This window comes from Streptomyces sp. PA03-1a (assembly GCF_033792805.1).
In the GTDB taxonomy this organism is placed as follows: Bacteria; Actinomycetota; Actinomycetes; order Streptomycetales; family Streptomycetaceae; genus Actinacidiphila.
This window is the reverse complement of the sequence record NZ_JARAVO010000008.1, coordinates 1-56499: the sequence shown is the minus strand read 5'-3', so window position 1 is coordinate 56499 and position 56499 is coordinate 1. Positions and strand designations below refer to the sequence as shown.

Genomic DNA, 56499 nt, shown 5'->3' with positions numbered 1-56499 from the left:
ACGGACGCCACCCATGCGCCGTAGTGCCGCGCCAGGTCGGCGACGGTCTGCCCGCTCATGCTGAAGCCGATCACGGCCAGGCGGTGCCGGGCCGGGACATGTCCGTCGATGACGGCCCGGGCCTGGAGGAACCGCCGCCTCAGGCTGGAGTCCGCGAGCAGGCCGGTGCTGTCGCCGTGCCCCGAGAAGTCGAAGGCGAGCGCGTGGTGACCCCGGGCGGCGACGTCGCCGAGCAGGCCGGTGAGCCGCTGCCTGTCGCTGGTTCCCGCGCCGTGCAGGACGACGGCCGTCAGCGCCCCGGCCGCTCCCCGGTCGTCCGTGACCGGGCGCGCCGCCGTGCAACTGAGGGTCTCCCCGTCGCAGTCCACGGTGAACGACTCGATCGTGGCGGGGTTCCCGCCGGTGCGTTCGGTGCCGGTCATGCCGCCGAGACCTCCTGGTGCGCCGGTGCGGTACGCGCGGGCGGCCGCAGGATGCCGGCCGCCGCGGCCGCGACGGCACAGCATGCCACGGGCAGCAGGAAGGTGATGTTGAGCGGCATCAGATGGGTCAGCGGCCCGATGACCGCCGGCCCGGCGAGCATGCCGAGGTAGCCGAGCCCGGCGACGCGGGAGACGTTGGCGCCCGCGGCGGCGGGGTCGGCGTGGCCCGCCGCGCTGAACAACTGGGGCACGCAGCCGGACAGTCCGGCGCCGAACACGGCCCAGCCGGCCACCGCCAGGGGCACCCAGGGTGAGAGGGCCGCCGTGAGGAGCCCGGCCGCGGCCACCGTGGCGCCGCCCCGCAGGACGGCCAGGGGGCCGAGCCGCGTGGCCACGCGGTCCACGACGAACCGGCCGGCCGTCATGGCGGTGGAGAAGGCCCCGTAGGCGAGCGCGGCGGTGGCGGCCGGCGCGTCCAGCACGGTGCTCAGGTGGAGCGTGCTCCAGTCGTTGGCCACCCCTTCGCACATCATGATCATCAACGCGAGTACGGCGAGTGCCCAGATGCGCCGTGGCGTCCGCCGGCGGACCGGAGCCTTCGCATTCTCCGTACCAGGGGCGTGGGTTACGGGCCGCAGCAGGGCGGGTGCCGCCGCGACCGCGACGACGACGCCCAGCGCCGCGACGACCCCGAGCGTCCACGCCGGGCTCCAGCCGCTGCTGAGCGTGCGCGCGCCCGCGAGCGCGGCCAGGACGCCGCCGATGGAGAAGGTGGCGTGGAAGGCCGACATGACGGGCCGTCCGTAGCCGTGCTCGACCTGGACGGCGTGGGCGTTCATGCTGACGTCCAGGCTGCCGTTGCCGATGCCGAGCAGCAGGAGGGCGGCGCCCAGGGTCCAGGCGTCGCCGGCCAGGCCCGGCAGGACGACGGTGGCGCTGCACAGTGCCGCGCTGACGGGTACGACCGTACGGGCACCGAGGCGGTCGGTGAGCGGGCCGACGATCTGCATGCCCGCGAAGGCCCCCGCGCCGAGCAGCAGCAGGAGCCAGCCGAGCGTGGCATGGCCGATCCCCGTGCGGTGCTCGATCTCCGGGATGTGCACGATCCACATTCCCAGCACGAAGCCGTTCAGCACGAAGTAGGCGAAGGTGGCCATCCGGGCGGCCCGAGGTGCTGTGTTCACGCTTCGAACATAGCGAACATCTATTACTTTCGAAACCTTGCCTTTTGAACATGCCTGTTGTTCAATGCGGTCATGGCTGGTACCGACCGACTCAGGCAGATCACCGAGGCCGTGCAGGAGGCGGGGCGCGTCGGCGTCGCCGAACTGGCCGTCCTCACCGGCGCCTCGGAGATGACCGTCCGTCGCGACCTGGAGGTGCTGGCCGCCCAGGGTGTCCTGGAGCGCTACCGGGGCGGCGCGCGGAGCCTGCTGCTGCGCGGTGAGGAACCGCCCTTCGGGCTCCGGTCCCAGGAGGGGCAGGAGGGCAAGCGGCGCATCGCGGCCGAGGTCGCCGGGCTGATCTCCGACGGCGAGGCTGTCGTCCTGGACAGCGGTACGACCTGCCTGGAGGTGGCCCGGGCGCTCGAAGGGCGCCGGCTGACGGTGATGCCCCTGTCGCTGCACTCGGTGAACGCCCTGACCGGCGCCCCGTCCCTGACCCTGCTCGTCCCGGGCGGCCGGCCGCGGCCCGGCGAACTGGCGCTCACCGGCCCGCTGACCGAGGCGTCGCTGGCCGCGCTGCGCTTCGACACCGCGGTGATCGGCTGCTGCGGTCTCAACGCCGCCAACGGCCTCACGGCCTACGACCTGGACGACGCCGCCGTGAAGCGGGCCGCCATCGGCTCCGCCCGCCGCGTCATCGCGGTGACGGAGGGGGCCAAGCTCTCCCGTACCGCCCTCGCCTTCGTCGCCCCGGCCACTGCGTTGCACGCCGTCGTCACGGACGACTCCGCGCCGCAGGACGCGGTCGGCGCACTGACCGCGGCGGGTGTCATGGTCCGGCAGGTCTGACCACGCGTCCGTCGTCCGACGTCGTCAAGGTGTTCTGTCCGCACGGAATGTGACGGTTGGTCAGACGTGGGCGAGGCGGTCGCGCAGCATCCAGGCGTGCTTCTCGACGGACTGCAGCGTGGTGTTGACCAGGTCCCCGGTGGCCGGGTCCTCGGCGCCCGTGGCGCTGGACGCCGCGCGCAACACGCATCCGACGGTGTTGAGGCGGCCGAGGACGAGGGTCGCGGCGCGGATGTCCTCGATGCGGCCCGCGGGGAACTCGGGGAGCGTCGTGGTCCGTGCCACGGTGTCGCTTCGGCCGTCGGGGGCGGCGCCGACGGCGCGCATCCGCTCGGCGATCTCGTCCGCCGCTTCACGGGCGGTCGCGGCGATCTCGTCCAGTTCCAGGTGCAGGCTGCGGAAGCCGCGGCCGACGAGGTTCCAGTGCGCCTGCTTGGTCTGTGCGTGCACTTCCAGCAGGTCGACGAGGACGTCCTGGAGGGTGGCGGCCAGCGGTGCGGAGGCGGTGAACGGGGCGGCGTCGAAAGCGCGGCGCCGGTTGGTGGGGGAGGCGTGCAGGGTCGTGGTCACGATGGACTCCGTTCCCATGGGCGGGCGGTGTGCGGTGCGTGCCGCGAGGTCCGCGTCCGGCCGGCGAGGTGGGAGGGGTGCGATGGGGCCGGTGGCGGTCTTCGTCCTGGTGCGGTTCCCACACTACGCCTAGATTGGACCCGGTCAAATCTAGATGCCGGTGGCGGCCTTCTGGCAGTCGGCGCACAGGCCCCACCAGGTGATCTCGGCCTCGTCGATGACGAAGCCCTTGTCCTCCACGGGGTCCAGGCAGGGGGCCGCGCCGACCGTGCAGTCGACGTCCTCGACCCGTCCGCAGTTGCGGCAGACCAGGTGGTGGTGGTTGTCGCCGACGCGCAGCTCGTAGCGCGCGGCGGAACCGGCGGGCTCGATGCAGCGGATCAACTGCACCCTGGTGAGGTCGTCGAGCACGTTGTAGAGGCCCTGCTTGGACAGTCCGCCAGCGCCCGGGGAGCCGACGCCGATCCTCGCCTCGAGCTCGGAGGCGGTGGAGTGGGGGTGGCCCTGCAGGGCGCTGAGGAGGGCGCGGCGCTGTGCCGTACTGCGCAGCCCCTTGCTCTTGAGCAGGTCGCCCACTGACTGCTCCATGGCGGCGTCACGCTCCTTCGCGCACGAGATTGGACACAGTCAATTTTAGTGCACGTGCCGCCGTGGCCGTGCTCACTCGGCGGTCTCGGCCGTGTGGCAGGTGGCGCAGACGACGCGGCGCGCGGGCAGGCGGCTGGTCGCCCGGCCGAGCCCGCGGGGCTGGTGGACGGGGAGGCGGACGACGCGGGAGTGGTCCGCGCAGGTGAACAGGCCGCAACGGGTGCAGACGCCGATGCCTTCGCTGTTGTGGCGCGCTTCCTGGGCGCAGTCGTAGCACTTCACGCGAGTTCGCTCCGTGGGGTGGGGGAGGGGCGCGGCTCTCGTCGCCCGCCCCTCGAACGTAAAGGCGAGAATTGACCGAGTCAAATCTCGGGCCGTACGTGTTCCGCCGTGCGGAAGGACTCAGACCTCCGGGCGGCGGTAGGTGCCGTACCACTGCGACCCGGCCAGGTCGCGGGCCACGGCCTCGTCCCGGGCCGGGTCGCCGATCGCCACCTGACGTGCGATGACCTGCTCACCGCCCCAGGCCAGCACCTGCGCCGCGGCCGTCGCGTCCACCCCCCGGTGGAGGCGGCCGGCCTCCTGCTCCTCCTCGATCAGCCGGGTCATGTGCCGGGTGAACCGGTCGATCTCCCGCGCCCTGGCCTCGCGCATCTCGGCGTCATAGGCCGCCACTTCGGCGATGGCGGCGAGCAGGGGACCGCGCTCGCGGTAGTAGCGCAGCTGCTCCGCGTAGATCGCCGCCAGGCCGTCGGGGCCGCCGTCCGGCCCGGTCGGACGCCAGTCGCCGCCGATCCGGAACAGCTCCTCCTTCATGTGGGCGGTCAGCCGGATGAGCAGGTCGGTCTTGTCCCGGAAGCACAGGTAGAAGGTCGACCGGGCCACGCCCGCCTCCGCGGCGATCCGCTGGACGCCGAGCTCGGTGAAGGTGGCGCCGGCCTGGAGGAGCCGCTCGGTGGCGGCGAGGACCGCCGCCTCGGAGTCCGCGCGGCGCCTGGTCTGGCGGGTCGGGCGGGTGATCGATGCCATGTGTGCTGCTCCCTGGTTGACCGGACGCCCATTCTCTCCGTCCCCTACGTCACCGTACTGTCTCGGACACTGTGTCCGACAGTATGTCGTGCATACTGTCCGATGTGCCCCGTGAACGGTGCACCGCTGTCCGGTCCGCGAGGCAGTGACACGCAAAGGCAAGGCAGACGACGACATGCGCTACACGCGACTTGGCAACACCGGCCTCCTGGTGTCCCGGCTCGGCCTGGGCACCATGTCCTTCGGCGGAGGCGACCACGACTTCTGGAAGGTGCTCGGGGGCCTCGGCGACACCGAGTCCGGCAAGATGCTGGACGCCGCGCTCGACGCCGGCGTGAACCTGATCGACACCGCGAACATCTACTCCGACGGGGAGTCGGAGGAGGTTCTCGGCCGGATACTCGGCGGACGGCGCGACGACGTCGTCCTCGCCACCAAGGTCTACGGCCGGATGGGCGCCGGCCCCAACGACATGGGCCTGTCGCGCCTGCACGTCATGCGCCAGCTGGAGGACAGCCTGCGGCGGCTGGGCACGGACCGGATCGACCTCTACCAGATCCACAGCTTCGACCCGCTGACGCCGCTGGAGGAGACCCTCCGCACGCTCGACGACGCGGTCCGCCAGGGCAAGGTGCGCTACATCGGCGCCTCCAACCTCGCGGCCTGGCAGCTGATGAAGGCGCTGGGCGTCTCGGCCCTGCACGACCTGGAGCGCTTCGCCTCCCTGCAGGCCTACTACTCCCTCGTCGGCCGGGACATCGAGCGGGAGATCCTCCCCGCCGTGCGTGACCAGGGGCTCGGCCTGCTGGTCTACAGCCCCCTCGCGGGCGGTTTCCTGAGCGGCAAGTTCCGCCGGGGAGCGGAGCGCGACCTGTCGACGCGCTGGGGCAAGGGCTCGAACCCGCCGGTCGACGAGGCACGCGGACACGACGTGGTCGACCGCCTCGACGAGATCGCCGGGCGGCACGGCGCGACGGTCGCGCAGGTGGCCCTGGCCTGGGTGATGCAGCAGCCCGGGGTGAGCAGCGTGCTGGTCGGCGCGAGCCGCATGGACCAGCTGCAGGGCAACCTCGCCGCGGCCGGGCTCACGCTCACCGAGGACGACCTCGCCGCGCTCGACGAGGTCAGCCGGCTCGCCCCGGAGTACATCGAGCGCGTGCACTCCGGCCCGGGAGCCCAGCGGGACCTGGACGGCTGACCCCGCCGTGACGGGAAGGGCGCGGCCCGGCCGTCACGAACGGCGGGCCGCGCCCCTTCGGTCACGGTCGTGGCTCACCGGCGCGGGCCGGGGCGGACCGGGTGCTTGCTCAGGATGGAGACCCGGTTGAAGGAGTTGATGGTGATCGCCACCCAGATCAGGGCCGAGAGCTCGTCGTCGCCGAACACCTCGCGCGCGGCCTGGTAGGCCTCTTCCTGGGCGGCGGCGTCGGTGGGGTCCGTGGTCACCTCGGCCACCGCGAGCGCGGCGCGCTCGCGTGCGGTGAACAGCTCGGTGTCGCGCCAGGCCGGCAGCACGGTCAGCCGCTGCGGGGTCTCGCCCGCGCTGAGGGCGGTCCGGGTGTGCCGGTCGAGGCAGAAGGCGCAGCCGTTCAGCTGCGACACGCGGATGTTCACCAGCTCCACGAGGTCGTGTTCGAGCCCGGCCTCGGTGGCCACCGCGCGTACGGTCTCGGCGGCCGCCAGCATCGCCTTGTAGGCCCGAGGGCTCTGCTTGTCGATGAAGATCCGCCTGCTCGGCCGAACCGCCGTGGTGTCGCTCACCAGTACTCCTTCGCCGGGCCGTCTCCGGCCGCTGTGGGATGCGCCGTCGTCCGTCGGGGGCATCGCCGTATCATCAACTCCATGATTGTTGAAATTCGAAGCAGTCGTTGTGTGAGAAGCGCGACATGAGCGGGACCCAGCCCGAGGGCACCGTGGAGATCCTGTCCGCCCGTGACGTCCCGCTCGGCGGGCCCCGCGCGATGACGGTGCGGCGCACCCTTCCGCAGCGGAACCGCTCGCTCATCGGCGCCTGGTGCTTCGCCGACCACTACGGGCCGGACGACGTCTCCGACACCGGAGGCATGGACGTCGCGCCCCACCCGCACACCGGGCTGCAGACCGTGAGCTGGCTCTTCAGCGGCGAGATCGAGCACCGCGACAGCCTCGGGACGCACGCCTACGTACGGCCCGGCGAACTCAACCTCATGACCGGCGGCCACGGCATCAGCCACTCGGAGGTCTCCACCGAGCGCACCACGGTCCTGCACGGCGTCCAGCTGTGGGTCGTGCTCCCCGAGCGGCACCGTGACACCGCCCCCGCCTTCCAGCACCACGTCCCGGAGCCCGTGGCGCTCGCCGGCGGTGTGGCACGGGTGTTCCTGGGGTCCCTGGCCGGCGACACCTCGCCGGTGCCGACCTTCACCCCGCTGCTCGGCGCCGAACTCGCGCTCGATCCCGGTGCGACCGTCACCCTGGCGATCGATCCGGCCTACGAGCACGGCCTGCTCGTCGACGCCGGCGACGTGGAGATGGCCGGCACCCGGCTGAGCCCGGCCGAACTCGGCTACCTGGCGCCCGGCGGCGACACCCTGACCCTGACCAACCACGCCGACGCGCCCGCCCGGGCGGTGCTGCTCGGGGGGCCTCCCCTCGGCGAGCGGATCATCATGTGGTGGAACTTCATCGGCCGCACGCAGGAGGACATCGAACAGGCCCGCTCCGACTGGATGACGGGTACCCGGTTCGGTGAGGTCAAGGGCTACGACGGCGACGCGCTGCCCGCGCCCGAACTGCCGCGGGTGCCCCTGAAGTCGCGGGGGAACACGCACTGACCGGCGCGGTCCGGCGGCGGCCACCCGGGTCCGCCGCCGGACCGGTCGGCGTCGCTCAGACCTGGACCGACTCCGGAGCCTCGACCGGGGCGGGCCCGCCGGCGGGCCGCCCCGGCCTGCCGCGGCCCACGAACGCGTACGCCGCGCCCACCAGCAGTCCGCCGCCGAGGAGGTTGCCGAGGCCCACCAGCAGCAGGTTGCGCGCGAAGGCGGCGGCCGTGGCGTCCGGCACGTGCTCCAGCATCCCGAGCGAGTAGTACGTCATGTTGGCCACGACGTGCTCGAAGCCGGAGCCGACGAACGCCAGCAGGGCCCAGAAGATCAGCGCGATCTTGGCGCCGTCCGAACGGGTCCGCGCGGCCATCCAGACGCCCAGGCAGACCAGGAAGTTGCAGAGCACACCGCGGAAGAACAGCGCCCCGCCGGACTCCGCCGCCTTCGTCTTGAGCAGGGTGGAGAGCAGGGCGAGGGCCGGCGCTGTGTGCCCGGGAGCGGCGCCCGCGGTGATGACCCCGCTGCCGTGCACCAGCAGCGCGAACAGGGCGGACCCGATGAGGTTGCCCACGAACGAACCGACGACCAGGGCCATCGCGTTGGCGCCGCTGATGCTGCGGACGACGACGCCCTGGACCGTCGTCATCATGTTGCCGGTGGTGAGTTCGGCACCGGCGAAGACCACCAGGGTGAGCGCCACGCCGAACAGCAGGCCCTGGACGAGTTTCGTGGACGGCGACCCCGCGGCCGCCAGTGGTCCGGTGACCGTGAGCAGCAGCACCGCCGCGACCCCGACGAACGCCCCGGCCAGCAGGGAGCTGACCAGGTAGCGGCCCGGGCTGCGGAGGCCGGCGACCTTCTCGGCGGCCGTCCGCCCCTGCTCGTCGAGGGTCTGGGACACGGGGATCGGCATGGTGTCACCTCTTCACTGATGTACCGGAATGTCCGTCCTGGTTTTCCCGATGCTAGGTCCGTCGAGGCGTCGTGAAGGAAAAGGAGTTGCACGTCACAAGGGAAATGACGCGCTATGTCATCGGCGTGCAATCCGTAATGCAAGGCCGGGTCAACGGAAATTCGGCCATGGGTAAAGTCGCGCTGCGTGGCGGGTGGAGCCGCAGGAAGAAGCCGATCACCGGTTCGCCGCGGCGGGGGTTTCCGAATGTGGTCCGACCTTGCTCTGCCTGATGCGTGGCACCGGAAATCATCGCCCGGGTGTCATCGCCGGCGGAATGCGGGCCTTTCCTGTCGTGGCGGCCGTGGCCGGGTGCCACCAAGGCCGCGCCGGCGACGGACGATCGTCCGTATAATGGCCGCCGAGAGGATGCCCGTGCGGTCGGGAGCCGGTGAAGGGGAACGGACGCAGGCGCGACGCCGTCTGCGGGCGGTCCGCCCTGCGGTCACCGGTGGGCGGGGCATCGCGGTCGTGGACGCGGGAGGCATCGGATGGCAGGGCGCGGAAGCAGTCCGGACTTCGTGGAGGCGCTGGCCCGCGGGCTGGACGTGCTCGGCTGCTTCGACGCCCGGCACCGCCGGCGGACGCTGAGCGAGATCGCCGCCGCGACGGGGCTGGCGCGGCCGACGGCGCGCCGACTGCTGCTGACGCTGGAGGAGCTCGGCTACGTCCGCGCCGACCAGGGCGCGTTCACCCTCACGCCGCGCGTGCTGCGCCTGGGCATGTCCTACGTGGGCTCGCTCGGCCTGTGGGACGTGGCCCGCCCCCACATGGAGGTGCTGGTCACGCGGACCGGGGAGTCGTCCTCGATGGCGCAGCTGGACGGCTCCGACATCGTCTACGTGGCCCGCGTCTCCGTACCGAAGATCATCGCGCTGCGGGTGGACATCGGCACCCGGTTCCCCGCCCCGCAGACCTCCCAGGGCAAGGTGCTGCTGGCCGCCCTGGGCCCGCAGGAGCTGGAGGCCGTCCTGGCCGAGCCCAGCCGCTCCGGGCTGCCGGAGTCCCCGCGGCGGACGCCCGAGGAGTTCGCCGCGGAGCTGCGCACCGTCCGGGCCCGCGGCTGGGCGCTGGCCGACGAGGAACTCGCACCCGGCGTACGGTCGGTCGCCGTGCCCGTACGGGACGGCGACGGGGTGGTCCGGGCGGCGATGAACGTCACCGTGCACGCCGCCGAGACCAGTGTGGACGTGCTCACCGGCACGTACCTGCCCCTGCTGCTGCGCGCGGCCGGGGACGTCTCGGCGGACTGGGCGCTGTGGCAGAGCCGGCCGCACGGCGAGGTGCGCCCCGCCGCCGGCTGACGCCCTGCCCGGAACAGGGCACCGCGCCGTGGCGGCGGCGGCGACGCACCGCACCTGCGGCCGACGCCGCGTCAGCGGGGCTGCAGCACGAAGTCGTACTCGGCGAGCAGGTACGGCACGTCGACGGCCGTTCCGTCGGGGGCGGGTCCCGCCGGTTGTTCGGTGAACCGGACCACCAGCGCTTCCTTCGTGCCGAAGACGACGTCGCTGTCCAGGTACTCGCTGCCCTCCTGGAACAGATGGGTGATCAGCTTCTCGTACCCCGGCTCGTCGACGAGGAAGTGGACGTGCGCGGGGCGGAAGTGGCTGATGTCGGTGGTGCTGATCAGGTCGCCGACCGGGCCGTCCATCGGGATGGCGTAGCCACGCGGCGCGATGGTGCGGACGCAGTAGGTGCCGTCCTCGCGGGCCCGGTACTTCGCACGCAGCCGCGCCTCGTCGACCTCGGGGAGCTGCGCCTCGTAGGCGCCGTCGGCGTCCGCCTGCCACACGTCGAGGACGGCCCCGGGCACGGGCTTGCCGTCCAGGTCGGTGACCTTGCCGGTGATGAACAACGGCGTCCCGGGGATGCCGTCGGACATGTCGAAGCCGTACGGGGCGGCGGGGGACCCGTCGATGTGGAAGGGGCCGAGGACGGTGGCGGGGGTGGCCCGCGGCGCGAACCTGTTGTTCAGCTGCACCACGAGCGTGCTCAGCCCGAACACGTCGGAGGCGAGGATCAGTTCCTGACGTTTGTCGTCGCTGATCCGGCCCGCCTCGGTCAGCCACTGGATCGCGGCCATCCACTCGTCCTCGGTGAGTTCCACCTCGCGCGCGAACGCGTGGAGGTGGCGGACCAGCGCGGACAGGAGCTCGGCCTGGCGCGGGGTGTGCGCGGTCGCCCAGCGCCGGGCCGCCAGTTCGGTGAGGTTGTCCTCGTTGACAAACACGGTCACTCCTTGGTGTTCCCTGCGGATTCGGTGTCCGGCCGGGGCGGGACGGGCCGGTTGTTGAGGTCGACGGAGAGGAAGATGTCGTTCGCGACCGGATCGCGCATCTCCTCGGCGAGCTGGCCGATGAGCCCGGCGGTGCGCGCGAGCAGGGCGAAGCCGCGCAGCAGCGGCAGCGGCAGCCCGAGGTCGGCGAGTGCGGCTCCGCACACGCCGGCGCCGTTGAGCGGCAGGGCCTTGCCGAGGACCTCGGGGTGCACGCGGCCGATGGCCGCGAACAGTGACAGGTGCGGGCCGAACAGGCCCTCCTCGGCGGCGATGGCCATCAGCCGGGGCGTGCGCGGGTCACCGTCCTTGTGCACGTGGTGGCCGAGGCCCGGGACGAAGCGACCGGCCGCCCGCTGCTCGCGCACCAGGCGCAGCGCCAGTTCGTCCCAGCCGGAGTCGTCGTGGGGCGGTTCGCCGTGTGCGGCGAGGGCCTCGTGCAGGAACGTCCCGGTGTCCTCGGTGACGCCGAGGAAGCGCGAGCCCCCGCCGAGCAGACCCGCGGCGAGCGCGCCCTGGACGGAGTCCGGCGCGGACAGGTACGTCAGCCGGGTGACGATGGCCGTGGGCGTGAAGCCGTGGTCGGCCAGGGCCGCGAGCACGGCTTCGAAGACGCGGGTCTCGCCGCGGCTCGGACGGCGCTGCGTCGCCAGCCAGAAGGCGAGTTCGCCGAAGCCGACGCTGCCCATGATGTCCTCGGCGAGGTCATGGCCGAGCAGGGTGATGCTCTTGCGGTCCGAGGCGCCCAGCGCGGTGGGGTAGCCGCCGGACGCGGACGGGTCAGTCACGGGTGTCCTCCGGGTCCTGGGCCAGCCACGCACGCAGTTCGGCGCCGTGCTCGTCGAGTTCGGGCGGCGGCAGCCGGTACACGGCGGGAGTGGCGGAGAAGGTGACCGGGTGGCGGGTGGTGGGCACCGCGCGGTCGCCCTCGCCGACGGTGACGACCGGGTCCAGCCCGAACCGCTCGGCCATGGCGAAGCCGCCGTCGATGGTGTTGATCGGCCCGCTCGGCACCCCGGCCTCGACCAGCAGCTCGAACCACTCGTTCGCGCCGCGCTTGACCAGTTGCTCCACGAGCAGCGGCCGCAGCTCCTCCCGGTTCGCGGTGCGGTCGGCGTTCCGCGCGAAGCGCGGGTCGTCGGGGACCCCGGGGATGCCGAGGACCTCGCACAGCTTGCGGAACTGGCCGTCGTTGGCGGCGGTCACGATCAGGTCGTTGTCGGCCGTGGGGAAGGGCTCGTAGGGGAACACGCTCGGGTGCGCGTTGCCCATCCGGTACGGGACCTCACCCCCTGCCACGTAGGCCGAGCTGTGGTTGACCAGTCCGGTCAGCGCCGACGACAGCAGGTTGACCTCGACGTGCTGGCCCTCGCCGGTGGCGTCGCGGTGGCGCAGCGCGGCGAGGATGCCGATGGCCGCGTGGTTGCCCGCCATGACGTCGAAGACCGAGATCCCGGCCCGGTAGGGCGGGCCGTCGGGCTCCCCGGTGAGGCTCATCAGCCCCGAGACGGCCTGCACCATCAGGTCGTAGCCGGGCACCTTGCGCCCGGCGCCGGAACCGAAACCGCTGATGGAGGCGTAGACGACGGCCGGGTTCCCGGTCCGCACCGACGCGTAGTCCAGCCCGTACTTGACCAGGCCGCCGGGCCGGAAGTTCTCGATGACGACGTCCGCCCGGCGCGCGAGTTCGCGCGCCGCCTCCAGGTCGGCCCCGTCGTGCAGGTCGAGTGCGATGGAACGCTTCCCGCGATTGATGCCGAGGTAGTAGGTGGACACCTCGCCGCGCACCGGGGGCGTCCAGCTGCGGGTGTCGTCCCCGCGCGGGCCCTCGACCTTGACGACGTCCGCACCGAGGTCCGCCAGCAGCATCGTGGCGTAGGGCCCGGCGAGGATGCGGGAGAAGTCGGCCACCAGCAGCCCGGACAGCGGGCCCGCCGGGCCCGGTCGCGCAGGCGCGGTGCTCTCTGACATCCGGTGTCACCTTTCATCTGACCGCAGGACGGACATCCGTCCGTCACCGTGATTCTGTTGCTGAAAGCCGGGGGCGTCAAGGGTGATCGTCGCCGCCGTAGCCGGTCAGAGGCTTGCCGGCACTGCGGTGTCTCGTTTTGCGACAGGGCCGGGGCCCATCCGCGGGCGTGTGCGCTCCGAACTGCGTCGCGAGGCTAGCGCTCGGTCCATTGGCCGAATAGCGTACCTGTGTCCGTCAAGCGGCCAAGGGAGTTCAACGATGGATAAGGTCGAGGCATTCACCCCGGGGCGGCCCATTGTCCTGCGGGGCGGGACCGTGCTGCCCGTCAACCGTGAGCGCGAGGTCCTCGGGGACACCGACGTGCTCGTCGTCGACGACCGGATCGCGGCGGTCGGTCCGCGACTGGCGGTCCCCGACGGGACGGTGGAGATCGACGCCACGGGCGGCATCGTGATGCCGGGCATGATCGACACGCACCGCCACATGTGGCAGACCGCGATGCGCGGCTACGGCGCCGACTGGACCCTCACCCAGTACTTCGTCTGGTACTACCTGGAACACGGCAGGAAGTTCCGCCCCGAGGACGTCCACGCCGGCAACCGGCTCGCCGCGGTGGAGGCCCTCGACGCGGGCGTGACCACCGTCGTCGACTGGTCGCACGGCCTGCAGACCGTGGACCACGCCGACGCCGCCGTGGACGCCCTGCGGTCGGTGCCCGGCCGCTTCGTCCTGGCCTACGGCAACATCCAGCAGGCACCCGCGGAATGGACCGCCGCGCCGGAGTTCCGCGACTTCGTCGCCCGCCGCATCGACGGCGACGACATGCTCGGCTTCCAGCTCGCCTTCGACGTCACGGGCGACCCCGCCTTCCCCGAGAAGCCCGCCTTCGAGGTGGCCCGCGAACTGGGCGTCGCCGTCACCACCCACGCCGGGGTGTGGGGCGCCACCAACGACGACGGCATCCGCCTGATGTACGAGAACGGCTTCATGACCCCGCAGACCGTGTACGTCCACGCCTCGACGCTCAGCGCCGACTCCTACCACCGCATCGCGGCCACCGGCGGCTCGGTCTCGGTGTCGACGGAGAGCGAGCAGAGCGCCGGCCAGGGCTACCCGACGACCTGGGCCATCCGCTCGCACGACATCCCCGTCTCCCTGTCGATGGACACCAGCGTGTGGTGGAGCGGCGACCTGTTCTCCGCCATGCGCACCACCCTCGGCGCCGACCGCGCCCGCGCGCACCTGGAGGCGCACGCCAAGGGCGACACCGTCACCCACTGCGCCCTGCGCGCCGACCAGGTGGTGGAGTGGGCCACCCTCGGCGGGGCCCGGGCCCTCGGCCGCGAGCGGGACCTGGGCAGCCTGGAGGCCGGCAAGAAGGCCGACATCGTCCTGCTGAAGAACGACCACTCGCCGGTCTCCTTCCCGCTGCTCAACCCGTACGGCCAGGTCGCCTTCCAGGCGCAGCGCGGCGACGTGCACACCGTGCTCGTCGACGGACGGGTCGTCAAGCACGAGCACCGCCTGGTCGGCGTCGACCTGGCCGCGGTGCGGCGCGAGGTCGAGGAGACCGTCGACCACCTGCGGTCCGCCATGGGCGAGGAGGAGTGGCGCAAGGGGATGAACCCCGACGTCCCCGAGACGAAGGTGCTCGACAACCCCTACACCTACACCGACTACCGCAGCGCCTCGACGCACGGCCGGTGACACCGGTGACAGCGGCGGCACGGGTGACACCAGCGACACGAAGGGAAACCGAGAGATGAGCGTGGGGCTGCTGCTGCTCCGACTGCTGCTCGCCGCCCTGCTCTTCGGCCACGCCACGCAGAAGCTGCGCGGCTGGTTCGGCGGGGCGGGGCTGGCGGGTACCGGCGCCGTTTTCGAGCGCTACGGCATCGTCCCCGGGCCGCGGATGGCCCTGGTCGCCGGGGTGGCCGAGCTGACGGGCGCGGCGTCGGTCGCGGCCGGACTGCTGACGCCCGGCGGGTGCGCGGTCGTCGTCGGGACGATGACGGTGGCCGCCGTCTCGACGGCGCCGGGCGGCTTCTGGGCGCTGAAGGGCGGCTGCGAGGTGCCGTTCCTCTACGGCGCGGTCGCCGCGTGCCTCGGCTTCACCGGGCCGGGGGAGTGGTCGCTCGACCACGTCCTCGGCCTGAGCTGGCGGCCGGCCCCCGCCTGGGGCGCGGCCGCGCTGGCGGCCGGACTCCTCGCGGCGACGGTGCCGCTCGCCGGCCGCGCCAAGGTGCGCAGGAGCAGGAGGGAGTCCCCCGGGTCCCACGGGAACGCGTAGTCACTCCGGATAAGCCGCATCCTGCCGGGCATACGGCTGGAGTACGCCACGCGACGCCGCGGCCGGACGGGCCGCGGCGGCACCGGAACCGGGGGGCACGACGGCATGGGCGCTTCGCTGGAGGAGACCGACCGCACCGACGGAGACCGGCCGGAGCGTTCCGTCGCCGACCGCAAGCAGGAACTGCGCCGCCGCCTGGAACGGCTCATCGGCATCGCCGCGACCGAGGGCAACTGCCTGCAGGCCCTGCGGAACGGGGACGAGATCTTCCCCGCGATGCTGGACGCGATCCGCGCGGCGAAGCACACCGTCGACATGACCACCTTCGTCTACTGGCGCGGCCAGATCGCGCGTGACTTCGCGCACGCGCTGGCCGCCAAGGCGGCGGAGGGGGTACGGGTACGGCTGCTGCTGGACGGCTTCGGCGGGCGGCTGATCGAGCAGGAACTGCTGGACGGCATGGACCGGGCCGGCGTGGACGTCGCCTGGTTCCGCAAGCCCGTGCGGCTGTCGCCGTTCAAGCAGAACCACCGCTGCCACCGCAAGGTCCTGGTGGTCGACGCCGAGGTGGCCTTCACCGGCGGCGTCGGCATCGCCGAGGAGTGGTGCGGCGACGCCCGGCACCCCGGCGAATGGCGGGACACCCACGTCCGGGTCACCGGGCCGGCCGTGGACGGCCTGGCCGCCGCGTTCGCGCAGAACTGGGCGGAGTGCCGGCGCAACGGGCTCTTCGACGACCGCGACCGCTTCGGCGAGCACGAGCAGAGCGGAGGCGCGATCGTCCAGGTCGTCCGGGGCTCGGCGAGCGTCGGCTGGCAGGACATGCGCACCCTGCTCCGGGTGGTGATCGCCTCCGCGGAGCAGCGCATCCGGCTCGCGACCGCGTACTTCGCGCCCGACCCGTACTTCGTCGGCCTGCTCTGCCACGCGGCGGCCCGCGGGGTGGAGGTCGAGATCCTGCTGCCCGGCCCCTACACCGACAAGCGCGTCTGCCAGTTGGCCGGGCAGCGCTACTACCAGCGGCTCCTCGACTGCGGCGTGCGGATCTGGCACTACCTGCCGACCATGATGCACGCCAAGGTGATCACCATGGACGGGGTCGCCACCCTGATCGGCTCGACCAACTTCAACCGCCGCTCCCTCGACCACGACGAGGAGGTGATGCTGGCGGTGCTCGACGAGAACTTCACGTCCGTCCTCGACGCCCACTTCGACGAGGACCTGCTGCGCAGCGACCCCGTCGACGGCACGCGCTGGCGCACCCGCTCCTCACTGGAGCGGGCCCAGGAGGTGGCGACCGCGCCCATCCGCCGCTTCCTGTGAGCATCATGGTGTCGCCCCACGAGACGGCCGCGGGGGCGTACGGACACCGGGGCGCGTCAGCGCACCGCTCACCCTGGAGGGCGACATCGACGTCAACACCGGCCCAGAACCGGCATCGACAGGCAGCCGGACCGACGCCAACGACGCGGCGCCGCACGAACCGTTCCCCGCCGACCTGGAGGTCGCGACGGTCGCCGAGCTGACCGCCCTGATGGCCTCGGGCCGCATCACGAGCGTCTCCCTCACCCGCGCCTACCTGCGGCGCATCGAGGACCTGGACGTCGGCGGACCGGCCCTGAACGCGGTGCGCTGCGTCAATCCCGCCGCCCTGGAGGAGGCCGCCGCGGCCGACGCGCGCAGGGCCGGCGGCGACCCCGGCGGCCCGCTGCTGGGCATACCGGTGCTCGTGAAGGACAACGTCGACGTCCTCGGCATGCCGACCACCGCCTGCTCGGTGGTGCTCGCCGACTCCCACCCCGCGCAGGACGCCCCGCTGGTGACCCGGCTGCGCGAGGCGGGTGCGGTGATCCTCGGCAAGGCGAACCTCACGGAGTTCGCCAACTACCTCACCGTCGGCATGCCCAGCGGCTACAGCTCGCTGGCCGGTCAGGTGCTCAACCCGTACGACCTGAGCGAGACGCCGAGCGGTTCGAGCGCCGGTTCGGGGGTCGCCGCCGCGGCCGGACTGGCCGCCGTCACCATCGGCACCGAGACGGACGGGTCCATCCTCAGCCCGGCGTCCGCGACGTCGGGGGTCGGGGTGAAGCCCACCCTGGGCCTCGTCAGCCGCACCGGCATCGTGCCCATCGCCTCCAGCCAGGACACCGCGGGCCCGATGACCCGGACGGTCGCGGACGCCGCCGCCCTGCTGACCGTCCTCGCCGGCACCGATCCCGCGGACCCGGCCACCGCCGGCAACCCGCTCGAAGGCCACGACTTCACCGCCGACCTGTCCCCCGACGCCCTGCGCGGCGTGCGCATCGGCGTCGTCGCGGAACAGACGCCCGAGGACGGCACGGACGAACGGGCCCTGTGGGACGCGGCCCTGGACGCACTGGCGCGACGCGGCGCCGCACTCGTCGACGTCGGCATCGAGGCGCGCCGCCGGTACGACGTCGCCTCCCCGGTGCTGAGCCACGAGTTCAAGCGCGACCTGAACGCCTATCTCGCGCGGCTGCCCGAGGGTGCACCGGTGCGCACCCTCGCCGACGTGATCGCCCACAACGAGGCCCACGCGGACGTCGCCCTGAAGTTCGGGCAGACGCTCGCGCTCGCCGCACAGGCCAGGGACCTCGGTCCGGACAGCGCGGACACCGTCGAGTACAAGGCGGCCCGCGCCCGGGACCTGGAGGAGAGCAAGGACCGCATCGACGCCCTGATGGCCGAACACGCCGTCACCGCCCTGCTGTTCGCGAACAGCGGCAGCTCGTCCATCGGCGCCAAGGCGGGCTACCCCTCGGTCACCGTGCCCGCGGGCTACCTCGCGGCCAACCGCCGCCCGTTCAACATCACCTTCCTGGGACGGGCGTGGAGCGAACCGCTGCTCCTCGGCTACGCGCACGACTACGAGCAGGCGACCCGGCTGCGCAGGCCGCCGTCCGCCGTCAACCCCACCCTGCTGCGCCGCCGTCCGCTCGCCGTACCGGCGCCGAGGGCGGCGGACCCGGAGCGCTGACGGCGTCGGCGCCCGGGACCGCCCCGCACGAGCGGGGCGGTCCCGGTCCCACGCTCAGTCGTCCCCGGCGTCCTCCAGCAGGCCGCGCACCTCCTCGGCGGTGGTCTCCTGGAGCTCCTCGGCCACGAGCAGCCAGCGTGTGATCCCGACCGACTCCAGGAACGGCAGGTCGTGGCTGGCGATGACGAGTGCGCCCCGGAAGGACGCGAGGGCGGTCGTCAGCTGACGGACGCCGTCCACGTCGAGGTTGTTGGTGGGCTCGTCGAGCATCAGCAGCTGCGGGGCCGGCGTGGCGAGCATCGACGCCGCCAGGGCGGCGCGGAAGCGCTCCCCGCCGGAGAGGGTGCCCGCGGGCTGTTCGGCGCGGGCGCCCCGGAACAGGAACCGCGCGAGCCGGGCGCGGATCTCGTTCTCGCCGACCCCGGGAGCCACGCGGGTGACGTTCGCCGCCACGCTCAGCTCCTCGTCCAGGACGTCGAGGCGCTGCGGCAGGTACCGCAGCGGAACGTGCGTCCTCGCCTCGCCCGACAGCGGGGTGAGTTCGCCGGTGAGGGTGCGCAGCAGCGTCGTCTTGCCGGCCCCGTTGCGGCCGACCAGCGCGACGCGTTCCGGTCCGTGGACGTGGAGGTCGCCCTGGCGCAGCCTGCCGAAGCGTGGCCGCAGCCCCCGCAGGGTGAGCACGGTGCGGCCCGCCGGGACCGCGGTGCGCGGCAGGTCGACCCGGATCTCCGCGTCGTCGCGGAGCGCGTCCGCGGCGGCCTCGCGGCGTTCGCGCGCCTGGGCGAGCCGTTCCTCCTGCACGCCCCGGAGCCGGTCGGCGGACTCCTGCGCGGAACGCTTGCGTTCGCCGGCGACGATCCGCGGGGCGCGCCGCTGGGCGTCCATCTTCCGGCTGTGCCGCCGTCGGCGGTCCGACGCGATCCGCGCCTCCTCCAGTTCGCGGCGCTGGCGGCGCACGTCGGCCTCGGCGGCGCGGAGCGCGCGCCCGGCAGTCTCCTGCTGGGCGGCCACGGTCCCCTCGTAGTCGGACCACGCCCCGCCGTACCAGGTGACGGAGCCCGCGCGCAGTTCGGCGACGCGGTCCACGCGTTCCAGCAGCTCGCGGTCGTGACTGACCACGACGAGGACGCCGGAACGCCAGGATCCGACGGTCTCGTGGAGCCGGCGGCGCGCGAAGAGGTCGAGGTTGTTGGTGGGTTCGTCGAGCAGGAGGACGTCGGGGCGGCCCAGCAGCAGTGCGGCCAGGCGCAGCAGCACGGTCTCGCCGCCGGACATCCGGCCGACGGTACGGTCCAGTTCGAGGCCGCCGAGCCCGAGGGAGCCCAGGGTCGCCAGGGCGCGTTCCTCCACGTCCCAGTCGTCGCCGACGGTCTCGAAGTGCTCCTCCCCGGCGTCCCCCGCCTCGATGGCCCGCAGGGCGGCGCGCCGTTCGGCGATGCCGAGGGCCTGGTCGACGCGGAGCGCGGTGTCGAGGGTGACGTCCTGGGGCAGGTAAGCGAGGCTGCCGCCGACGGTCACCGACCCCCGGGTGGGGGGCAGCCGGCCGGCCAGCAGCTTCAACAGGGTGGACTTTCCGGTGCCGTTGGCTCCGACGAGCCCGGTGCGGCCCCTGCCGATGGTGAGGGAGAGCCCGTCGACCACGGGTGTGCCGTCCGGCCACCGGAAGGAGAGGCCGGAGCAGCCCAGGGACGAGCCGGTGGCGGTGGGGGTGTGAGTGGACATGATGGTCCTCGCAGTCGCAAGCGCAGGGGTGGCGGGCTTCGGGTGCGAGCACCACGCGGCGACCGTGCGGGGACGGGGGGTGCGGTCCTCCGGGGAACGGGGACGGCTCGTGCACCGAGGTCGCATGCGCGCGGGGTCACGGGCGGCGGGAAGGCCGACTGCTGCGTGACCGGCGGACGGCGGTGGGGCCGTGCGCGCGATGATCGCGGACCTCAGATGAGCAACGTCCACCTCTATCGGAGACGACAGGACCCAGGAACTGTACCTCAGGCTTCGAGGGAAAGGCGCGACCGCGAATTGCCGGGGCCCGGTCGATACAATTCACAAAGGGAGCGCGGAAAGGTCTCCGATGTCGGGCCGCGTGGCGGTGGTGCGCGATGAATTCGATTCCGCATGACGTGAGCGTGTACGCCGGGCGGTCCTCCGGGCTCATCGGGGCCCAGATCGCCGGCTACCGCGTGGAGCGGGAGATCGGCCGCGGCGGCATGGCCGTGGTCTACTGCGCCCGGGACCTGCGGCTCGACCGTACGGTGGCCCTGAAGCTGCTCGCCCCCGAGCTGGCCCGCAACGACACCTTCCGCCGCCGTTTCACCCACGAGTCACGGGTGGCGGCCGCGATCGACCACCCCCACATCGTGCCGATATTCGAGGCCGGGGAGACCGACGGTGTCCTCTACATCGCGATGCGTTACGTCTCGGGCCTCGACCTGCGGGCGCTCTTCGACCGGGACGGTCCGCTCCCCGTTCCCACCGCCCTGCGCATCGCCACCCAGGTGGCCTCCGCACTGGACGCGGCGCACGACCACGACCTGGTGCACCGCGACGTGAAACCGGGGAACGTGCTCGTCGCCAAGGGCACCGACAGCGAGCACCCCGAGCACGTCTACCTCACGGATTTCGGCCTGACGAAGAAGTCGCTGTCGCTGACCGGGTTCACCACCGTCGGCGAGTTCGTCGGCACCCTGGACTACGTGGCGCCCGAGCAGATCTCCGGGCGCCCGGTGGACGGCCGCTGCGATCTGTACAGCCTGGCCTGCGTCGTCTACGAGAGCCTGACCGGTGGCCTGCCCTTCGAGCGCGAGGAGGACATGGCCCTGCTGTGGGCGCACCAGTACGACCAGCCGCCACCCCTCAGCGAGCGGCGGCCGGACATCCCGCCGGCCATGGACGACGTCATGGCCAAAGCGCTCGCGAAGGTCCCCGAGGACCGTTACGACTCCTGCCTGGAGTTCGTGGGTGCCCTGCGGGCGGCCGCTGCCGCGACCGCGCCGGAGGAGGGTTCCGCGCGGGGCGGTTCCCCCGACCACCAGGCGACGCGGGTGACGCCCCGGGCGCCCGTGCTCCCCACGCCCCCGGGACCGCCGCCGGACCCGCCGATGTGGGCCCGGGCGGTCTTCCGTCGTCTGCCGGGTCTGTGAACGTCAGCTGCTGGGTGCGGTGCTGGGTGCGGTGCTGGGCGCGGTGCTCGACGCGCCGCTGGGCGAGCTGTTGGGCAGCTGCTTGGGCTCGGTGGTCTCCGAGGTGTTGTTGACGAACGTGTTCCCCTTGCCCTTGAGGTCGCGGTTGGCGAGGTCGGCGGGCTTGTTGCCGCGGGCGACGTTGTCGCGGATGGTGTTCTCGGAGTTGGACGTCCCCACGACGCTGCCGAAGAGCACGATGCCGCCGGACATCGGGGACTTGCCGCTGTTGTCGCGCACGTCGTTGTCGGTCACGACGGTCTTCTCGACGCCCGTGAGCAGGATGCCCGTGCCCTGGATGAACGGGAGGCGGGCGCTGGGCGCACAGTACTTGTTGTTGCCGGTCACCGTGTTGCGGGTGACGGTCAGCGCACCGCCGCGCGGGACGCCCTCGTCGCCGACGACGAAGACACCGCCGCAGTTGCCGGTGACCTGGTTGCTCTCGACCGTGACGCCCCGCACGCGGCGCAGTCCGATGCCGATCCGGTTCTCCGTCAGTTCGTTGCCGTCGATGACGGCGCCCTGGGTGTCGAGCGCACCGCCCTCGGTGTCCATGGAGTTGGCGAGGAAGATGCCGGAATCGCCGTTGTTGCGGGCGGTGTTGTCGCGGAAGACGGTGCGGACGGACTTCTCCGCGAGGATGCCCTGCACCTTGTTGTCCCGTGCCGTGACGCGGACGACCTGCAGGCCGTCGGCCTGCGTCGCGTGGATGCCGGCCTTCTTGAACCCGGCGACCGTCAGCGACTCCAGCGTCACGTCGGACGCCTTCTTCTGCGCCGTACCGGTGACGCAGATGCCCTCGCCCGCCTTGGCGCAGGCGTTCTCCTTGCCCTTCGTGCTCGGGGAGATGACGGTGCCCGTGCCCGCTCCGCGCAGCGTCAGCCGCGGCGTGCTGATCTGGACGCTCTCGTGGTAGGTACCGGCCGCGATGTCGATGACCTGGCCGGGCTTGGCGCGGTCCACCGCCGACTGGATGGACTCCCCCGCGCGGACGGAGATCTTCTTCTGCGCGTCCGCGGACTGCGAGGCCGTGGGCTGCGACTCGCCGCCGCACGCGACCGCGCCCCCCACGATGGTCGCCGTGGCGGCCGCCGCGACGACGGCCCTGCGGGACCGACAGAGCTTCATGTGTGTGCACCTGCTTTCCGTGACATGTGATCAGCCGAAAACAGACGCTATGGACGGATCTGACACCTCGCCACTCCAGAGCCTGCGGCATGCGGGCGACGGGGCCCTGATCGGCCGGTGGCCCCCGGGCTCACGGGGGTGCCGGGTCCGGTGGCCGGAATCGACCCGGTACGGCTGATGGGGTGGCCGCGGCCGCATCAGGGCCCGGGCCCCGGGCAGGCGCATCGTCATGGGAACACTGAAACGATGGGAACGGGTGATCGAGCGCTGGGAACAGGTGCTGGTGGCGAAGCTGATCCACCGTGAGCCGGTGGAACTGGTGGACGCCCTGCGCCGGGAGTGCGACGAACGGGCGGTGGTGTGCAGTTCGAGCCGCGTGGTGGTGCCGAACGTGTACACGGTGGAGCTGGCCGACGCTCCGCACCGGGAGCTGATCCCGCATCGGGCCCGCGTGGGGGAGGCCCTGACGGATTCGCTGCTGCGCCACGCCGACCGGCGCGGCTACGAGTGGGCCGGCCCGGTCACCGTGCGCATCGTCCGGTCCGCCGAGGTGCCCAACGGGCGCTACCGGGTGAGCAGCAGGCCCATGAACCGGATCCGCGCGGACGCGCTCGCCCGGATCGCGCCCGGGTGGTCGTGAGCCACGGTGGCGCGGTCAGCGGGCGACGCCCTCCGAGGGGGTGAACTCCACGCCCTCCGGCGGGAGCACGGTGCCGGCGTCGTCGACGAAGGCGACGCTGACCGGGCGGCCCTCGTCCGCCGAGCGCCGCAGGTGGCTCGGCCCCCGCGCGGGGGTCCGGTGCGTGTCGCCCCACTGCTGGAGCGCCGCGAGGATCAGCCGCAGCTCCTCGCCCGCCGGTGTCAGGTGGTAGCTGTACCGGGTCCGGCTGCCCGGCTCCCGGTACGGCCGCTTCTCCATGATCCCCTCGTCCACGAGCGAGCCCAGGCGCCCGGTCAGCAGATCGGGCGCGATGCCGAGCTCCCGGCGGAAGTCCGCGAAGCGCGTCACGCCCCGGATCGCCGCCTCACGCAGGACGAGCAGCGTCCACTTGTCGCCGACGACCTCGAGGGTCCGGGCGATCGAGCAGACGGTCTCCTCCTTGCCGGTGGCGTTGCCGGTGGCCTTGGCGCTGGACATGCCACCAATGTACCTCTGGATTGACATTTCCAATTCAGCTGCTGGTGCGGCGTGTGCCGGTCAGCGGGCAGCCGGTGCGGGCAGGCCCGGGTAGAGCAGTTCGAGTCCGCCGGACAGGGCGGCCCGGACGCCGCGGCTCCGGTCGTCGACGACGACCTCCAGCGCCCGCTGCTCGATGCCGTCCAGAGCCAGGCCCGCCACCCATGCGGGGTCCACCTTGTCGGAGGGGTCGACGTAGTCGGCCATCTCGGTGTCCATGTAGCCCACGTGGAGCGCGGTGACGTCGATGCCGGACGGGGCGAGCTCCTGCCGGAGGACGTTGGTCATCGCCAGTTCGGCGGCCTTGGCCGCGCTGTAGCCGCCGTATCCCGGGAGGTGGATCCAGGACAGGATGGACAGGACGTTGAGGACGGCTCCGCCGCCGTTCGCGGCGATCACCGGCGCGAAGGCCCGCGTGACGCCCAGGGAGCCGAAGAAGTGGGTCTCCATCTCCAGGCGGATGTCGGCCATGTTCCCCTCGGCGAGCCCCACGTGGGTGCTGACGCCCGCGTTGTTGATCACGAGAGTGGCGTCGGAGGCGGTCCGGGCCGCCCGGGCGACCGACTCGGGGTCGGTGATGTCCAGCCGGAGCGGCTCCACGCCCGGCAGGTCGAGGGCGTCGGGGTTGCGGACGCCGGCGTAGACCTTGGCGGCGCCCCGGTCGAGCAGCTGGGTCGCCAGGTGACGGCCGAGGCCGCGGTTGGCGCCGGTCACGACGGCGACGGAGTTCTTGATGTCCATGAGGAGCGCTCGTTCCGTTGGGCTGAGTAGGTATATCCAATCTAGGTCAGCTGGATTCTGAAAAGCAACTCAGATGGGAAATGGCCTTGCCCCGGAGCCGCGGTTGCCGTTGGCTGGGCGGTGTGACCGAACTGAGCACCGAACGCCTGATCCTCCGCCGCTGGCAGGACCGCGACCTCGCGCCCTGGGCGGCGATGAACGCCGACCCCGAGGTGCGGGAGCATCTGGGGGAGCCGCTGACCCGGGAGCAGAGCGACGCGTCCGTGGCCCGGTTCCTGGCCGAATTCGACGAGCGCGGCTACGGCTGGTGGGCGGTCGAGATCCGGGCGACCGGCGGGTTCGCCGGCTTCGCGGGCCTGGACCGGGTGGACGACGGCCTGCCGTTCACGGGAGTGGAGATCGGCTGGCGCCTCGCGCGTGCGGCCTGGGGCAAGGGCTACGCCACCGAGGCCGCCCTGGCCGTCCTGGCCTTCGGCTTCGGCACCCTCGGGCTCGATGAGATCCTCGCGGTGACGACGGCCGGGAACCTCCGCTCCCAGGCCGTCATGCGCCGCATCGGCATGACCCGCGACCCCGCCGGCGACTTCGAGGACCCCACCGCCCCCGAAGGGCCGCTGCGCCCCAACGTGCTGTACCGGATCACGGCGGGCGCCCCGGTCCAGGCGCCCTGACATGACCGCCGGAGGCGGCGCGCAGCGCACGGGCGGCGCCGCGGACGCCGGAGGACGGATACGGATGACGAGGTGGCGGCGGTTCGAGGCCCCGGGGGCCGGGAGGACCGAGTACCGGGAGATCCGTCAGGAGGGGATCCGCTGCTTCCTGCGCTGGGGCTCCGTCGGTGCGAACGGCAAGGGGAGCACCTCGACGCTCGACGACGAGGAGCACGCCCGGCGCCACGCCGCGCGCAAGGCCGGCGAGTGGCTGCGGAAGGGTTTCGTGGAGGTCGACCCGCCGGAGGACGACGCCGGACCCGACCCGGAGGCGAAGGTCCTCGACGTGCTGAGGGCGGGCGCCCGCCCGCACGCCCGGCCGCACGCCCCGGCCCTGGAGTACCTGCCGGTCGAGGGCTTCGAGCAGGTGTACCGCCATGTGCTCGCGCCGGGGCGGCCGGCGGGTTTCCACGAGTACGTGGTCCTGCGCGACGACGGACGCAGCGCCGTCCGCTTCGCCGTGCGGTCCGACCGGAGTGACGCCGCAGCCGTGTCCGCCTTCCTGGACTTCGTCCGTACCCGTCGCGACCTGCCCTTCGACGGGCGCTCCCACCACAAGGTGCCGCTGCCGGAGCCGGTCGGGGCGTTCAGCCACGCGCTGTTGTGCGCACCGGCCCTCGGACGGGGCTGCGTCGCCTACCCCGCCATCGCCGACCGCGTCGCCGCGGCCTTCCCGGTCTTCGACTGCGAGATCGGTGACGCGGATCCCGAGGTCCTGGTCGACGCGCGGATCCACGGGCACGGCTCGCTGCCGTACGCCGACTGGGCCCGCCGGCCGCAACCGGTCGTGGACCTCCGCTTCGACGTCCAGCCGTCCCACTACCGGCGGACACGGACGTTCAAGGTGTTCGGCGCCGCCGATCTCGAGGCCCTCCTGGCGGCACTGCCGGGTGCGGACCCCGGCAGCTGGCTGGAAGTGCGCTCCTTCCGCGGCGAGATCCGGCGCTTCACACCCGCCGAGGTCCCGTCCCTCGCGGAGGTGACGGCCTTCCTGCACGGCTGAGGCGGCCCCGAGTGGTGACCTCGCCCGCCTGCGCAAGACTGGGAACCTGAGGACCGGAACGTGATGGGACGGTCATGGGCACTTGGGCATCGCGGGAACGCGGCGAAGAGCGCGAGGAGCCGGCGGGGCGCACGGCGGCGCGGATGGTGATCGACGCCCATGGCACGGTCGTTGCATGGAGCCCGGAGGCGGAGCGCCTCCTCGGCCGCCCGGCGGGCGACGTGCTCGGCCGGCCCGCGCTGGACCTGCTCGCCCCCGCCCCCGGCACCGCCGACGCCGGATCCGGCGCGTGCGCCGGGCCCGGATGCGTCCTCCTCCGGCACCGTGACGGGCGGACGGTGGCCTGCCGGCCGAGCCTGCGGGCCGTGCGCGACGACGGGAGGGGCCCGCGCCTGACCGTCGACCTGCTGACCGGGGTGTCGGGCCTCTCCCCGGACGTCGACCGCGCCCTCCTGGAGGCACTGTTCACCCGCTCGCCCATCGGGCTGTTCGTGCTGGACCCGCAGCTCAGGCTGATGCGGTTCAACCCGGCGGCGGAGGGGATGCAGGACCACCGCTCGCAGCTCGCCCTGGGGCGGCGGCCCACCGAGGCGTGGCCCGACTTCAGCGCGGAGCTCGCCGAGCGCGTGATGAACAGGGTGCTCAGGACCGGAGAGGCCGCGATCTCGTTCGAGAAGCGCGGCCGTCCGCCCGGCGATCCCGCCAGGGAGCACGTCTACTCGGCGTCCGCCTTCCGGCTCGAGTCGGAGGACGGCCGCATCCTCGGCGTGGCCGACGCCGTCGTCGACGTCACGGAACGCCACCTCGCCGAGGCGCGCCTGGCCCTGATGGCCGAGGCGGGACGGAGGATCGGCACCACCCTGGACCCGATCCGCACGGCGCAGGAACTGGCCGAGGTGGGTGTCCCGGTACTCGCCGACTGCGTGAACGTCGACCTGCTGGCCCCCCTCCTCGGCGGCGAGGAGATGGCGGCGGGGCCGGTCGCGGACGACACCGGGCTGCGGCGCGCCGCCACCTCCGCCCGCTGCGGCCAGACCGGGGCGTACACCACGGGTGCGGTCAGCACCCACCTGGTGGGCTCGCCCGCCCTGCAGGTGCTCGCCGACCACGAGCCGCGCCTCGTTCCCCGGCTCAGCCAGGACAGCACGTGGATCGGTGACGACCCCGTACGGGGCGGCAGGATGCTGGAGGAGCGGGTGCACTCCCTGATGGTGGTGCCGCTGCTGGTCCGCGACTGCGTGCTGGGCCTCGTCACCTTCCACCGGTGGGACCCGGAGCTGGGCCCCTTCGACGACGACGACCTCACGCTCGCCGTCGACCTCGCCGGCCGCGGCGCGATGGCGCTGGACAACGCCCACCGCTACGTGCGCGAACGCAACGCCGTCCTCGCCCTGCAGCGCGGCATGCTGCCCCAGCGGCTGCCCGCGCCCAGCGCCGTGGAGTGGGCCCACCACCTGGTGCGTTCCGGTGCCGGCGGCGACTGGACGGAGGTCATCCCGCTGCCCGGCGCACGCGTGGCCCTCGTCAGCGGCAGCACCCCCGGCCGTGGCATGCGCACCGCCGCCACCATGGGCCGGCTCCGGGCGGCCGTGCACACCCTTGCCAACCTGGACCAGGCCCCCGACGAGGTCCTGGCCCGCCTGGACGACCTGGTGCGCAACCTCGCCCAGGAGCACGAGGGCGCGGGCTCGGCCTCCCCGGTCGGGGCCACCTGCCTGTACATGGTCTACGACCCCGTGACCCGGCAGAGCACCATGGCCTCGGCGGGCCATCCGCCGCCGGCGGTCGTCCACCCCGACCACACCGTTCGGATCCCGGACGCCCCCGCGGGCGAACCGCTCGGCCGCCCCGGGCCGTCCTTCGAGATGGCCACCCTGGAACTGCCCGAGGGATGCATGCTGGTGCTCCGCACCCCCGGGCTCCTGCAGAGCCACCCGGCGGGGACCGGTCGGGCGGAGTTCGAGCGGCTGCTGGCCACGCCCTGCGACTCCCCCCAGGACATGAGCCTGCTGCTCACGGACGCCCTGGTCCCCGCGGACCCGGACCACGACGCCTCTGTGCTCGTGGCCCGCCCCCGGCCGCTCGGCCCCGATTCCGTCGCCACCTGGGACCTGCCGTGCGACCCCGCCGCCGTGGCCACCGCACGGACGCTGACGACGCGTCAGCTCGCGGCGTGGGCCCTGCACGAGAAGTGCTTCGCCACCGAACTCATCGTCAGTGAACTGGTCACCAACGCCATCCGGTACGCGACACCGCCCATCCAGCTCCGGCTCATCCGCGACCGGGCGCTGACCTGCGAGGTCTCCGACACCAGCAGCGCCGCACCCTTCCTGCGCCACGCCCGCACCACCGACGAGGGCGGCCGCGGCCTGCTGCTGGTCTCCCAGTTCGCCGAGCGCTGGGGCACCCGCTACCGGGAGCGCGGCAAGACCATCTGGACCGAGCAGACCCTCGCCGTCTAGCCTCGTGCGGAGCCGGTCCTGAATTCTCGTGGGCGGCGGAACGGACGTCCCCGGTGAAATCCCCGGATGGCGAGACGTTTTTTGCGCCCGCTTTTTCGCCGCGTTCCCCCGGATACGTACAGTGCCGCGACGAGCTGGGCGTTCGCCCTGCTCTTCCTTGATCGGCGCCGCCTATCAAGCAAAAGGAACGGCCTCTTTGACGGGCCGGTGAAGCGGGTCTAGCTTTTCTGCGGATCGGTATTCGCGGCGGTTTCCGCGGTGTCGGAAGCCGGGAAGGCAGGGCAGGCATGAGCGCTCTGGAGGACCCAACGGACGAGCACCTGGAGATCACCTCGCCCAAGACCTGGGCGACCGGTCTCCCCGCGGTCACGCACGCACTGCGGTACTCACTGAGCCAGACCTCGCCCCGCCGGACCATGCTGACCCTGCTGAACGTCAACCAGGCCAAGGGCATCGACTGCCCCGGCTGTGCCTGGCCCGAGGCGGCGCCCGGCAAGCGGCACATGAACGAGTACTGCGAGAACGGCGCCAAGCACATCAACGACGAGGCGACGTCGCACCGCGTGCGGCGGGAGTTCTTCGAGCAGTACACCGTCGAGGAGTTGGGACGTAAGTCCGACTACTGGCTCAACCAGCAGGGCAGACTGACCGAACCGATGGTCAAGCGGCCCGGGTCGGAGCACTACGAGCCCATCGCCTGGGACGAGGCCATCGCCCTGATGGCCGAGGAGCTGCGCGCCCTGGACTCCCCGGACGAGGCCCTGTTCTACACCTCCGGGCGGGTGGGCAACGAGGCCGCCTTCCTCCTCCAGCTCTTCGCCCGCGCCTACGGCACCAACAACCTGCCGGACTGCAGCAACATGTGCCACGAGTCCAGCGGCGCCGCCATGAACGAGACGCTCGGCGTCGGCAAGGGCACCGTCAGCCTCGACGACATCCACGAGGCCGACCTGATCTTCGTCGTCGGACAGAACCCCGGCACCAACCACCCGCGCATGCTGTCCGCACTGGAGGAGACCAAGCGGGGCGGCGGAAGCGTCGTCGCCGTCAACACCCTCCCCGAGGCCGGGCTGATGCGGTTCAAGCACCCGCAGAAGGCGCGCGGCGTCATCGGGCGCGGCACGGTCATCGCCGACCAGTTCCTCCACATCCGCGCGGGCGGCGACCTCGCCCTCTTCCAGGCGCTGAACCTCCTGCTCCTGGAGGCCGAGGACGCCGCTCCCGGTACGGTCCTGGACCACGACTTCATCCGCGAGCACAGCACGGGCTTCCAGGAGTTCGCCGAGCACGCGCGCAAGACGTCGTGGGACGACGTGCTGACGGCCACCGGCCTGACGCGTGAGGAGATCGAGCAGGTCCACGAGCGCGTCCTGGCCGCCAAGAGCGTCATCGTCTGCTGGGCCATGGGTGTCACGCAGCAGAAGCACGGTGTGCCGACCATCCGCGAGATCGTCAACTTCCTGATGCTGCGCGGCAACCTGGGCAAGCCCGGCGCCGGGGCGTGCCCGGTGCGTGGCCACAGCAACGTCCAGGGCGACCGCACCATGGGCATCTGGGAGAAGATGCCGCAGAGCTTCCTCGACTCCCTGGGACGGGAGTTCGGCTTCACACCCCCCGTCAAGCACGGCCACGACTCCGTCGACGCCATCCGTGCCATGCGCGACGGCGAGGCGAAGTTCTTCCTCGGGGTGGCGGGGAACTTCGTCCGGGCGACCCCCGACAGCGACGTCACGGAGCGGGCGATGCGCCGCTGCCGGCTGACGGCGCACATCTCCACCAAGCTCAACCGCTCGCACACCGTGTGCGGTGACACCGCACTGATCCTGCCCACCCTGGGCCGCAGCGACCGGGACGTCCAGGCGGGCGGCGAGCAGTTCGTCACCGTCGAGGACTCCATGAGCATGGTGCACGCCTCCCGCGGCAAGCTGGCGCCCGCCTCCCCCGACCTGCTGAGCGAGGTGGCGATCATCTCCCGGCTGGCCCGGGCCACCCTCGGCGATTCCCCGGCGATCGGCTGGGAGGAGTTCGAGGCCGACTACGGCACCGTCCGGGACCGGATCTCCCGGGTCGTCCCGGGGTTCGCGGACTTCAACCGGCGCGTCGCCGAACCGGGCGGCTTCCAGCTGCCGAACCCGGTGAACGCGATGACCTTCAGGACGCCGAGCGGCAAGGCCGTCTTCACCCGCAACGACTTCGAGATGCCGCGGGCGCCGAAGGGCCACCTCATCCTGCAGTCCCTGCGGTCGCACGACCAGTGGAACACCATCCCGTACGCCATGGACGACCGCTACCGCGGCATCCAGGGCGGACGCCGGGTCGTCATGGTCAACCCCGAGGACATCGCGGCGCTGGGGCTCACCGAGATGCAGATGGTGGACCTGGTGAGCATCTGGACCGACGGCAGCGAGCGCCGGGCCGAGTCCTTCCGCCTGGTGCCCTACCCCACCTCCCGGGGGTCGGCCGCCGCCTACTACCCGGAGACCAACGTCCTGGTCCCGCTGGACAGCGTCGCGGACGTCAGCAACTGCCCCACCTCCAAGGCCGTCGTCGTACGACTGGAGGCGGCGGCATGGGCCGGGTGACCGCGCGGCGGCGGGTGCTGCGGATCAGGGACGGGGTGCCCGGGCACCGCTCGGACACGCTGGCCGCCGAGGAGCCGATGGAGATCCGGGTCGGCGGCCGCGCGCTGACGGTCACCATGCGCACCCCCGGCAGCGACTTCGACCTCGCGGTGGGCTTCCTCGTCAGCGAGGGCGTCATCCACGGTCCGGACGACGTGCTGGGCATCCGCTACTGCGCAGGTGCCACGGACGACGGCGGCAACACCTACAACGTCGTCGACGTCGTCCTGGCCCCTGGCGTGCGCCTGCCCGACCTCTCCCTGGAGCGCAACTTCTACACCACCTCCTCCTGCGGTCTGTGCGGCAAGGCGAGCCTGGACGCGGTGCGGACCACGCAGCGCTGGAGCGTGGCGGGCGACGACGCGGAGATCGACTCCGAGGTGCTCTTCACCCTCCCCGACCGGCTGCGGGCGGCGCAGCGGGTCTTCGACAGCACGGGCGGGCTGCACGCCGCCGGGCTGTTCACGACGGACGGCGAGATGCTGTGCCTGCGTGAGGACGTGGGCCGTCACAACGCCGTCGACAAGGTGGTCGGCCACGCGCTGCAGGAGGGGCTGCTGCCGCTGCAGGGCACCGTGCTCATGGTCAGCGGGCGGGCGTCCTTCGAACTCGTGCAGAAGGCGGCCATGGCGGGCATCCCGGTGCTGGCCGCGGTGTCCGCGCCGTCCTCCCTCGCTGTGGACCTGGCCGAAGAGACGGGGATGACCCTGGTGGGCTTCCTGCGCGGCCGCTCGGCGAACGTGTACACCGGCGCCGAGCGGCTGCGCGTGGCCCAGCCCGTCGCCTGACGCGGAGCGTCGCCCGGCCGTGCGCGAGGGGTGCCGCCCGTCCGGGCGGCACCCGTTCCGCGCCCGGTGCCGGCGTGACCGCATCCTCGACTCGCCGCGCACGGCACTCACCGGTTCACTGGGAACACGGGCGCTCCGGGCACTTCGCGGAGGCGGGCGCCGTCGGCCCGCCGGGAGCGACTTGGTATACAGCTCGGAACCCGGGAACAGGTCCGACGCGTCTCCCGGCCGGTGGAATCCTGAGAGGTGCTCAGCCGTGCTCTTCCGGCAGCTCGAATACCTGGTGGCCCTGGCGCAGGAGGGGCATTTCGCCCGTGCCGCGCAGAGCTGCGGGGTGTCCCAGCCCTCGTTGTCCGAGGGCATCCGCAAGCTGGAGGAGGAGATGCGGGTCCCGCTGATCCAGCGGGACCGGCGGTTCGACGGCCTCACCGCCGAGGGCGAGCGCGTCGTGGTGTGGGCGCGGCAGATCCTGGCCGACCGGGATGCCATGGAGGGCGAGGTCGCCGCCATGCGCACCGGACTGAGCGGCCGCATCCGCATCGGCGTCGTGCCCAGCGCGGCCACCGCCGTGCCGCGCCTGGTCGACCCGTTGTGCACGCGGCACCCGCTGCTCACCGCGCACATCGTGAACGACCTGACGTCGAGTGACATCCTCACGATGCTCAGGGACTTCACCCTCGACGCCGCCGTCACCTACCTGGACGACGAGGTGCGTGCCGCCTTTCGCACCGTGCCGCTGTACCGGGAGAAGTACGCACTGCTCACCGACGCCTCGTGGGCCCCGGCCGGCGGCGCCACGGCGACCTGGGCGGAGGCGGCGGCCCTGCCACTGTGCCTGCTCACCTCGACCATGCGGGGACGGCGCACCATGGACGCCCTCTTCGCCGCGGCCGGGGCCGAACCGACGGCGAGGGTGGAGACCGACTCGTTCGCCTCGCTGATCGCCCACGTCGTGCCCGGGCGATGGGCCGGGATCGCCCCTCTGGCGTGGATCCATGCCCTGGGAGTGCCGCCCGGGGTGCGGGCGGTCCCGATGGTGGAGCCCGCCCGGGCTGCCGAGATAGGGCTGGTCGCCTTCCGCCGCGATCCCGAGTCCGTGATGGTGCAGGCGCTGGTCGCCACCGCGCAGCACGCCGACCTCAAGCCGCTGGAGTCGCTTCCCCGGATGCAGTGAGGCCGGGGATCGCGGCCGACGACGCCCGGCGGCGGGAGCGCGGACGCACGTCCCCGTGCCCCCGCGAGTCCCGGTCCGCCCTGGGACTGCCGGCCTAGGACGTGACCCCGGTCGTGGTCCCGGCGGGGCGGAGCCACACGGTGGTGTCCGCGGGCACCGAGCGGCCGTCGAGCGGGGTGCTGGCCAGCAGCACCTCGTCCCCCTCCGCGAGGGCCAGGGGATCCGGGCCGAAGTTGGTCAGGCACCGCAGCCCCGGCGCGCGGTCGAAGGCGAACCAGGAACCGTCCGCGGGCCCCTGCGGAACCGGCGCCGCCTCCGCCGGGACCGGCGCGGCGCGGCGCAGCCGCAGCGCGGAGCGGTACAGGGCGAGCATCGAGGCGGGGTCGTCCTCCTGGGCCCGGACCGTCAGGTCCGCCCAGTCGTCGGGCTGCGGGAACCAGCAGGCCTCGGCGGGGGCGCTGCTGAAACCGTAAGGAGCCGCCGGGCCCTCCCAGGGCAGCGGCACCCGGCAGCCGTCGCGGCCGCGCTCGCGGTGGCCGGAACGCTCCCAGAGGGGATCACGCAGCCGCTCGTCCGGCACGTGGGCCTGCGGCAGCCCCAGTTCCTCGCCCTGGTAGACGTACGCGGCGCCGGGCAGCGCGAGCATGAGCAGCGCGGCGGCCCGGGCACGGCGCCGGCCGCGCTGCCCGCCGCCGTAGCGGGTGACCGGGCGGACCGCGTCGTGGCTGGACAGGACCCAGGTGACCGGTGCCCCGACGGCCCGCATCGACGCGACGGACCGCCCGATGACCGCGCGCATCTCCCTCCCGTCCCAAGGGGACTCCAGAAAGGCGAAGTTGAAGGCCTGCTGCATCTCGCCGGGGCTGACGTACCGGGCCAGCCGGGCCGGTTCGAACACGGCGGCCTCGGCCACCATCACGCGCTGCCCCGGGGGGACCGCGCCGGGCGGTGCCGGATGGGTGTCCAGCAGCCGGCGCCAGGAACGGAACAGCGGGTGCAGTTCCTCCTGGTCGTGGTACGGCAGCAGGTGGTTGCGCAGGACGTCCTGGTGCTGCCCGGGTCCGGCGTCGGGCAGGCCCGGGGCCTTGAAGAGGGTGTGGGCCACGTCGATGCGGAAACCGTCGACGCCGCGGTCGAGCCAGTGCCGCAGGATCCGCTCGAAGTCGGCGACGACCTCCGGCCGGCGCCAGTTGAGGTCCGGCTGCTCGGGCGCGTGCAGATGCAGGTACCACTCGCCCGGGCCGCCGTCCGGTGCGGGCACACGGGTCCACGCCGGACCCCCGAACGCGGACTCCCAGTCGTTCGGGGGGAGTTCACCGTCCGCGCCGCGTCCCGTGCGGAAGAGGTAGCGGTCCCTCGCCGCGCTCCCCGGGCCGGCCGCGAGCGCCTCCCGGAACCAGGGGTGCGTGTCGGAGGTGTGGTTGGGGACGAGGTCGATCAGGACCCGCAGCCCCAGGCCGTGGGCGCGCGCGACGAAGGCGTCGAAGTCCGCGTCGGTGCCGAGGTCGGGGGCGACGGCGGTGTGGTCGGCGATGTCGTAGCCGCCGTCGGCCAGCGGGGACGGGTAGAACGGGGTGATCCACACCGCGTCCGCCCCCAGCCGGGCCACGTGGTCCAGGCGGGCGGCGGCGCCGGCGAGGTCGCCGACGCCGTCCCCGTCGCCGTCGGCGAACGCGCGCGGGTGGATCTCGTAGCAGACCGCGTCCCGCCACCAGGGCGTGTCCGGTGCGGGAATGGTGGTGCTCACGGTGCTCCTCATGCTCCTGTCGGGCCGGACGGGACCGGCAGGGTGCGGCCGGTCTCCGCGGAACGCGTGGCGGCCTCGGCCACCGCGACCGCGGTCCGCCCGGACCGCGCGTCGGCCACCGGGGTGCCGCCCTCGGTCGCGCAGCGCAGCAGGTCGGTGAAGGCGGCGCGCACGCTCTCGGCGTACACGTGCTGCTTGCGCGCCTCTCCGCCCAGGTCGACCACGCAGGTCACCCGGTGCGGGACGCTCCGCTCCGCACCGCGGCCGCGGGCGGGCGCCGCCGGTCCCGCGTCGCGTTCCACCGTGACGGTGATCCGCTCCTCGCCGTGCGGCCGCAGCCCCGGTACGGCCAGCAGCGCGGCGGCACGCGAGGGCAGGTCCTCCCAGCGGCGGGCGCCCTGCTCGTCCGTCCAGGCCGTGACCGTCGCGTGGGTCGGGATCCAGCCGGTGACCCGGGCCTCGGCGAATCCGTAGTCCAGGCGCATCAACTGCCGTTCGGCGCGATGGGCGTGGGTGAAGGAATGGGTGTGGGTGGCGACGGCGCCGCCGGGGTGGGTGGCGGTGGCCACGACGATGTCGACCGGGCCGCCCTCGCGGCGCACGGCCGTGCCGTGCACCTCGACGGGCTCGCTGCCCATGAGGGCGCGGGCGGCGTCGAAGAAGTGCACGCCGTGCTCGACGTGGATGCCGCCGCTGTGGGCGGGGTCCCAGAACCAGTGGCCGGGGCCCAGGTCCTCGTCGGCGGCGTCGTTCTCGAAGGCGAAGCGCACCAGCGGGTCCAGCAGCCCTTCCTCACGCAGCCGCTCGAGCATCCGCAGGACGGGGTTGTAGCGCAGGACGTGGTCGACGACGAGGACGCCGGCGGAGCGTTCGGCCTCGGCCTCCACCCGCAGGGCGTCCTCCAGCGTCACGGCCAGCGGCTTCTCGCAGAACACGTGCCGGCCCGCGCGCAGCGCGCCGACGGCGAGTTCCGCGTGGGTGGCCGGGGGAGTGGCGATCGCCACGACGTCCACCCCGCGCAGGCCGGCCAGCGCCGCGGCGTCGGCGGCGACGGTGGCGCCGTGCCGCCGCGCGAGGGCGGCGGCACGGTCACCGTCGGGGTCGGCGCACGCCACGACGCGTACGCCGGGCAGGTCGGCCACGGCGTCCAGCAGGTAGGCGCCGAACGCGCCGCAGCCGGCCAGGCCCAGACCGAGCGTGGTCACTCGGCACGGTCCAGGCGGGCGACGCCGATGTGGGCGTCGGCCATGCCGTAGAAGACGTAGCGCACGCCGTCGATCTCCTCGATCGCGGTCGGGAAGACGACGTTCGGCACGGTGCCGGAACGCTCCTCCTCCGTCTCCGGCTCCATGAGAGGCTCGTCGGTGCGGGCCAGGATCCGGGCCGGGTCCTGCGGGTCGAGGATCATGGCGCCCGCCGCGTAGCTGACCTTCTGCTGCTGGGCGAAGGGGTCGTCGATGGTGCCGGACACGCCGTGGTGGATGAGCAGCCAGCCCTCCTCGACGCGGATCGGTGCCGGGCCGGCGCCGATCTTGAGTTCTTCCCAGGGGTGCTCGGACAGCGCGACCAGACGGTGGTCACGGGGGCGGGCCAGGGCGCTGAGGTCCTTCTCCACCTCGGCCACCGGGACGTAGGAGATCCAGATGCCGGGGCGCTCGTCGGTCACGCCGGCCGGCAGGTGGACGCCCTCCCCGGGACGGAACCAGCCCAGGTCCCACATCGGGCGGTGCAGCATGGCGAAGGCGGGCTCGCCGTCCGGACCCGGGACGGGCTCGGGGAAGTGCACCACGTCCTTGTTCGGGAAGAGGTTGAGGTCGGTGTCGAGGTCGGCCTGGTAGGCGAACTGGATCGGGCCCAGGCGCTCCCAGGTGACCAGGTCCTTCGAGACGGCCAGCGCCGGCTTGGGGCCGAGCGGGCCGTAGGCGACGTACGACATGACGTGCAGCCCGAGCGCCTCGATCCACGTCGTGCGCGGGTCCTCCACGCCGGCGTTGTTCTTGCCGCGCTCCCAGCCGGCGTCGGGGGCGAGGACGACGCCGCGGCGCTCGACGCCGGTGGGCACGCCGTCCTCGATCACGACCTCGGCCAGGCCCACGCGGGAGACGTTGCCCTCCGCGACGAGGCGGGGCAGCAGGTGCAGGGTGCCGTCCGGGGTACGGCCGGACGCGGGGTTGAGCACGCCCTCGGCTTCGTTGGCCTCGCCGGCCAGCGGCGACATCACGACGCCGACGCGGGTCAGGCGGTAGGGCACGGAACTGCTGGAGCCGGTGGTACGGGCGGTGCTGGTGGTGCGGTCGTTCACGGCGAGTTCAGCCCTTCGTGGCGGAATCGAGGTCGGTGGAGGTGAAGCGGCTCTGGAAGACGAGGTAGAGGGCCACCGCGGGCGCGGCCAGTACGCAGGCACCGGCGAGGATGGCGCCGAACGGGTTGGCGGCGGCGGAGGAGACCGTGCTGATGTAGTTGGCCAGGGACACCGCCAGCGGCTGCATGTCCTGCTCCTTGGTGACCAGGAACGGCCACAGGAACTCGTTCCACGGCCCTGTGAAGCTCAGCAGCACCACGGAGGCGAGCGCCGGCCTGCACAGCGGGATCGCGATCCGGAACAGGATCTGCAGCTCGCCCGCGCCGTCGATGCGCGCGGCCTCGAACATCGCCTGCGGCAGCTGCAGGAAGAACTGCCGGAAGATGAAGACCGCGCTGGTGTTGATCGCGAACGGCAGGATGATCCCGATGTAGGAGTCGGCCAGGCCGTAGTCGCGGACGATCAGCACGTACAGCGGGATCATCAGCAGCTGGAACGGGATGACCTGCACCAGCAGCACCAGGGCGAAGGTGGAGCCCTTGCCCCGGAAGTGGAGCCGGGCCAGGGCGTACCCCGCCAGCAGGCCGAAGACGGTGGTGCAGACGATGACGCCGCCGGTGAAGATCCCGGAGTTGATCAGGGAACGGCCGAGCGAGATGGCCGAGTTGATCTCCGCGTAGTTGTGCAGGGAGAGGTTCCCCGGTTGCGGGAAGGCGCCGGCGGGGCTGCTGTCCGGCTCGCGCTGCAGGGAGCCGATGAGCATGTAGTAGAAGGGGAAGAGGAAGGCGAAGGCCCCGGTGAGCAGGGCCAGCCGCGACAGGATCCGGCGGGCGCGCGAGTGCGTGTGCGGCCTGTGGTGCGCCGAGCGGCGCGGGAGCGAGGGGGCGTGTGCGTCGGCCATGTCAGTCCCTCTCCAGCAGACGGCGGTAGAGGAGGGAGATCCCGGTGATCAGCACGACGAGGATCACGCCGATCGCCGCGGCCTCGTCCGGGTGGCCCTGCTGCAGACCGCGCTGGTACATCAGCAGCACCGGTGAGGTGGTGGCGCCGTCGGGTCCGCCGCCGCTGGTCAGCAGGTAGGGCTCGGTGAACAGGTTCGCGCCCGTCACCGTCGCCATGACCAGCACCAGCAGCGTCGCGGTGCGCACCGCAGGGACGGTGATGGACCAGAACATCCGCACCTTGCCCGCGCCGTCGAGCGCGGCCGACTCGTAGAGCTCGCCGGGCACGTTCTGCAGCGCCGACAGGTAGAGCACGATGAAGAAGCCGAGCTGCTTCCAGGCGACGAACAGCGCGATGGTCGGCATCGCGAGGTGCGAGTTGACCAGCCACGACGGGTCCGGCGCGAGCGGCCCGAGCGCCTTGTTGACCAGGCCGTTGGAGTTGAACAGGAAGAGCCACACACCGACGACGGCGACGCTGGCGGTGATGTACGGGACGTAGTAGGCGGTGCGGAAGAACGTGCGCGCCCGCAGCTTGGAGTTGAGGGCGGTGGCGAGCACGAGCGACGCCGCCACCGTCAGCGGCACGTTGATGACCAGGAAGACCGCGATGTTGCCGAAGGAACGCCACACGGCCGGATCGGTCAGGACGGCCGTGTAGTTGGCCAGCCCCACGAAGGGACGGTCCACCTGGGCGCCCGGCGCGGCGAAGAAGTAGTCGTGGAAGGAGATCCACACCGCGAAGCCGAGCGGGTACAGGAAGATCGCGGCCAGGTAGATCAGGTACGGGGAGACGAAGGCCAGGCCGATCGGCTGCCGGCCCGCGAACCGCAGCCGGCGCGGCCGCGGCTCGCGGTCGGCCCGGGGGCGGGCCCCGCCCCGGGCGGACCCGGGGCGGAGGACGTCATGGTGCGTGGAGGACATGGCCGTGACTCACTGCTTCGCCAGGCCGTCGACCTTGCCCGCGGCCTCGCGGAAGGCGCTCTCGACGTCGCCCTTCCCGAAGATCACGGACTTGGTGTAGGCGTCGCGGAACGTCTGCCAGATCTCGACGGAGTTCGGCACGTTCGGGGCCTCGACGGTGCGGTCGGCCTGCTCGGCGAAGGTCTTGTAGTCCGGGTGCGAGGCGAAATAGTCGGGGAACGCGGCCTGGAGGTCCTGCCGCATCGGCATCTGGCCGGTGGCCTCCAGCAGCTTGCCGTCCTGCTCCTTGCTGGTGGCGAACTTCAGCACGTCCCAGGCCGTGCCCTTGTTCTTGCACGCGGTGAACATGCCGATGGACTTCTCGTCGCTGAAGGTGCCCTTGGCCTCGGTGCCGGTCGCGGTGGGCACCGGCACGGCGCCCCACTTGACCTTGTCGCCGTAGACGGAGACGGCCCACGGGCCGACGATCGCCATGGCGGACTTGCCGTCGGCGAAGGAGTCCCCGTTGTACTGCTCGTTGGGGGCCAGGTGGTCCGCGTACATCGTCTTCCAGAACTCGGCGGCCTTGACGCCATCGGGCGAGGCGAACTGGGCCTTGCCGTCCTCGACGAGCTGCTTGCCGGTCTGGGCCGCGAAGAGCGGGTAGAAGTCGAACCAGGACTGGTAGAACTCGGAGGTGGGCGCCGGCCAGATGGCGGCGTGCGCACCGCCCTTCACCAGGGCACGCGAGGTGGTCAGGAAGTCCTGGTAGGTGGAGAGCTTGGGGTGCTCGGGGTCGAGCCCGGCCTTCTTGAACAGGTCCTTGTTGTAGAAGATCATGACGGGGTTGCTCTTCCAGGGCATCTGGTAGTGCTTGCCGTCGGGCGACGCGTACTGCGAGAGCCGGTCGCCGGTCCGCGCCTTGAGGTACGCCTCCCCACCCGGGAAGTCGTCCAGGGCCACCAGGCCGCCCTGCTTCTGGAAGCCGGGCACGGCCGCGGGGGCGGTGTTGAGGATCAGGCACGGGGCGTTGCCCGCCGTGATGGCCGCGCCGATGACCTCCTCGGAGCTCTTGCCCGCCGGTATCTCCTGCGCCTTCACCTTCTCGTCGGGGTGGGCGGCGTTCCAGGACGCGACCATGCTCTTGCCCCAGGCGACCTCCTGGGCGTTGTTGGAGTACCAGACCGTGATCGGCCCGTGGGCGGCGTCGCCGCCCCCGGCGGAGTCCGACCCGCCGCTGCCGCACGCCGCGAGGGGCACGGTCAGGGCGACGGCCGAGAGGACGGTCAGGAGGGTTTTCTTCATTGCGGTGGCTCCGGGTTCTCAAGGGGTGGGGAGAGGCCGTTCCGGGGCGTCGTCCTGCCTCGGTGACGGCCCTCCGGGGAGCGGAGAACGTCGTGGGCGCGTCGGGCGCGCGTTCAGGGGCGTGCGGTTCCGGCGGGAGCCGGGCCCGTGGAGCCGCGCACCATGAGCGCGGCCGGGTCCAGTTCCACGTGCGGGGTGGTGCCCTGCTCGATCGTCTCGATCAGGGCGAGTGCGGCGGCGCGGCCCCAGGTGGCGGCGTCCGCACGGCAGGTGGTGAGCGAGGGTCTGGTCCAGGAGGCCAGCGGTACGTCGTCGAAGCCGACCACCGACAGGTCGTCGGGCAGCCGCAGGCCGGCCTCCTGCGCGACCGCCATGCCGGCGGTGGCAGACAGGTCGTTGGCGTACACGATGGCGGTGGGCCGGTCGCCCCGCGTGATCAGGGCCTGCGTCGCGAGCGCGCCGCCCTCCGCGGTGAAGCCGCCCGGCAGTACCGGGCCCGGGGGCAGGCCCGCCTCCGCGAGCGCGTCCCGCCAGGCGCCCAGCCGCCGCTGGGCGTGCAGGTACTCCTCGGGGCCCGCGACGTAGGCGATGTGGCGGTGGCCGAGTCCGACGAGGTGGTGGACGGCGCCCGCGACCACCGGCCGGTCGTCCAGGTTCACGGTGGCGATCCCCTCGACACCGTCGTCGGCGCCGACGGCCACGGCGGGCAGGCCCAGTTCCCGCAGCAGCGCGGGGCGGGGGTCGCCCACGCGCAGGTCGGTGAGGAACACCCCGTCCACGCGCTGGTCGTCCACCAGGCGGCGGTAGGTGTCCATCTCGTTGCGGGGGCCCGTCACGTGCAGCATGAGGCCGTCACCGGACTCGGATATGACGGACTCGATGCCCGCCATGAAGGCCGGGTAGAAGGGGTCGGTGCCGATCAGGTCGGGCTCGCGGGTCAGGACCAGGCCGACGGCCCTGGCCCGCCCGGTCGACAGCGCGCGGGCGCTGCGGCTCGGCGTCCAGCCCAGCTTCTCGGCCGCCGCGCGGACCCGTTCCTGGGTCGCGGCGGCCACGCCGGGGCGGTCGTTGAGGACGAAGGAGACCGTCGCCCTGGACACACCCGCCAGCTGGGCGACATCGGCGATCGTGGGGCGTCTGGCCATGCGGACTCTCCGTGTACGGCGGCGGATGGGCGCCACATCCGCATCCGCGGGTCCCGTCGGCCGGCGTACCCCGAGGGGCACACCGTCCGGCGGCACCTTCGGCGCCGGAGGCAGCACGTTCTTGCACTCGCATACCGGGGCAACCAACGCGAAAGGCTCTCGTCACCTCGCGTTTGAACCGGTTTAAACGAGCGATGTGAGGAACCATGAACCTCGGGGGGCGGAGTGTCAAGGGCCTACTCTCAGTTGGGGAGTTATGTGTGGTAAATGAGACGATAGGTCCGAAATGTCGCCGCGGTGCACCGTCACCACGCAGGGAGCGAGCTGTGACAGTGCGTCACGGCCCCTGCGGGGGTGCCGGTAGGGCGCGGCGTGCTGCTAACGTCTGCCCAACCCGGCCGCGGGCGGCGGACGGAGACGACGACGGAGACGGATGTGTTCCCGGACACGGTCCTGCGCACCGAACGGCTCTTCCTGCGCCCGTTCACCCCGGACGACGCCCAAGACACCCGGGCCAGCTGTGAGGACCCCCACACCCAGCGGTGGCTGCCCCTGCCCCGCCCCTACACGCTCGACGACGCGACGGCCTGGTGCACGACGGTCTCGCACGCCCTGCGCGAGTCCGGCGACGGCATCCACTTCGCCGTCACCGAAGCGGACGGCGGGCGGTTGGTGGGCACCGTCGGCCTGAAACGGACCGACTGGCGGGCACTGACGAGCGAGGTCGGTTACTGGGTCTCCCCCTGGGCGAGGGGACGCGGCATCGCCACGGAGGCGACCCGGGTCCTCGCGACCTGGCTGCTGGCCGAACAGGGCTTCCAGCGCCTGGAACTCCGCGCGGCGACGGGCAACACCGCCTCCCAGCGCGTTGCCGCGAAGGCCGGCCTGCGCCGTGAAGGCGTCCTGCGCAACGCGGGGTTCGTGCACACCGGCCGCGTCGACCTCGTCGTGTTCTCCCTGGTGCCGGGGGACTTGGCGGGCGCCGTTGGTGGATGATCGGGGCAGGGACGCGGGCGGGTCGCCAGCGGACCCGGGTCGGACGCGTTCGAAGAATGGCGGCGTTGGGTCCGGGCGGGTACGAGGGTGTCGCCGGTGGCGTGGAAAGTTGGCGCCATCCAAGACATTGACGACTGCCAGGGTGGTGGGTTCCTCGGAACGACGGAGGACCGGTTCTGCTCGATCGTGCTCCCCATGCCCAGGACCACTACTACTCGCACTTTTCGCGCTACCGCTTATGGGTGCCAGCCGAGGAGGCGTCATCCAGGTCTCGCCAGCCAATCCGAATGACGTGTCATCATGCAGTTGCGCCGAGCGTTACGGCTCCTGCGTGGGAAGCTCGTCGAACGGATCATCTACCTTTTTCTCGACGAACGGGCGCGCCGCTGCGTCCTGTCCCACGATGTACTTCTGAGACTGAGCGCCAGATACCACTCGAAATGGCTGGTTGCCATGGTCGAGGTCACCCACCTCGGTCGAACTGCTGCCAGCACTGGTGGCCCATGAGATGGATAGTTTAAAGCTGTAATCACTCTCATTGGTGAAGGGTAATATCTGCATCGTTTCCGGGTCGCCCTTGGTGGCCCGGTAAGGAAAACGGCGGACTAGCTTAGCGCCGGCATCATTATTGCCCGCCTTGAACACCTTGTGCTGGCTAGGGGAATCCAAATCGATAGAGAACCGGCTTTTGCTGCTGTCCCCACACCCGCCTTCCAGCGCCAGGCGCAGGGCTTTCGGGGCAGGACTCACCTTGACAGCGACGATCGACACGTCATTGATGGTGACGGCCTCGTCGCTCTTGCCGTGGATCTGCACATTGAGAATGGCGAAGTTGGCTGGTTGGCCCGAGTGTGTTTTGTCGAAACTCGACTTCAGTCCCAAGATGTCATACGGGGGAACGAAACGCCGCTTCCACTCATCATTAATGGCTGCAATGGATGGCGGCTTCAGATACACCATTCCACTGCCATTTTCACAGGCATCCCACGGACTGGTTTGGTCGATGGTGACAGTGAACGGCGCTTTCGCCAGGCTTGTGGTAGGGCCAGTTCCAGGATTTGAAGGACTTGACTTAGTGGTGGTATCACTTTTGAAGGGGTGCGCAATGCCGTCGGTCACCCATGTGACAGCGCCCTGCGTAATCGCTGCAATGCTGCCCGACAAACCAACGAGCACTGCCGTCCAGATGAATGCCTTAACTCTCTTGCTCAACGCCTGCGGTTGGTGGCCGCCGTCAGAGTCGCCTGACTGAGTGTCCGCATCCGGAGTGTCAGTGTCCGCCATCCCCCACCTCGCTGCTCAACAGGTGGCTAGTGTGCCCCAGTTGCACCCCGGACGGGAGGCTTTTGGCCGGACTGTCCATGTCCCCTGATTGGTTGCCACCCGGCCTAGGGCCACAGCCGGTTCGGCCGGGCAACCGGTATCACGAACACGAGGCTCGATGAGAGCGACACCGCCGTGATGGACGCTCCCAAGGCGCCACGGCGGGGTCAAGCGCGTTAGCGGCTTCTCATATCGCTCGGATGAGCCCTCATTCCGACGATTCCCGCCGCCGAGGGGCCGCTGGGTCGCTGAGTGGTGCGGCGCGCAGTACGGGGGCTGGTCGACGATGTGCTGGTCGGGCAGCTGCACTTCAGTCAGCTGTTCGGGGGCCATCGACTTGCCTGACTCGGGCGCCCCTTGAAGAGGACGCGGTGGCTGCCCGCGGTCGCGACCCCGGCGAGATCCGGGGTGTCGGTGTCGGTGAGACCGATCCGGGGTCCGACGCAGGGCAGGGTGAAGTCGGCCGGCAGCGGGTCGGGGCATCGGTCGGCGGGCGCATCGCCCTGCTCCGGGGCGAGTGCGCCGTTGTGGAGTGTGGTCGCCGAAGCGCGCCGACTGCGGGCAGCGTTCACGGCGGAGGGGCGCCCGGGCATGCCGCAGGCCCCCGCCGCGCCGTTGCGGCAGGGGCCCGACTCATGGCGATGAGGGCTCGAACGGGGAGAGTCGGAGCCCTCCAACTACACCATTGCCCAGCCTCGTCGTGGGCCCGCGCGCTCGCACGCCACCGGGGGCCGGACGGGTGATGCTCCCTGCGCCCATGGGTGGCGTCACGCCGTCGGCCGGTGCCCGGCGGCACGCCTAGGGCGGCGACCGGCCCCAGGCCGTGAGCATGCCGGGGGACAGGTCTGCGCACTGGGGGGAGTCCAGGTAGCGCAGGGCCTCGTCGACGAGGATGTCGTCGACGAGACCGGTGGCGATCATGGTGGACCGGGTCCGGTGCCAGGTCTCCGCCCAGAACCGGCTGATCGTGCTGCCGGGCAGAAGCGGCGGAACGTGGATCTCCGCCGCGACCGACCGGAGCCCGGCCGCCCTGAGCATCCCGGGGTAGCGCGGCACCCGTGAGACGTCGGTGCCGACGGTGTCGCGCAGCCCCCGCCACATCGCCCGCATGGCCAGCGTGTACGGGGTGCCGGGGGCGGCGGCGGTGGTCAGGTCCACGGCGTCGCAGACCACCAGGACGCCGCCGGGGGCGAGCAGGCCGCCGAGCGTGGCGATCATCCGCTCCGGCGACGGCAGGTGCATCAGCACGAACCGCGCGTGGACGAGGTCGAACCGCCCCGGCGGGAGGTCGTCCACGGTGACGTCCGCCTGCCGCACCGTGAGGCCCGGCGTCGGACGCGCCGCCAGGAACCGTACGTCCCGGTCGACCGCGAGCACCTCGCTGACCGCGGCCTCGCGCAGCAGTCTGCGCGCCACCGTGCCCGTGCCGGCGCCGACGTCCAGGCAGCGCCACCCGGGGCCGGCCCCGAGCTGTCGCAGGCGGGCGAGGGTGGTGTCGTCGTACGTGGCGGCGGCGAGGTCGATGCGGTCGCCCTCGCCGGCGTCCTCCGGGCGGAAGAAGCGCTCACCATAGCGACCGGCGCTGGTCATGCCCTCATTGTGGCAAGCACCGGACGCGGTCACCCGTCGGCGGCCGGTCGCTACACCGCGGTGAACCCGCCGTCGACGGTGAGCGTGGCGCCGTGGATCTGCGAGGCCTCGTCGCTCGCCAGGAACACGACGGCCGATGCCACCTCCGCCGGGTCGCCGGCGCGGCGCGCGGGCATGCGCGCGATGATCGGGGTCAGGTGCTCCTCCATCGCCGCGACCTTCTCCGTCAGGGTGGGACCGGGGGCCACGGTGTTGACCCGGACCCCGTGCGGTCCGTACTCCGCGGCCCACGACATGGTGAGCGAGTGCACGGCCGCCTTGGTCATGCTGTAGAGCGCCGAATGCGCCATGCCCCGCATGCCGTTGATGGACCCCAGGTTGACCACGGCGCCGTGGCCGCGCTCGGCCATGGGCGGCGCCAGCAGGCCGGTGAGGAGGAACACCGACCGCACGCTCACCGCCAGGGCCTGGTCGACGGTCTCCTGCGGGACCTCGGCGGTGGGCGTCGGTGTGAGCAGGAGCGCCGCGTTGTTGACGAGGACGTCGATCCGGCCGCCGGCCGCCGCGAGCGCGTCGGTGGCGAGGCGGCCGACCGCGTCGGCGCCGCCCGACAGGTCGGCGCCGACGAACGCCGCCGAGCCGCCGTCCTTCTCTATGCGTGCCACGACGTCGGCACCGCGGGCCGCGTCGCGTCCGCTGACGACGACGAACGCGCCCTCGGCGGCCAGGGCCGCCGCGATGGCGGCGCCGAGGCCCGTGGTGGAACCGGTGACCAGGGCCGTCCGCCCGGTGAGTCGCTGGGTCATGTTTCCGCACCTTTCTCCGTGAACCGGCTGGGAACGGCCAAGGTGCCACCCGGAAATTGGACCTGCAAGTCCAGAAAGTGGCAGGATGGAGGCATGGCAGCACGACTGACGGCCAAGGGCGCCGCCACCCGGCAGCGCATCGTCGAGGGGGCCGCGGAGGAGATCCGCGAGCGAGGCGCGGTCGAGACCACCCTGGACGACATCCGCGCCCGCACGGCCACCAGCAAGAGCCAGCTCTTCCACTACTTCCCCGGCGGCAAGGAGGAGCTGCTGCTCGCCGTGGCCCGGCACGAGGCCGGCCGGGTCCTGGCCGACCAGCAGCCGCACCTCGGCGCGCTCACCTCCTGGCAGGCCTGGTACGACTGGCGGGACGCGGTGGTCGACCGCTACCGGCGGCAGGGGCAGCAGTGCCCGCTCGGCACGCTCATCTCGCAGCTGAGCCCCGCCACGCCCGGCGCGCAGGCCGTCACCAGGGAACTCCTCGCCTCCTGGCAGGCCCAGATCACCACCGGCATCCGGGCCATGCAGGAGCAGCGGGAGATCTCACCGGAGCTGGACGCCGACCGTGTCGCGGCCGCCCTCCTCGCGGGCATCCAGGGCGGTGTCTCGATCCTGATGTCGACGGGCTCGCTCACGCACCTGGAAGCCGCCCTCGACCTGGGCATCGAACGGCTCCTCGCCGCACCCGTACCGGTACCCGCACCCGTGCCGTCGGCCCCCTGACCGGGCACGGCACCCCTCAGAGCACCTCCAGCGGCACGGGCCCGCGGGGCGGCGGGAACGCGGCGTCCAGCGCCGCCAGCGCTTCCGCGGGGAGCCGCAGGTCCGCCGCGGCGCGGTTCTCGCGCACGTGCTCGGGCCGCCCCGAGCGGGGGATCGCCGCCACGCCCTGCTCCAGCACCCACGCCAGCGCCACCTGGGCGGGCGTGGCGCCGAGGCCGTCCGCCACGGCCAGCAGCGGTGCGGAACGCAGCAGTCTGCCCTGCTCGACGGGGGAGTACGCCATCACTCCGGCCCGGTTGCGCCGGCACCAGGGCAGCAGGTCCCACTCGATGCCGCGCCGGGTGAGGTTGTAGAGCACCTGGTCCACCGCCACGGCCGAACCGCCCGGGAGGGAGACCAGTTCGGCCATGTCCCCGGCGTCCAGGTTGCTGACCCCCCAGGTGCGGATCTTTCCGGCGGCCATCAGCTCGGTGAACCCGGCCAGCGTCTCCTCCAGCGGATGCCGCCCCCGCCAGTGCAGCAGGTACAGGTCCAGGATGTCCGTGCGGAGCCGTCGCAGACTCGCCTCGCAGGCCGCGACGACGCCACGGCGGTCGGCGTGGTCCGGCAGCACCTTGCTCACGAGGAACACCTCGGCACGGCGTCCCGCGATCGCCTCCCCGACCAGTTCCTCCGCCGCGCCGTCGCCGTACATCTCGGCGGTGTCGACGATCGACATGCCCAGGTCCACACCGAGCCGCAGGGCGGCGAGCTCCTCGCGGCGGCGGCCCGGGTCCGCACCGAGGTACCAGGTGCCCTGGCCGAGCGCGGGGACGTCCCTGGAGGACAGCCGGACCGTACGCATCGACGCTGTCGCCATCCCTGCCTCCCCGGCACGACACCCCTTCAGGCCACCACCCCGCATCCGGTGGTGCAACTCGGTGGACCGCGCCGGCTCCTACTCCGGCACCGGCGCGCGGACGTTGCCGGTGAACGACGGGTGGAGGCGGGCGGATCCCAGGAGTTCGGCCGCGCCGCGCACCGCCGCGGTGTGCGGCGCCGGCACCACCTTGACGGGGACGTCGAGCCGGCGCGCGAGACGGTGGACGACCTCGGGGCGCAGTGCGCCCCCGCCGGCGAGGAGGACGCCGTGCGCCAGGGCGGCCGGCGCGGCCGCCGTCCGGTCCTCCTCCAGCACGGTCGCCACGGTGGCCACCTGCGCGTCGACGAGGCGTGCGGCGGCACCGGGGTCCGCGTCGAGGCCGGTGGTGCCGAGCTCCGCGCGGTGCGCGTCGGTCACCGCGCCGTCGACCAGCAGGACCGTCTCCGTGAGGTGGGCGCCGACGTCCACCACGAGCAGCGGGCGGTTCAGGTCCTCGCGGGCCGCGAGGGCCACCGCCCGCGCCGTGGGCACCGTCAGGACGGCGCGCGGCCGCAGGACCTCCACGGCGGCCCGGGCCGCCGCGCGGTAGGCGACGCCGCCAGGACGGGCGCCGTCAGCGCGACCAGCGGGCGGCCGAGACGGGGCAGCCGATGGCGGAGCAACCGGTCGAGCATCCGGGCGGTGCCGGGGACGTCGATGACGCCGCGGCGGACGGGGTGGACGGTGCCCGAGCCCAGGAACGTCACCGTGGGCACGTCGAGCACCATGCCCCGGCCGAGGGCCCAGACCCGCGTGCGGGCACTGCCCAGGTCGAGGGCGAAGCCCGTCTGCCGGCGCACCGGCAGCCACGGCGCGCTCATCACTCGGCCCCCCGCGCATGCAGGCAGCGGCCGCAGTATCGGGCCTGGGGGACGACCACCAGGTGGTTCAGCGGGATGGGCTCCCGGCACAGCGGACAGATCCCGTACCGCCCCTCGCGCATGCGCTCCAGGGCCGCCTCGACGTCGGCGAGCACCATCCGGGCCGGGCCCGTGAGGAGTACGCGGCACGGCGCCGCGCCAGCCTGGGGTCCGCGCTGACCGCCGGGTTCCGGAAGGCCTTCAGCGCGGTCGCGGACACCAACGTCACCACCCTCATCGCCGCCGCGCTGCTCTTCTTCCTGGGGTCCGGGCCGGTGCGCGGCTTCGGCGTCACCCTCGGCATCGGTGTCCTCAGTTCGATGCTCAGCGCGCTGGTGATCACCCGGTCCCTCGCCGAAACGGCCGTCACCCGCCGCTCCGTCCGACGGCGCCCGCACCTGTCCGGCATCGCGGGCATCGGCGCCGTACGGGAACGGATCACCCGCCGCGACCCCGACCTGATGCGGCGCCCACGGCGCTGGCTCGCCGTGTCGGCGGCGGTCCTCGTCCTTGCGGGTTCCGGCGTGCTGGTGCGGGGTGCCGACCTCGGGGTCGAGTTCACCGGTGGCCGGCTCATCGAGTACGCCACGGACCGGCCGGTGAGCGCCGACCGCGCACGCGAGGTCCTCGGCGGTGCCGCGTTCCCGCGGGCCGTCGTGCCGACCTCGGGCGACGACCGTCTCACCGTGCGTACCGCGGACCTGACCGAGCCGGAGCAGGACCGCGTCATCGCGACGATCAGCGGTCTCGGCGGGCAGGCGGAGAAACTCCGTGACGAGTCCGTCGGGCCCGGCATCGGCAAGGAGCTGCGCCGCGGCGCCGTCATCGCCCTCGCCGTGGCCCTGGCCGCCCAACTCCTTTACCTGGCCGCCCGGTTCCGGTGGACGTTCGGCGCGGCGGCGGTGGTCGCCATGGTGCACGACGTCGTCGTCCTGGTGGGGGTGTTCGCCTGGCTCGGCAAGCCCGTCGACGGCGTCTTCGTCGCGGCCCTGCTGACCGTCGTCGGGTACTCGGTCAACGACTCCGTCGTCGTCTTCGACCGGGTCAGGGAACTGGCCCGGCGCGACGGGAGGCGCCCCTTCGCGCGTGTCGCCAACGCAGCGGTCCTGCAGACGGTGCCCCGCACCGTGAACACAGGGATGGGCGCGGCGTTCATCCTCGCCGAGCTCGCCGTGCTGGGGGAGGGATCGCTCGCCGACTTCGCGCTGGCCCTGCTCATCGGGCTCGCCGTGGGCACCTGGTCCTCGGTGTTCACCGCCGCGCCGCTCGCCGTGGAACTGCACCGGCGCAAGCGGGCGCCGGTGACCGCGCGCCCGGTGGCGGCCGGCTGAGGGACACCCGGCGCGATGCTCCTCCCGGGTGGTCGTGGGCGCGCGGCCACCCGGACGGGGTAGGCAGCACAGAGGAGCCATCCGCTCGTCGCAACCCACGGAGCCGTCGTGTACATCGGGATCTCCACCTTCATCACCGACCAGGGCATCCGCCCCGCCCCGCTCGGCACCGCCCTGGAGGAACGGGCGTTCGACTCGCTCTTCATCGCCGAGCACAGCCACATCCCCGTCAAGCGCGAGAGCCCCTACCCCATGGGTGGCGAGCTGCCGGAGGTGTACTACCGCACCCTCGACCCCTTCGTCGCCCTCTCCGTGATCGCCGCCGTCACCCGGCGTCTGCTGCTGGGCACCGGGATCGCGCTGATCCCGCAGCGCGACCCGATCCACACGGCCAAGGAGGTGGCCTCCCTCGACCTGGTCTCCGACGGCCGTGCCGTCTTCGGCGTCGGCGTCGGCTGGAACCGCGAGGAGATGCGGAACCACGGCGCCGACCCCGCCACGCGCGGCCTGCTCACCGACGAACGGCTGCGGGCCATCCGCGAGCTGTGGACCGCGGACAGGGCCGAGTTCCACGGCCGGTTCGTCGACTTCGACCCCGTCTTCGCCTGGCCCAAGCCGGTACGGCGGCCCCATCCGCCGATCTACGTCGGCGGCGGCGAGGGCGCGTTCCGCCGGGTCGCCGAGTTCGGCGACGCCTGGCTCGCCAACAGTGACGCGCCGGACGACCTCGGCCCGCGCATCGAGCGGCTGCGCGAGGTCACCGGGCGCGACGTGCCCGTGACGGTGTACGGGGTCCGCGGCGGCCCCGAGCAGCTCGAGGGCTACCAGCGGCTCGGTGTCGAACGGGTGCTGCTCCACCTGCCGACGCTGCCCGAACGGGAGACCCTGGAGCACCTGGACGGACTGGCCGCGCTGGCCGACCGGTTCCGCTGACCCGGCGGGACCCCGACGAGGGGAGGACCCGATGCCGGCCCTGACGGGCGGCGAGGCACGCGAGCGCTTCGCCGCGGCACGCGTCGCACGCCTGGCCACCGCCGACGCCGTCGGTGTGCCGCACCTGGTGCCGGTGGTCTTCGCCGTGGACGGCGACACGGTCGCGCTGGCCGTGGACCACAAACCCAAACGGACCACGCGCCTGAAACGCCTGGCCAACATCGACGCCAACCCGTCGGTCTGCCTGCTCGCCGACCGCTACGACGAGGACTGGGAGCTGCTGTGGTGGGCCCGCGCCGACGGCACGGCCCGCGTCCTCCCCCCGGTCGGAGAACCGGCCGGCGGACCGACCTGCGGATCGGCAGCGGCCGCCCGCTGCGTCGCCCTGCTGACCGCCAAGTACGGTCAGTACGCGGGCCGTCCGCCCGCCGGGCCCGTGGTGGAGATCTCCGTACGGCGCTGGAGCGGCTGGCGGGCCGTGTGAAGCCGGGGGCGGACCGCGGAGGGAAGGGTCAGCCCGTCAGCCGGCGCGCCAGGTAGGGCGCCGTACGGCTGCCCCCGGCCCCGGCCACCTCCGCGGGCCGCCCGGTGGCGACGACCTTCCCTCCGGCGTCCCCGCCGCCGGGGCCCAGGTCGATGACCCAGTCGGCACCCGCCACGACGCTCATCTCGTGCTCGACGACGAAGACCGAGTGGCCGGCGTCGACCAGCTCGTGCAACTGCCGCATCAGCAGCTCCACGTCGGCCGGGTGCAAGCCCGTGGTGGGCTCGTCCAGCAGGTACACGGTGTGCCCGCGGCGGCCGCGCTGCAGCTCGGAGGCGAGCTTGATCCGCTGCGCCTCGCCGCCCGACAGCTCGGTGGCCGGCTGCCCCAGCCGCAGGTAGCCAAGACCCACCTCCTGGAGGGTGCGCAGGCTGCGGGCGACCGCGGGGACGCCGGTGAAGAACTCCGCCGCCGCGTCCACGCTCATGCCGAGCACCTCCGCGACGTTCCGCCCCCGGTAACGGACCGACAGGGTCTCCTCGTTGTAGCGGTCCCCGTGGCAGGTGGGGCAGGGGGCGTACGTGCCGGGCAGGAACAGCAGCTCGACGGCGACGAAGCCCTCGCCCTGGCAGGTCTCGCAGCGGCCGCCCGCGACGTTGAAGGAGAAGCGCCCGGCCTTGTAGCCGTGCCGCCGCGCGTCGTCGGTGGCCGCGAAGAGCTTGCGCACCGCGTCGAACAGGCCGGTGTAGGTGGCGAGGTTGGAGCGCGGGGTGCGGCCGATGGGCTTCTGGTCCACCCGCACCAGCCGGTCCACCGCCTGCAGGCCGTCCGCCAGGACGCCGAACGCCGGCCCGGCGCCGGCGCCCTCCCAGGCCTCGTCGTCGCCGTCGCCGTCGGCGGCGTCCGCGCGAACGGCCGCGTCGTCCGCGGTGCCGGAAGGCCCCAGGTGCTCCGTCAGCACCCCGGCCAGTACGCCCACCAGCGTCGACTTGCCCGAACCCGACACCCCCGTGATCGCCGTGAACACCCCGAGGGGCAGCTCGACGTCCACGCCGCGCAGATTGTGCCGGGTGATGCCGCGCAGACCCAGCCACGACGACGGCTTCCGTGCGGTGCGGCCGGCGGCCGGATCGGGTCCCGCGGCGAACAGGAACCGGCGGGTGGCGGACTCGGCGACCGCCTCCAGTCCGTCCACCGGGCCGCTGTACAGCACTTGGCCGCCGCGCTCGCCCGCGAGGGGTCCGACGTCGACGATCCAGTCCGCGCGGCGCACCACGTCCATGTCGTGCTCGACGACGAACACCGAGTTCCCGGCCTCCCGCAGCCGCACCAGGACCGTCAGCAGTGCCTCGCTGTCCGCCGGGTGGAGCCCGGCCGAGGGCTCGTCCAGCACGTACACCACACCGAACAGGCCGGAGCGCAACTGGGTCGCCAGGCGCAGGCGTTGCAGCTCGCCGGGGGAGAGCGTGGGCGTCGTGCGGTCCAGGCTGAGGTAGCCCAGGCCGAGTTCGGTGACGACCTCGATCCGCGCGACGAGGTCGGCGCACAGCGTCGTGGCGATCTGCCGTTCCGGGCCTTCGGGGAGGTCGTCCACCGCGCCGCGGGCGGCCGGGCGCAGCACGTCGGCGAGCCGCGCGAGGTGCATCGCGTTGAGCTCGGCGATGCTCCGGCCGGCGAAGGTGACGGCCAGGGACTCCGGGCGCAGCCGGCTGCCGTCGCAGGCGGGGCAGAGCGAGCTCTCCAGGAACCGCTCCGCGCGGGCGCGCAGCGCCGGGCTCTTGGAGTCGGCGAAGGTGTGCATGACGTAGCGCCGCGCGCTCTGGAAGGTGCCCTGGTACGGGCGCTGGATCCGGCCCGCCTCCCGCACCGGGTGCACGGTCACCACCGGCTGCTCGTCGGTGAACAGGATCCACTCCCGGTCCTGCGCGGGCAGGTCGCGCCAGGGCCGGTCGACGTCGTACCCGAGGGTGCGGGTGACGTCCCGCAGGTTCTTGCCGTGCCAGGCGCCCGGCCAGGCGGCGATCGCGCCCTCCCGGACGCTCAGCGAGGGATCGGGGACCATCAGCTCCTCGGTGGCCCGGTGCACCCGTCCCAGCCCGTGGCAGACCGGGCAGGCGCCCGCGGCCGTGTTGGGGGAGAAGGCGTCGGAGTCCACGGGTTCCGCCCCCTGCGGGTAGCGGCCCGCGCGGGAGAAGAGCATCCGCAGCGTGTTGGACAGGGTCGTCACCGTGCCCACGGAGGAGCGCGAGGTGGGCGCCCCGCGGCGCTGTTCCAGGGCGACCGCAGGGGGCAGCCCCAGGACGTCGTCGACCGCCGGCGCGCCCACCTGGTGGATGAGCCGGCGGGCGTACGGGGCGACGGACTCGAAGTAGCGGCGCTGCGCCTCGGCGTAGATGGTGCCGAACGCCAGCGAGGACTTGCCCGAGCCGGAGACCCCCGTGAACACCGCCAGCGCGTCCCGCGGGACGTCGACGTCGACGTTGCGCAGGTTGTGCTCGCGGGCGCCGCGCACCCGGACGTACGGGTCGTGGGCCGTGCTGTTCATGCCCCTCCGGAGAACGGGGTGGGGGTACGTGCCGGGAGCGCGGCACCGCGCGCCCGGCACCAGTGTGCGCGCGGCTGCGGGTGCCCGCAGGTCCACGGCGGGGCCGCCGGCGAAGGCGTGGACGGTGACGTCACGGCAGGTAGGACAGCAGTTTGCGGGCGGCGGGGGAGACCCGGTCCTCCTGGGGCAGGGCGGCCGATACCTCCCAGACGTGGTCCTCGGCGCCGTCCAGCGTCACGGTGCGCAGTCCCGCGGCGTGCTCCTTGCGGGCGATGGGCCGTGGCACGACGGCGATCCCGAGCCCGTGGTGGACCAGGTCGATCAGGCTGTGCACGTCGTTGACCTCCAGGGCGACCCGGCGCGGTACCCCGTTCGCGGCGAAGGCCCGGTCGGTGAGCCCGCGCGCGCCCCAGTCGGGGTGGAAGTCCACGAACTCCTCGCCGCCGAGGTCCGCCCAGCCGGCCGAGTCCGCCCCGGCCAGCCGGTGCCCGGGGTGGCACAGCAGGACCATCGGGGCCCGGGTGATCGGCATCAGCCGCACTCCCTCGGGCGCCTCGCCGCTCAGGGCCGTGAACGCCACGTCCAGCCGGCCACTGGTGATGTCCTGCACCAGGGCGGCCGACCCGGCCTGCCGCAGCCGGACCTCCACGCCCGGGTGCTGGGCCCGGAAGCGGGCCAGCAGTGCCGGCACGTCGACGCCGGCCAGGCACTGCTCGGTGCCGATGGTGAGCACCCCGCGCATCAGGCCCTGTACGGCCGCCACGGCCTCCTTGGCGGCCCGTACGCTCGCCAGCGTGCGGCAGGCCTCGTCCAGCAGGGCCCGGCCCGCCGCGGTCAGCTCCACGCTGCGGGTGCTGCGCACGAACAGCGGCGTGCCGAGCTCCTGCTCCAGCGCGCGTACGGAGGCGGACAGACCCGACTGCGAGATCATGAGGCGTTCGGCGGCGCGGGTGAAGTGGTGCTCCTCCGCGACCGCGACGAAGTACTCCAGATGGCGTAGCTCCATGATTCAGAAGCCTAGCTCCTGAATGTGTTCGCTTTCTTCTATTGGACGTGTGGGTGCAGCTCCGGCGAGGCTTGGGTGCGTGCCCGCACGGCTGCGGCCCGTTTCCGGCCGTGCCGGCACGCCATCAGTGCGCAAGACCGAGACGCAAGCCGAGAAAGGCCACGGACACATGGAGACTCGCCGCATCGGCGCCACCGAGGTCAGCGCGATCGGCCTGGGCGGCATGCCCATGTCGATCGAGGGCCGGCCGGACGAGGCGCGGTCCATCGACACCATCCACGCGGCGCTCGACGCCGGTGTCACGCTGATCGACACGGCGGACGCCTACCACCTGGGGGCCGACGAGGTCGGCCACAACGAGACCCTGATCGCCAAGGCGCTGGCGTCCCACGGACGCGGCTCCGACGTCCTGGTCGCCACCAAGGGCGGCCACCTGCGCCCCGGCGACGGCCGCTGGACCCTCGACGGCTCGCCCGAGCACATCAAGCGGGCCTGCGAGGACTCGCTGCGCCGGCTGGGCGTGGAGGCCATCGGCCTGTACCAGTTCCACCGCCCCGACCCCAAGGTCCCGTACGCCGAGTCCGTCGGCGCGGTGCGCGACCTGCTCGACGAGGGCAAGATCCGCATGGCCGGCGTCTCCAACGCGGACCCGGAGCAGATCCGGCAGGCGGACGAGATCCTGGGCGGCCGGCTGGTCTCCGTGCAGAACCAGTTCTCCCCGGCCTTCCGCTCCAGCGAGCCGGAGCTCGAACTGTGCCACGAGCTCGGCATCGCCTTCCTGCCGTGGAGCCCGCTCGGCGGCATCTCCCAGGCAGGCGAACTCGGCTCGTCCTACGCGCCGTTCGCCCGGGTCGCGCAGGCCCACGGGGTCAGCCCGCAGCGCGTGTGCCTGGCGTGGATGCTCGCCAAGTCCCCCTACGTGATCCCGATCCCCGGCTCCAGCCGGCCGGAGACCATCCGCGACTCGGTGGCCGCGGTGGAACTCGTGCTCACCGCCGAGGAGATCGCGGAGCTGGACGCCGTCTGACACGGCCGTGCCCGGGACGGGGCGGGGCGGTGCGCCGCCCCGTCCCGGCGCACGCGTCAGGCGTTCGGGTCGAACGGGATGCCCGCCGGCTTGGCCTTGGCCAGGTGGCCGTTGAAGTTGCCGTCCTTCAGGCCGAAGACCGCGCTGCCGAAGTCGGCCTGGCTCAGCTTGTCGCGCAGGCCCGCGGGGTAGCCGTTCCAGCCGATCAGGTCGGGGAACTGCCAGCCGTGGTAGTGGTTCTCCGGCGGCTCGTCGTTGGTGTTGGCGGGACGGAAGCAGTGCGTGCCCGCGCCGTCCTTGTGGTAGACGACCTTGGGGTGGGTCCCGTCCCAGCGGATCTGGTCGCGGCCGTAGATGTTGAAGTTGCCGTGCGCCGACGTGGACACGTACTGGGCCTGGTCGTCCTTCACCCAGACCACGACGTGCTCCCAGTCGTTGCGGTGGCCGCCGAGGCTGATGCCGGGTATGGCCTGGTCCTTCTCGAAGTAGAGGCCGTAGATGATGGCGCACCAGCCGTTGTTGCACTTGTAGCGGGCGTAGCCGTTGGTGTTGTCCAGGTCGGACTGGTCGCGGCAGTTGCCGTTCAGGGCGCCGGTGGGGTTGAGGCCCGGGTTGATGGTGCCGTCGGGGCCGATGGCGGGGGTGGGGTAGCAGCCGTCCGTGTCGTAGTCGAACGCCGGCTGGAACGTCTGCTCCAGGCCGTCCGCGTTGGCGGGCAGGGCGGGGG

50 protein-coding genes and 2 pseudogenes (1 of these 52 only partly in view) are annotated in these 56499 nt (G+C 72.6%); 22 read left to right on the top strand and 30 right to left on the bottom strand.

The window, feature by feature from the left end; genetic code table 11:
• Positions 1-422 carry the 5' portion of an alpha/beta hydrolase gene (locus PV341_RS03240; protein ID WP_500356622.1) on the bottom strand. 343 nt of this gene lie to the left of the window's left edge, so only the first 422 of its 765 coding nucleotides appear in the window; the start codon lies at positions 420-422; the stop codon falls past the left edge of the window.
• A complete protein-coding gene (locus PV341_RS03235; RefSeq protein ID WP_500356636.1) occupies positions 419-1579 on the bottom strand; it encodes an MFS transporter in 1161 nt (386 codons plus the stop codon). The genes PV341_RS03240 and PV341_RS03235 overlap by 4 nt, the downstream gene beginning before the upstream one ends.
• A gap of 99 nt (positions 1580-1678) precedes the next feature.
• On the opposite strand from PV341_RS03235, the gene PV341_RS03230 reads away from it, so the two are divergent.
• A complete protein-coding gene (locus PV341_RS03230) occupies positions 1679-2437 on the top strand; it encodes a DeoR/GlpR family DNA-binding transcription regulator (RefSeq protein WP_500356621.1) in 759 nt (252 codons plus the stop codon).
• 60 nt (positions 2438-2497) lie between these two features.
• On the opposite strand, the gene PV341_RS03225 is transcribed toward PV341_RS03230, so the two are convergent.
• From PV341_RS03225 to PV341_RS03210, 4 genes are all read right to left on the bottom strand, one after another.
• Positions 2498-3007, bottom strand: coding sequence for a Dps family protein (locus tag PV341_RS03225; RefSeq protein ID WP_500324765.1), 510 nt, complete (start codon positions 3005-3007; stop codon positions 2498-2500).
• A 150-nt stretch (positions 3008-3157) separates the two neighbouring features.
• On the bottom strand, positions 3158-3595 hold the full coding sequence (locus PV341_RS03220) for a Fur family transcriptional regulator (protein ID WP_500324767.1): 438 nt from the start codon (positions 3593-3595) through the stop codon (positions 3158-3160).
• Between the two features lie 72 nt (positions 3596-3667).
• Positions 3668-3877, bottom strand: coding sequence for a DUF2180 family protein (locus PV341_RS03215; RefSeq protein WP_500324768.1), 210 nt, complete (start codon positions 3875-3877; stop codon positions 3668-3670).
• Between the two features lie 120 nt (positions 3878-3997).
• On the bottom strand, positions 3998-4624 hold the full coding sequence (locus tag PV341_RS03210; protein ID WP_500324770.1) for a TetR/AcrR family transcriptional regulator: 627 nt from the start codon (positions 4622-4624) through the stop codon (positions 3998-4000).
• A gap of 175 nt (positions 4625-4799) precedes the next feature.
• On the opposite strand from PV341_RS03210, the gene PV341_RS03205 reads away from it, so the two are divergent.
• Entirely contained in the window at positions 4800-5822 is a 1023-nt protein-coding gene (locus PV341_RS03205; protein WP_500356619.1) for an aldo/keto reductase, read from the top strand.
• A gap of 74 nt (positions 5823-5896) precedes the next feature.
• Here PV341_RS03205 and PV341_RS03200 read toward each other — a convergent pair whose 3' ends face one another.
• Positions 5897-6385, bottom strand: coding sequence for a carboxymuconolactone decarboxylase family protein (locus PV341_RS03200; RefSeq protein WP_500324774.1), 489 nt, complete (start codon positions 6383-6385; stop codon positions 5897-5899).
• A gap of 125 nt (positions 6386-6510) precedes the next feature.
• Between PV341_RS03200 and PV341_RS03195 the strand changes: the two genes are divergently transcribed.
• Positions 6511-7437, top strand: coding sequence for a pirin family protein (locus PV341_RS03195; RefSeq protein ID WP_500324776.1), 927 nt, complete (start codon positions 6511-6513; stop codon positions 7435-7437).
• Between the two features lie 55 nt (positions 7438-7492).
• Here the strand turns inward: PV341_RS03195 and PV341_RS03190 are convergent, their stop codons facing one another.
• Positions 7493-8344: a formate/nitrite transporter family protein gene (locus tag PV341_RS03190; RefSeq protein WP_500324778.1), complete on the bottom strand. Its 852-nt coding sequence runs from the start codon at positions 8342-8344 to the stop codon at positions 7493-7495.
• Between the two features lie 530 nt (positions 8345-8874).
• Between PV341_RS03190 and PV341_RS03185 the strand changes: the two genes are divergently transcribed.
• Positions 8875-9687 (top strand): IclR family transcriptional regulator domain-containing protein, encoded by an 813-nt coding sequence (locus PV341_RS03185; protein WP_500324780.1) that lies wholly within the window; start codon positions 8875-8877, stop codon positions 9685-9687.
• A gap of 71 nt (positions 9688-9758) precedes the next feature.
• Here the strand turns inward: PV341_RS03185 and PV341_RS03180 are convergent, their stop codons facing one another.
• The 3 genes from PV341_RS03180 to PV341_RS03170 are packed head-to-tail and all read right to left on the bottom strand — an operon-like array spanning position 9759 to position 12632.
• Positions 9759-10616 (bottom strand): dioxygenase family protein, encoded by an 858-nt coding sequence (locus PV341_RS03180; RefSeq protein ID WP_500324782.1) that lies wholly within the window; start codon positions 10614-10616, stop codon positions 9759-9761.
• A gap of 2 nt (positions 10617-10618) precedes the next feature.
• The gene (locus PV341_RS03175; RefSeq protein ID WP_500324784.1) at positions 10619-11449 is read right to left on the bottom strand and encodes a citryl-CoA lyase; all 831 of its coding nucleotides are present in this window, start codon (positions 11447-11449) and stop codon (positions 10619-10621) included.
• Positions 11442-12632 (bottom strand): CaiB/BaiF CoA transferase family protein, encoded by a 1191-nt coding sequence (locus PV341_RS03170; RefSeq protein ID WP_500324786.1) that lies wholly within the window; start codon positions 12630-12632, stop codon positions 11442-11444. The genes PV341_RS03175 and PV341_RS03170 overlap by 8 nt, the downstream gene beginning before the upstream one ends.
• Before the next feature lie 259 nt (positions 12633-12891).
• Between PV341_RS03170 and PV341_RS03165 the strand changes: the two genes are divergently transcribed.
• The 4 genes from PV341_RS03165 (at position 12892) to PV341_RS03150 (ending at position 17921) form a co-directional block, all read left to right on the top strand.
• Positions 12892-14340 carry an amidohydrolase family protein gene (locus tag PV341_RS03165; protein WP_500324788.1) on the top strand — a complete coding sequence of 483 codons (1449 nt, stop codon included), beginning with the start codon at positions 12892-12894 and terminating at the stop codon, positions 14338-14340.
• A 55-nt stretch (positions 14341-14395) separates the two neighbouring features.
• On the top strand, positions 14396-14923 hold the full coding sequence (locus tag PV341_RS03160; RefSeq protein ID WP_500324790.1) for a DoxX family protein: 528 nt from the start codon (positions 14396-14398) through the stop codon (positions 14921-14923).
• 105 nt (positions 14924-15028) lie between these two features.
• Positions 15029-16246, top strand: coding sequence for a phospholipase D-like domain-containing protein (locus PV341_RS03155; RefSeq protein WP_500324792.1), 1218 nt, complete (start codon positions 15029-15031; stop codon positions 16244-16246).
• A 211-nt stretch (positions 16247-16457) separates the two neighbouring features.
• Positions 16458-17921 carry an amidase family protein gene (locus PV341_RS03150; protein WP_500324794.1) on the top strand — a complete coding sequence of 488 codons (1464 nt, stop codon included), beginning with the start codon at positions 16458-16460 and terminating at the stop codon, positions 17919-17921.
• Between the two features lie 54 nt (positions 17922-17975).
• Here the strand turns inward: PV341_RS03150 and PV341_RS03145 are convergent, their stop codons facing one another.
• On the bottom strand, positions 17976-19643 hold the full coding sequence (locus tag PV341_RS03145) for an ABC-F family ATP-binding cassette domain-containing protein (protein ID WP_500356617.1): 1668 nt from the start codon (positions 19641-19643) through the stop codon (positions 17976-17978).
• Positions 19644-20020: 377 nt separating this feature from the next.
• Here PV341_RS03145 and PV341_RS03140 point away from each other — a divergent pair, with 377 nt between their 5' ends.
• On the top strand, positions 20021-21061 hold the full coding sequence (locus PV341_RS03140) for a serine/threonine-protein kinase (RefSeq protein WP_500324797.1): 1041 nt from the start codon (positions 20021-20023) through the stop codon (positions 21059-21061).
• Positions 21062-21064: 3 nt separating this feature from the next.
• Here PV341_RS03140 and PV341_RS03135 read toward each other — a convergent pair whose 3' ends face one another.
• Complete coding sequence (locus tag PV341_RS03135; protein WP_500356615.1) at positions 21065-22228, bottom strand: right-handed parallel beta-helix repeat-containing protein; 1164 nt, start codon at positions 22226-22228, stop codon at positions 21065-21067.
• A 229-nt stretch (positions 22229-22457) separates the two neighbouring features.
• Between PV341_RS03135 and PV341_RS03130 the strand changes: the two genes are divergently transcribed.
• The gene (locus PV341_RS03130) at positions 22458-22868 is read left to right on the top strand and encodes a DUF3662 domain-containing protein (protein WP_500324800.1); all 411 of its coding nucleotides are present in this window, start codon (positions 22458-22460) and stop codon (positions 22866-22868) included.
• A gap of 15 nt (positions 22869-22883) precedes the next feature.
• On the opposite strand, the gene PV341_RS03125 is transcribed toward PV341_RS03130, so the two are convergent.
• Together PV341_RS03125 and PV341_RS03120 are read right to left on the bottom strand one after the other, a co-directional pair.
• Complete coding sequence (locus PV341_RS03125) at positions 22884-23366, bottom strand: winged helix-turn-helix transcriptional regulator (protein ID WP_500324802.1); 483 nt, start codon at positions 23364-23366, stop codon at positions 22884-22886.
• 60 nt (positions 23367-23426) lie between these two features.
• Positions 23427-24146, bottom strand: coding sequence for an SDR family oxidoreductase (locus PV341_RS03120; RefSeq protein ID WP_500324804.1), 720 nt, complete (start codon positions 24144-24146; stop codon positions 23427-23429).
• A gap of 122 nt (positions 24147-24268) precedes the next feature.
• Here PV341_RS03120 and PV341_RS03115 point away from each other — a divergent pair, with 122 nt between their 5' ends.
• From PV341_RS03115 to PV341_RS03090, 6 genes are all read left to right on the top strand, one after another.
• Positions 24269-24817: a GNAT family N-acetyltransferase gene (locus tag PV341_RS03115; RefSeq protein WP_500324806.1), complete on the top strand. Its 549-nt coding sequence runs from the start codon at positions 24269-24271 to the stop codon at positions 24815-24817.
• Between the two features lie 64 nt (positions 24818-24881).
• Complete coding sequence (locus PV341_RS03110; RefSeq protein WP_500324808.1) at positions 24882-25859, top strand: WGR domain-containing protein; 978 nt, start codon at positions 24882-24884, stop codon at positions 25857-25859.
• A gap of 74 nt (positions 25860-25933) precedes the next feature.
• On the top strand, positions 25934-28321 hold the full coding sequence (locus PV341_RS03105; RefSeq protein ID WP_500324810.1) for a SpoIIE family protein phosphatase: 2388 nt from the start codon (positions 25934-25936) through the stop codon (positions 28319-28321).
• 287 nt (positions 28322-28608) lie between these two features.
• On the top strand, positions 28609-30903 hold the full coding sequence (locus PV341_RS03100; protein ID WP_500324812.1) for an FdhF/YdeP family oxidoreductase: 2295 nt from the start codon (positions 28609-28611) through the stop codon (positions 30901-30903).
• Positions 30891-31730: a formate dehydrogenase accessory sulfurtransferase FdhD gene (gene fdhD, locus PV341_RS03095; RefSeq protein ID WP_500356613.1), complete on the top strand. Its 840-nt coding sequence runs from the start codon at positions 30891-30893 to the stop codon at positions 31728-31730. Before PV341_RS03100 ends, fdhD begins: the two co-directional genes overlap by 13 nt.
• A 256-nt stretch (positions 31731-31986) precedes the next feature.
• Entirely contained in the window at positions 31987-32904 is a 918-nt protein-coding gene (locus PV341_RS03090; protein WP_500324814.1) for a LysR family transcriptional regulator, read from the top strand.
• Between the two features lie 94 nt (positions 32905-32998).
• Here PV341_RS03090 and PV341_RS03085 read toward each other — a convergent pair whose 3' ends face one another.
• The 7 genes from PV341_RS03085 to PV341_RS03055 form a co-directional block, all read right to left on the bottom strand.
• Positions 32999-34663 (bottom strand): glycoside hydrolase family 13 protein, encoded by a 1665-nt coding sequence (locus PV341_RS03085; protein WP_500324815.1) that lies wholly within the window; start codon positions 34661-34663, stop codon positions 32999-33001.
• Complete coding sequence (locus PV341_RS03080) at positions 34660-35856, bottom strand: Gfo/Idh/MocA family protein (protein ID WP_500324816.1); 1197 nt, start codon at positions 35854-35856, stop codon at positions 34660-34662. The genes PV341_RS03085 and PV341_RS03080 overlap by 4 nt, the downstream gene beginning before the upstream one ends.
• Positions 35853-36869, bottom strand: a complete 1017-nt coding sequence (locus tag PV341_RS03075) for a glycoside hydrolase family 130 protein (protein ID WP_500324916.1) — start codon at positions 36867-36869, stop codon at positions 35853-35855. Before PV341_RS03075 ends, PV341_RS03080 begins: the two co-directional genes overlap by 4 nt.
• 91 nt (positions 36870-36960) lie before the next feature.
• A complete protein-coding gene (locus PV341_RS03070; protein WP_500324817.1) occupies positions 36961-37854 on the bottom strand; it encodes a carbohydrate ABC transporter permease in 894 nt (297 codons plus the stop codon).
• A gap of 1 nt (position 37855) precedes the next feature.
• Positions 37856-38818 carry a carbohydrate ABC transporter permease gene (locus PV341_RS03065; RefSeq protein WP_499515940.1) on the bottom strand — a complete coding sequence of 321 codons (963 nt, stop codon included), beginning with the start codon at positions 38816-38818 and terminating at the stop codon, positions 37856-37858.
• A gap of 9 nt (positions 38819-38827) precedes the next feature.
• Complete coding sequence (locus PV341_RS03060) at positions 38828-40102, bottom strand: extracellular solute-binding protein (protein ID WP_500324819.1); 1275 nt, start codon at positions 40100-40102, stop codon at positions 38828-38830.
• Between the two features lie 113 nt (positions 40103-40215).
• Complete coding sequence (locus tag PV341_RS03055; RefSeq protein WP_500324821.1) at positions 40216-41247, bottom strand: LacI family DNA-binding transcriptional regulator; 1032 nt, start codon at positions 41245-41247, stop codon at positions 40216-40218.
• Between the two features lie 435 nt (positions 41248-41682).
• Here PV341_RS03055 and PV341_RS03050 point away from each other — a divergent pair, with 435 nt between their 5' ends.
• Positions 41683-42243: a GNAT family N-acetyltransferase gene (locus tag PV341_RS03050; protein ID WP_500324823.1), complete on the top strand. Its 561-nt coding sequence runs from the start codon at positions 41683-41685 to the stop codon at positions 42241-42243.
• A gap of 318 nt (positions 42244-42561) precedes the next feature.
• Here PV341_RS03050 and PV341_RS03045 read toward each other — a convergent pair whose 3' ends face one another.
• The 3 genes from PV341_RS03045 to PV341_RS03035 form a co-directional block, all read right to left on the bottom strand.
• On the bottom strand, positions 42562-43527 hold the full coding sequence (locus tag PV341_RS03045; protein ID WP_500324825.1) for a hypothetical protein: 966 nt from the start codon (positions 43525-43527) through the stop codon (positions 42562-42564).
• Positions 43528-44364: 837 nt separating this feature from the next.
• Positions 44365-45156 (bottom strand): class I SAM-dependent methyltransferase, encoded by a 792-nt coding sequence (locus PV341_RS03040; protein WP_500324827.1) that lies wholly within the window; start codon positions 45154-45156, stop codon positions 44365-44367.
• Positions 45157-45206: 50 nt separating this feature from the next.
• Entirely contained in the window at positions 45207-45962 is a 756-nt protein-coding gene (locus tag PV341_RS03035; protein WP_500324828.1) for an SDR family NAD(P)-dependent oxidoreductase, read from the bottom strand.
• A 93-nt stretch (positions 45963-46055) separates the two neighbouring features.
• On the opposite strand from PV341_RS03035, the gene PV341_RS03030 reads away from it, so the two are divergent.
• Positions 46056-46685 (top strand): TetR/AcrR family transcriptional regulator, encoded by a 630-nt coding sequence (locus tag PV341_RS03030; protein ID WP_500324830.1) that lies wholly within the window; start codon positions 46056-46058, stop codon positions 46683-46685.
• Positions 46686-46701: 16 nt separating this feature from the next.
• On the opposite strand, the gene PV341_RS03025 is transcribed toward PV341_RS03030, so the two are convergent.
• Entirely contained in the window at positions 46702-47544 is an 843-nt protein-coding gene (locus PV341_RS03025; protein ID WP_500324831.1) for an aldo/keto reductase, read from the bottom strand.
• A gap of 78 nt (positions 47545-47622) precedes the next feature.
• Positions 47623-48407: pseudogene (locus tag PV341_RS03020) on the bottom strand (hypothetical protein).
• A 164-nt stretch (positions 48408-48571) separates the two neighbouring features.
• On the opposite strand from PV341_RS03020, the pseudogene secF reads away from it, so the two are divergent.
• The 3 genes and pseudogenes from secF to PV341_RS03005 all read left to right on the top strand — a co-directional run.
• Positions 48572-49777: pseudogene (gene secF, locus PV341_RS03015) on the top strand (protein translocase subunit SecF); the annotation flags it as partial.
• A 108-nt stretch (positions 49778-49885) separates the two neighbouring features.
• Complete coding sequence (locus PV341_RS03010; RefSeq protein WP_500324835.1) at positions 49886-50710, top strand: LLM class F420-dependent oxidoreductase; 825 nt, start codon at positions 49886-49888, stop codon at positions 50708-50710.
• 31 nt (positions 50711-50741) lie between these two features.
• Positions 50742-51194 carry a TIGR03668 family PPOX class F420-dependent oxidoreductase gene (locus PV341_RS03005; RefSeq protein WP_500324837.1) on the top strand — a complete coding sequence of 151 codons (453 nt, stop codon included), beginning with the start codon at positions 50742-50744 and terminating at the stop codon, positions 51192-51194.
• Between the two features lie 28 nt (positions 51195-51222).
• On the opposite strand, the gene PV341_RS03000 is transcribed toward PV341_RS03005, so the two are convergent.
• Entirely contained in the window at positions 51223-53739 is a 2517-nt protein-coding gene (locus PV341_RS03000; protein ID WP_500356610.1) for an excinuclease ABC subunit UvrA, read from the bottom strand.
• A gap of 130 nt (positions 53740-53869) precedes the next feature.
• Positions 53870-54745, bottom strand: coding sequence for a LysR family transcriptional regulator (locus PV341_RS02995; RefSeq protein WP_500356608.1), 876 nt, complete (start codon positions 54743-54745; stop codon positions 53870-53872).
• A 169-nt stretch (positions 54746-54914) separates the two neighbouring features.
• Between PV341_RS02995 and PV341_RS02990 the strand changes: the two genes are divergently transcribed.
• Positions 54915-55772 (top strand): aldo/keto reductase, encoded by an 858-nt coding sequence (locus tag PV341_RS02990; RefSeq protein ID WP_499515961.1) that lies wholly within the window; start codon positions 54915-54917, stop codon positions 55770-55772.
• 56 nt (positions 55773-55828) lie between these two features.
• On the opposite strand, the gene PV341_RS02985 is transcribed toward PV341_RS02990, so the two are convergent.
• Positions 55829-56499: NPP1 family protein (locus PV341_RS02985; protein ID WP_500356607.1), on the bottom strand; the 671-nt coding region annotated here is incomplete at its 5' end.

Bases quoted from the DNA above. Each gene is read 5' to 3' on its own strand.
- PV341_RS03235 (WP_500356636.1), bottom strand. From the start codon at position 1,579: ATGGCCACCTTCGCCTACTTCGTGCTGAACGGCTTCGTGCTGGGAATG.
- PV341_RS03230 (WP_500356621.1), top strand. From the start codon at position 1,679: ATGGCTGGTACCGACCGACTCAGGCAGATCACCGAGGCCGTGCAGGAG.
- PV341_RS03220 (WP_500324767.1), bottom strand. From the start codon at position 3,595: ATGGAGCAGTCAGTGGGCGACCTGCTCAAGAGCAAGGGGCTGCGCAGT.
- PV341_RS03210 (WP_500324770.1), bottom strand. From the start codon at position 4,624: ATGGCATCGATCACCCGCCCGACCCGCCAGACCAGGCGCCGCGCGGAC.
- PV341_RS03205 (WP_500356619.1), top strand. From the start codon at position 4,800: ATGCGCTACACGCGACTTGGCAACACCGGCCTCCTGGTGTCCCGGCTC.
- PV341_RS03195 (WP_500324776.1), top strand. From the start codon at position 6,511: ATGAGCGGGACCCAGCCCGAGGGCACCGTGGAGATCCTGTCCGCCCGT.
- PV341_RS03190 (WP_500324778.1), bottom strand. From the start codon at position 8,344: ATGCCGATCCCCGTGTCCCAGACCCTCGACGAGCAGGGGCGGACGGCC.
- PV341_RS03185 (WP_500324780.1), top strand. From the start codon at position 8,875: ATGGCAGGGCGCGGAAGCAGTCCGGACTTCGTGGAGGCGCTGGCCCGC.
- PV341_RS03170 (WP_500324786.1), bottom strand. From the start codon at position 12,632: ATGTCAGAGAGCACCGCGCCTGCGCGACCGGGCCCGGCGGGCCCGCTG.
- PV341_RS03165 (WP_500324788.1), top strand. From the start codon at position 12,892: ATGGATAAGGTCGAGGCATTCACCCCGGGGCGGCCCATTGTCCTGCGG.
- PV341_RS03160 (WP_500324790.1), top strand. From the start codon at position 14,396: ATGAGCGTGGGGCTGCTGCTGCTCCGACTGCTGCTCGCCGCCCTGCTC.
- PV341_RS03155 (WP_500324792.1), top strand. From the start codon at position 15,029: ATGGGCGCTTCGCTGGAGGAGACCGACCGCACCGACGGAGACCGGCCG.
- PV341_RS03150 (WP_500324794.1), top strand. From the start codon at position 16,458: ATGGCCTCGGGCCGCATCACGAGCGTCTCCCTCACCCGCGCCTACCTG.
- PV341_RS03145 (WP_500356617.1), bottom strand. From the start codon at position 19,643: ATGTCCACTCACACCCCCACCGCCACCGGCTCGTCCCTGGGCTGCTCC.
- PV341_RS03140 (WP_500324797.1), top strand. From the start codon at position 20,021: ATGAATTCGATTCCGCATGACGTGAGCGTGTACGCCGGGCGGTCCTCC.
- PV341_RS03135 (WP_500356615.1), bottom strand. From the start codon at position 22,228: ATGAAGCTCTGTCGGTCCCGCAGGGCCGTCGTCGCGGCGGCCGCCACG.
- PV341_RS03130 (WP_500324800.1), top strand. From the start codon at position 22,458: ATGGGAACACTGAAACGATGGGAACGGGTGATCGAGCGCTGGGAACAG.
- PV341_RS03125 (WP_500324802.1), bottom strand. From the start codon at position 23,366: ATGTCCAGCGCCAAGGCCACCGGCAACGCCACCGGCAAGGAGGAGACC.
- PV341_RS03120 (WP_500324804.1), bottom strand. From the start codon at position 24,146: ATGGACATCAAGAACTCCGTCGCCGTCGTGACCGGCGCCAACCGCGGC.
- PV341_RS03110 (WP_500324808.1), top strand. From the start codon at position 24,882: ATGACGAGGTGGCGGCGGTTCGAGGCCCCGGGGGCCGGGAGGACCGAG.
- PV341_RS03105 (WP_500324810.1), top strand. From the start codon at position 25,934: ATGGGCACTTGGGCATCGCGGGAACGCGGCGAAGAGCGCGAGGAGCCG.
- PV341_RS03100 (WP_500324812.1), top strand. From the start codon at position 28,609: ATGAGCGCTCTGGAGGACCCAACGGACGAGCACCTGGAGATCACCTCG.
- fdhD (WP_500356613.1), top strand. From the start codon at position 30,891: ATGGGCCGGGTGACCGCGCGGCGGCGGGTGCTGCGGATCAGGGACGGG.
- PV341_RS03085 (WP_500324815.1), bottom strand. From the start codon at position 34,663: ATGAGGAGCACCGTGAGCACCACCATTCCCGCACCGGACACGCCCTGG.
- PV341_RS03075 (WP_500324916.1), bottom strand. From the start codon at position 36,869: ATGTCGCCGCTGGCCGGCGAGGCCAACGAAGCCGAGGGCGTGCTCAAC.
- PV341_RS03070 (WP_500324817.1), bottom strand. From the start codon at position 37,854: ATGGCCGACGCACACGCCCCCTCGCTCCCGCGCCGCTCGGCGCACCAC.
- PV341_RS03065 (WP_499515940.1), bottom strand. From the start codon at position 38,818: ATGTCCTCCACGCACCATGACGTCCTCCGCCCCGGGTCCGCCCGGGGC.
- PV341_RS03060 (WP_500324819.1), bottom strand. From the start codon at position 40,102: ATGAAGAAAACCCTCCTGACCGTCCTCTCGGCCGTCGCCCTGACCGTG.
- PV341_RS03055 (WP_500324821.1), bottom strand. From the start codon at position 41,247: ATGGCCAGACGCCCCACGATCGCCGATGTCGCCCAGCTGGCGGGTGTG.
- PV341_RS03045 (WP_500324825.1), bottom strand. From the start codon at position 43,527: ATGGCGGACACTGACACTCCGGATGCGGACACTCAGTCAGGCGACTCT.
- PV341_RS03040 (WP_500324827.1), bottom strand. From the start codon at position 45,156: ATGACCAGCGCCGGTCGCTATGGTGAGCGCTTCTTCCGCCCGGAGGAC.
- PV341_RS03035 (WP_500324828.1), bottom strand. From the start codon at position 45,962: ATGACCCAGCGACTCACCGGGCGGACGGCCCTGGTCACCGGTTCCACC.
- PV341_RS03030 (WP_500324830.1), top strand. From the start codon at position 46,056: ATGGCAGCACGACTGACGGCCAAGGGCGCCGCCACCCGGCAGCGCATC.
- PV341_RS03025 (WP_500324831.1), bottom strand. From the start codon at position 47,544: ATGGCGACAGCGTCGATGCGTACGGTCCGGCTGTCCTCCAGGGACGTC.
- PV341_RS03005 (WP_500324837.1), top strand. From the start codon at position 50,742: ATGCCGGCCCTGACGGGCGGCGAGGCACGCGAGCGCTTCGCCGCGGCA.
- PV341_RS03000 (WP_500356610.1), bottom strand. From the start codon at position 53,739: ATGAACAGCACGGCCCACGACCCGTACGTCCGGGTGCGCGGCGCCCGC.
- PV341_RS02995 (WP_500356608.1), bottom strand. From the start codon at position 54,745: ATGGAGCTACGCCATCTGGAGTACTTCGTCGCGGTCGCGGAGGAGCAC.
- PV341_RS02990 (WP_499515961.1), top strand. From the start codon at position 54,915: ATGGAGACTCGCCGCATCGGCGCCACCGAGGTCAGCGCGATCGGCCTG.